Here is a 40,977-nt window from a genome sequence, read left to right as displayed (position 1 = left end):
CGGTTGATGAAAAAGGCCCGGCGCGTTGACCTTGGGCTAACCCGCGAGCTGCATGCTCATAGGCATATCGGGTTTGGCGCACCGGCCGCGAAGACCTCAGACTTCACTCTTGTTGTTGGTCTTTGGGAAGATACAAGGCCAATGGTGTTGCACTTGGAATGGCAAACTAAACCTATCGCGCTCAGTGGATTGCATGGCGAACAACCTTACTGTTTGGACCAATCGTGGACGCAGAAGCCAAATATTGGCTGGTCAGGATCAGCCTCTAACGGGCTGCACCTACCGATGAATGCTATGCCAGGCAAGATTTCGCCACTACCGTCGTCGATGTAGCTCATCTCATCACCCTCATCGAACAATAGAAGGTGTTCTGCATTTGCGAGCCTCAGCGGCGTGCCGATGCGAATACTTTGACGATAGGCCCCCCGATAGCCTTTGAACAGGAATATGCAAAAGAGGCGGCCTTCCGCATTGAAGGCAAGGCGAACTTGGTCATCGCCAAAGAAGACGGTCGTGACCGCATTGAATGAGTTTCTGACGACCAATACTCCGGAATTGGCCTGAAGTTCAGCGACACTCGGTCTTCGGTGAAGAGATGCAGCGCTGTTAACAATGTCGTCCACTTCGGAAACGTGCATGCCAAGCTCAAATCCAGCCGCGGAATCCCCGCGAAGGATCTCGGCATCGAGGTCCAGCGCTCTCATGTGGATGGCCTAACGTGGAAGCTCAGCGGGCGGCGAAGCCGTCCGCTGGAGCGAAGGGTTGAACTGCAGCGTGCCGGATTTGGCGCTGCAAAAACCTTCCGCCGCCAATTGGTCGGGGAAATTGGTCGCTGTCGAGAACGTCACGCAGCCTGGAGCAAACAGCTTGTTGAGAGGCGTAAATCTGAACCGTGCAACCATTGAAGTACTTCCAAACGCATTCGGACACCTGGGGCGCCTTGTGGTCCGCACACCTAACGAACAATTCGATCAGATCCAACTGATCGGTTGGATCATTGAAGGTGTCGATTGCCAGTATGTCGATCCCATTGGGATCGAACTCGAAGACATGCACGTCGCCACGGCCTGCTCGGGCAGTGTCATTGAAATAGGCTGCGACGAGCGGCGCGACAGAGATTGGGGCACCAAGTGCATCAAACACTGCCTGAAGTCGCGCATGGTTTGACTTGGGTTCTTCGTCATCTGCCGGCCAGTCCACGAGATCGCTCATGGCAATGACCAAGCGAAATTCTGCGGCAGCGACTTGTGGGGTCATGCTGTTCAACGTTGAAATTCAGCGGACCAGCCAGCGTAGCTGGCGCAGGTCCGCTGCAATGAAGGGTTGAACCGCATTTCAGTCCACGATCGCATAGGGAGCGAGCGTCCACAGGCGCTCGGGCATAGGCGCAAACTGCGGGAGCTCGAGCGGTCCATTCGACCCGACAAGTTCATTTCCTTCGCTCCACTGGTGAATCCAGAAGGCCACGCGAAAAGACTGCGAGTTGACAGGGCTCAGGCCCAAGCGTTCAAGGAGCATGGATCCGTCGGGCGAAAGGAACGATGGCTCCCAAGCACCCTCGATCTCGGAAATATCAAAGGTTCCGTCGCTATCAGTGACCTCGATCTCGAAGAGCGCGGCTTGCTGAAGCTCGCGTTGGGTCTCGTCAGCAATTTCTTGGGCTCGCTCAACTACGTACTCGTCGGTGAAGTCCTTCAGGAAGCCCTTGGAGCGGAGGTCTGGGACAGCCACGTTGATGTAGCGCCACTTGTCCTCGGCAACGTAGCGCGCAAGGCGCTCTGGATCGAGGCGAGGGAGGTAGGCGCCGACGACGATCGCATTCATGCGGTTCAACGTTTGAGATAACCGGCGGCACCCGGCTTGCCGGGTGACGTCCGGTTGATTGAAGGGTTAGGCGGCATTCTTGCCCCTGGATCCAACGCTGACAACCCAGAGTGCGACTGCTCCGCTTGCGATGGCACAAGCCACTGGAACCCAGATGGGTGCGCTGCTGCTACCCATGACCAAGAGACTGAGGACATACGCTGAGCCAACGCAAAAGGCGACGAGTGCGACCAAACGCTTGCTCTGAGGTGCTGCAAGACTCGGAAGGCCAACTACGGCAGCAGCCCCGATAGCCGCGCCGACGGAAATGGCTACTTCTTGTGCGGCTGGAAACCACGAGGCCGTGCATAACCCCGAGATGACAAGCTCTGCCGGGCAAAGCCAAGTGACAGCTGACAACAGAAGAAGGATGGCGCAGATGCCAATAGCGAACCCGATTGCTCCAAGAGGAACGATCAGTAGCCAGCGCAGGGTATTCATGCCGCCTAACGTTTGAGCTCAGCCGACCAAGCCAGCGAAGCTGGCGCGGGTCGGCTGCAGCGAAGGGTTGAGCCGGACCGCGCTACATACAGGCATCGCAGACCTCACGACCAAGTGCGAGCGAAAGCCTTGCGCAGAGCAAGCTAATCCACCCTGTCCAGAGTTCCCTGTCAACTTCGCCTGAGAAAAGCAAACCGCTCGGCTCCGCAGAGACGGTGATGTAGTTCGATCCGCCTTGCGGGCCAAACCAGCTGGGCCATTCTTCAGCGGGCAGCCAGCCTGGCAAGGTCGCATAAACCTTCGCGATAGCTTCCCAATCGCTTGGCGGCGACTCAAGCGGGACATTCAGGGTGATGGAGTGCTGCATGACTTCGCAAGTGCGGCTCAACGTTGAAGCTGAGCCGCGAGCGGCGGCCTGCCGACGCGAGTCGGCTCGAGCGACTGGTTAGCCATCAGCGTATAGCCCACTGTCAATCGCAAACCCCCTGCAGCGTTCGCCGAGTTTGTCAGGGTCTTCGTAGAACAACTTATCCAGCCGATCCAACTGCGCGACCTCCGGCGCCTCATCGTTCCCGATGGTCGGCATGAGCCTACAGCGCTGAGCTTGATCCATTGGAACAGACTGGTCTCCAAAGAGAATCTCCTTCGCCTGAAGCAGCAATCGAGCTGATTCATCGGCCTCCAACTCCAGCAGCCCTGCTAGGGCTACGCCGTACATTCCTCCCGCGCTATTCGAAAAGAACTGATCGAAGCCGCCGTTATAGACCTCTCCGATGAGGCAGGACACGGCAAAGTAAATCTTCTCTTCGCGGCCGAGGCCATTGAATCCTTCGGGGGAGTGATGCACCCGATGAACGAGGTCTTTCCAGTGCTTCCGTTCCGCACTCTGCTCGTAGATGCGATCCGCCTCGCGCCGGCGCTTCCCTTGCTCGATCTGTTCGCGATAGCCACCCTTGCAGGGCATGCATAACCCGCCGTTCTTCGCCGCGGTATCGGGATGGATCGATTCACCGCAACTGACACATGGAAGACGATTGGTCATTCTGATGGCTAACGTGATATGGGGCGACAGGCGCTGCGCCCTAACGTCGGCGAGTGCTGCATAACGGCGGGCACGGGCGTGCCCCTAAGTGCTTGATGCAAAACGTTCCCCCTGAAATTTACTGTATTTGCATACAGCACTAAATTTGCCTGCAAATCCGGCAGCTTGTTACATCAGCTTTGGTGTTCGCCGGTGTGCAGGCGAGGTCCATGTTGCCATCATTTTTTGACCCTTGGCCAGCGCGCGGTCCTCTGCGGCAAAGCGGCAGCGATATTCGCGCCGTGCAAGAGCTGCTGGGGCACTCGGATGTGGCCACCACCATGACTACACCCGTGCGCTCAAGCTGGGTACCGTACGCAGCCTGCTGGATTCTTTGCCTGTTCACGTACCGCCGCAAAGCGGCCTTTGCTGAGCTTCCGCATTCAGCCTCCTCCTGCCACCCGACCAATTTCGGCTTTGGGCACTTTGCTGGCCGTCAGACTGCGCTGACGAGCGACTCCTCCTGGCCGACTCCAGACGTCCAAGCTACCCCGTTCATCGCCCTGAAGTGCATGTCCAGGACTTAAGCCCCGACCACAGGTTGCTGGCATGCAATGCCATGAGCCGGCGGGAAAGCGGGTGGAAGGCCCAAGCGAGCCTAGCCCGCATGGGCAGGGACGCGGCCGAGCGTGCGAGGGGCTGGCGGACGTCATGGGGTGTCCATCGGCATGGCGTTTGAAATGGCGAAGCCCTGCTCGCGGCTCGGCCTCTGATGCAAACTCTGCGGGCTATGGACGCACATTCGCTTTACTACGGTCGGCGTCGGCGCATGATGTTTCGCGCTGGGACCTATCTGGCCTTGATTCGCAGCATGGCGGTGGCGGATCTGGTGATTCACTTCTACCAGCGCAGCGATCTCGTGCCCCACACCCTGGCCCGCCTGGCGCGCACCAGGGGAACGATCCGGGAACTGGTCGTCCATGGCTTGGCGTCCGACCAGGGGGCAGCCGCCTTGGCGCGCTTGCGGGCCGTGCATGCCCATGTGCAGGCGGCACCGGACGATTTCCACTACGTGCTGGCCCTCTTCATGCTGGAGCCTATCCGCTGGAATGCGGCCACCGGCCGTGAGCCGCTGGACGAGGCCGAGTTGGCCTGCTTGCTGGGCTTTTGGGGGGAGATCGGCCGTGAGATGGGCTTGCCCGAGCCGCACCGCAGCCTGGCCCAGTGGCAAGACTTTCAGCGGCTTTACGAGAGCCAACGGTGGGCGCACAGCCCAGAAGGCGAGACCTTGGCACGGGCCTGCCTGAATGAGGTGGTGAAGCTGTCCTTGCCTTGGGGGCTGCGAGGCTGGTTCAGACGCTTGATGCTCAGGACCATGGACCCGCGCTTGCGTGCGCTGCTGCGCCTGCCCGAAGCCAGCGCGGCTTGGTGGCGTCCGTGGCGGGGCGTGGCGGGCTTGTAGGGCACCACTGAGGCCCTTGCTGAAGCCGCCGCTCCCCCGCGGCCAGCAGGGTTCAAGCCCGGAGCAAGCTGCCACTTTTTGCGGCACGCCACCATAAGTCCAGGCGCATCAAGCACTTGCAGCCGCCCACCCCAGCTTGTCCCGCGACTTGTCCACAGGCGCGGTGGGCAAGTGCAGGCAGTGGATTCCGTGGCGGGCCTCGAGTTCGGCGGCCTTGACCGAGCAAGCTGTTCAAGCGGCCAAAGGGGCACTACCGAGACGCTGCTTTGCTTTTCGCAGTTGCTGCAAGGCCAGCTGCAGCGCGCTGTAGCGCCTGAGGGCCTGCTCCATGTCCCCGAGGGTCAGCCGACCGTCCACGCCGGCGGTCAGCAGACTTGTTTTGAGCGCCTCGTAGCCTGACTCCATGGCGGAGAGCGCCGCTTCCAGGCCCGGTGCTTCGGGTGCAGCCTCGGGCTGGCAAGCCAGGAGCAGGGCTTCGGCGGCCTCCTGGAAGACGGCTGCCATATCGCCAGGACTGGCTTCAGGAAGATGCGCCGGTGTCAGAGTCGCCGCGACAAGGGCCTGCTCGGCGGCGGCCAGGTAGTGGCGCTGCAAACGAAGAACGTCTGCGAACTGTGTGCTGGATTGGCTGCTCATGGCCGCGCGACGAAGGCGATCGGCAAATTGATCGATTGCTTTTCCAAGGCCTAGCAAGGCGGCCTGCTCGCTCTTCAAGCTGTCGATATGAGCCCCTCGCAGGGTGCGGCGTGTCAGTTCCAACGCCTTTTCACCGACGCGGGCCGTTTCCCTTTGCAGCGCATCCAATGCCAGTGTTGGAATGGCCAGCACGGTGTCGTCAAGGTGTCGGGGTAGCGCCTCGTCTTCTTCCCGGACCCTGAAGCATTGCTGAAGCCAGGTGGACAGGGGGCTGGCAAGCGGCCAGATCAGCAAGATGCCCATGACATTGAATGTCGTGTGGAACAGAGCCAGTGTCGTGGCCGGGTCCGGAGGCAGACCGAGTGCTTCCCTGAGCTGGCCCAGCATGCCGATGAGCCAGGGCAGTAGCAGCAGCGCCACCACCCCCGTGAGCAGGTTGAAGACGACATGAGCGAGCGCGGCGCGACGCGCATTCGGTGTGGCGGCGATGGCGGCCAGCAGCGCTGTCACTGTGGTGCCGATATTGGCACCAATGACCACGGCTGCCGCACCCTGGGCGCCGATCAAGCCGCCCTGTGCGGCGGTCAGGGTGATCGCCATGGCTGCGCTGGAGGACTGCATCAGCACGGTCATCAGCAGGCCGATGCCGAGTTGGGCCAGCACGCCGAGCGGTCCGTCGTCTTGGGGCAGACTGATTTGACCGGCCAGCCCCGCGAACGCCTGCTGCAGCAGGGCGATGCCCATGAACAGCAGGCCGAAGCCGGCGAGCGCGGTACCGATGGCGCCGCTGCGCCGGCCCTCGCCGACGAGCCGCAGCAGCGCGCCCAGGCCTGCCAGTGGCATGGCCAGCAACTCGACTTTGAACTTCAGGCCGATCAGGGCGACGATCCAGCCCGTCATCGAGGTGCCGACATTGGCGCCGAATAGCACCCACAAGGCCGGCCCCAGCGCGAGCAGGCCCGCGTTGACGAAACCAATCACCGCCACCGTGACTGCACTGGAGGACTGCACCAGGGCCGTGACCAGCAGCCCCGACCCCAGGGCCTGTACCCGCGTGCGCGTGGCCCCGGCCAGGATCCGGTGCAAGGCCGGGCCGGCGGCCAGCTTCAGGCCTTCGGTCATCAGACCCATGCCGAGCAGGAACAGACCCAAGCCGCCGGCGATCGTACCCAGGGTGGGCAGGTCTATCAGGTCGAGGTCATTCATGCCGTGTGCGCCGTGGAGATCAGCACATCGGTGCTGCCCACGGCCAGAACATGCTTGGTGACGCTGCCCAGCAGCAGCTCTTCGGCGGCAGACAGCCCGTGCTTGCCGAGCACCACGAGGTCACAGCCCTTTTCCTGTTCGTGCTCAACGATGCGCTGCCAGGCCTCGCCTTCGACGATGCAGGGGTCCCAGTGCCCTGGCTTCAGGCCGCTGGCGGCTGCGAGTGCATGCACACGCCTCGTGGCCTCGGCACGGGCATGCTGCCGGTACTGGTCAATCGTCGCGGTGTCGACACCAGCGAAGTGCAGCTTTTCCTCAAAGGGGACCTGGTAGGCGTTGAATAGCGTCAGTCGCGCATGGGGGGCGACCCGATGCGCCAGCGTGATGGCATGCGCCGACCACGGCGAGAAGTCCAAGGCAACCAGCACCCGTCGGTAGGGCTCGTGCGGTGCTTGCCGCACCACCAGCAAGGGTCGTGTGCTGCGGCGTAGCAGACGCTCAGAAGTGCTGCCCAGCACCAGCTGGCTCAGGAAACCGGCTCCGCGGGCGCCGAGTACCAGCAGTGCGGCGTCCTGCGCCTCGGCCTCGCGGCCGATCTCTTCGAGTACCGAACCGCTGGCGCAAACCTCGCGCAGGCTCAGGTGCTGGCTTCTCTGCAACTCCAGGGCCAAGCTATGAAGCTGCCGCTGTACCTCGGCGTGCAGCTCTTGCTCGATGGCGTGAGCGCTAGCGAGCCATTGGCGAAGCTCCTGCAGCGGCCCGCCCGGCAGCACATGCATCAGCGTCAGCGGTGCGCCGGTCTCGTGCGCCAGGCGAGCGGCGCGCTCGGCCGCATGGCGGGCCGGCCCCGAAAAGTCGGTGGCGGCGAGGATGGTTCCAAGATGGTTCATGGGGTCTCCTTGTCGGGCTTGGGGCGTGCAGCTTGCATCAGTTCACTCAGGTGTTCCACGGCAAAGTCCACCGCGTTGCGCACCGGGTAGAGCACGATGGGAACGCCGGCGCTCTTGAGCGCAGCGCCGGTGGCGTCGTCCCGCGCCACGATGGCGAGATCGCCGCCATAACCGCGCTCGGCAAGTGCGCGCAGCAACAGCCGGTTGGAATGCAGATCGGGCACGGTGCTGATCACCCAGGGCGTGTGGGCTAGAGGCAGGGATTCAAGGAACTCGGGATCTTGCGCATCACCGAAGCGCACCTCAATGCCTGCGGGCGGTGGCGCTTCGGCCACTTCGGGGTCGAAGTCCACGCCCAGCACGCGAACACCCTCCTCGTGCAGCTTCTGCGCCAGCCGCCGCCCGTAGCGGCCCAGGCCGATGACGATGGCGTCCGGGGCTTGCGTGAGCGCCGGCTCGCCACCGGTCTCGCGCTGAGGATGGGCGCGCTCGAAGATGCGCAGCCAGGGTGACAGGCGCTCATACAGCGGCTGTGCGTACAGGATCATGTAAGTGGACGCCGTGATCGTCACCAGACCCACGAGGGTCGTCAGGCTCAGGGCTGCCACACCCACGTGACCCAGCGTGATGCCCATTGCCACGAAGACGATGGAGAACTCGCTGATCTGAGCCACCGTCAGCCCGGCCATGAAGCCGGTGCGTCGCCGGTAGCCCATATACCCCATGATGGCCATGACGATCAGTGGATTGCCGATCAACACGAACAATGACAGCACGATCGCGGGCAGCACTTCGGCACCCAGGGCTGAGAGCTCCAGCTTGGCGCCGAGGTCAATGAAGAAAAACAGCAGCAGGAAGTCCCGGATGCCGGTGAGCCGCGCGTTCATCGCCTCCCGGTAGGGCGTGGAAGCCAGCGAGAAGCCGGCCAGAAAGGCTCCGGCCTCCTTGCTGAAGCCTGCCCATTCGCCCAAGGCCGCCAAGGCCACGCCCCAGGCGATGGCAAACACCAACAGCAGTTCCTGTGAGCGTGCCATCGCACTCACCACGGCGGGCAGCACCCAGCGCATCAGCACGAACATCGCCACAGCGGCCGCCGCGAGGCGCCAGCCGAGCGAGAGCAGCACCGCCGTCAAGCCCAAGTCCTCGCCGCCGGCATCCCCGCTGCCTGTGCCCCGCAGGGCGCTCATCGCCATCATCGCGATCACGACCGCCAGGTCCTGCACGATGAGGAAGCCCACCGCGATGCGCCCATGCAAGCTGTCGAGCTCACGCTTGTCGGAGAGCAGCTTGACGATGATGATGGTGCTGGAGAACGTCAGCGCCACCGCCACGTACAGCGCCTCCATCCAACTCTTTCCCAGGGCCAAGATCAGCGCGAAGCCGATGATGATGGTGAAGCTGAGCTGCCCCAAGCCCGTGGCCAGCGCTACCGGCCCAATGTGGCGCACATGGTGAAGATCGAGTTTCAGGCCCACGGCGAACAGCAGCACCGCCACGCCGACCTGGGCCAACAGATCAATCTGATCATGCGCCGTCACCAGCCCGAAAGCCGCCGGCCCCACCGCGATGCCCACCACGATGTAGGCGATCAGCACCGGCTGGCGCAGCCGCACGAACACAGCGCCGGCCAGCGCGCAGATCAAGAGCAGCAGGGCGAATTCGGAAAACGTGCCGTGCATAGGGCTTCCATGGGCGAGGGGCAGTCCGGTTGATCAAACCTGGGGTGTGGTCTTGCGCTGGCGTGGTGAGTTCGCGCCCATTCAGACCCCGGCCAGATAGACCAGTGTGGCGTTGAGTACATAGATGGCCACCAGGGCGATGCTGATCCAGCTCAGCACGCGCAGCACATGTCCTTGCGGGCGCATCACCAGGCCGATGATGACCAGCCCCGTCATCACCAGGGCCGTCACCGCAGTGCCCGCATGCACCGCAGCGGCGTCGGTGAGCAGCGGGCCGCGGATGTAGAAGGCGTCGCCCACGGCCAAGATCAAGATGTTGAAGAGGTTGCTGCCCAGCAGGTTGCCGATTGCCATGTCGAGCGCGCCGAGTCGTAGTGCGCCCAGCGTCACCGCCATTTCCGGCAGCGTGGTCACGACGGCCATCAGGATGGTGCCGACGAAGCTGCGCGACAGGCCGAGCGCGCTGGCCAGGCCGTCGGCAGCCTCGGGCAACCAGCTACCGGCCGCCAGCACCACCAGCGCCGCGAGCAGGAATCGCCGCCATTCGCGGTGGGTCTGGCCGGCCGCTGCGCTTGGAGTCGCGTTCTTGGCGCTTTGCAGGGACTGACGTTCGTGCGCATGCACACTTTTCAGCGCCAGCAGGTACAGCGCCAGCAGCATGGGGCTGTAGATGCCGACATGAAGCACGGCCGGCGCGCGTGCACCGCTGAGCAGGCTGAGGGTCACAAAGCCCAGCATCACGACGCCGAAGCCGGCCGACAGCAGATGCGTCGCGCTGGCCGCAGGGTACAGGGGCTGTCGGCCTTGCATTGCGTCGACCACGACCAGGAACAGCAGGTTGACGATGCAGGCCCCGAGCGCATTGCCTACCGCCAGATTGGGAGCGTCGACAAGGGCCACCGCGCTGATGCCGGAGGCCAGTTCGGGCAGCGAGGTCACCGTGGCCAGCAGTGCCAGTCCGACCCAGCCGCGTCCCCAGCCATGGGCCTCAGCCAGCGCGTCGGCGCTGCGGCTGAGCACATAGCCGGCGCGTGCGATCAGCAAGGCGCACAGGGCGAATTGCATGGCCAGCCAGGTCAGCGTCATGCAGCGCTCCCACGTGCCCTGCGCACCCACAGCTTGCGCACCTCCTCGACCCAGAGCACCAGGCTGGCCAGCGCCAGCAGGGGCAGCAGCGACTCCAGCGGGAGCGGCACGGTGTGGAACAGCGCGTTCATCGCGGGCACATAGAGCACGGCTGCCTGTAGCGCAATGCTGAGCGACAAGCCGATCGCCAGCCAGCGGTTGCGCAGCAGACGCGGGCCCAGCGCCGAGGCAGTGGCAGACTGGCAGTTCAGCACATTGAACCAGCAACACATCGCCAGCACGGTGAAGGTCTCGGTGCGCACCAGCATCTCGGGCAGACCCAGCGACAGCCGCCATGCGAACCAGCCGAAGGTCACGGCGGCGATGGTCGGTGTCATCAGCGCCACGCGGGCTAGCAAGTCACGGCCGAGCAGTGGATCATCGCGTCGGATTGGGTGGCGGCGCATCTCATCGCCGTCGGGCGCCTCCATGACAAGGTTCACCGTGACCGTGCCTTCGGTGATGATGTTGATCCAGAGAATCTGCACCGCAGCCAGCGGCAGCGGGTAGCCGGCCAACAAGGCGGTCAGCAGCACCAGCAAGGCGGCCATAGAGGTGGCGAAGAGGTACAGGATCACCTTCTTCAGATTGCCGTAAACGACCCGCCCTTCCTCGACCGCTCCCACGATGGTGGCGAAGTTGTCGTCGGAGATGACAATCTTGGCGGCATTCTTGGCCACCTCGGTGCCGGTGACGCCCATCGCCACACCGGCATCGGCACGCGCCAGCGCGGGCGCGTCGTTGACACCGTCGCCGGTCATGGCCACCACCTCGCCGCGCGCCTGCAAGGCCTCGACAATGCGCAGCTTCTGCGCGGGCTGCACGCGGGCGAAGACCGCGATATGGGGCAGTGCGTCGCGCAGTTCGCCCTCACCCATGCGTTCGAGTTCGTGGCCATCGACGGCTCGCGCCTCATCGCGCGCGATGCCCAGCTCGCGCGCAATCGCCAGGCCCGTGAGCTTGTGGTCGCCCGTGACCATGATGGGCCTGATACCTGCGGCGCGGCACTCGGCCACCGAGAGCTTGACCTCCTCGCGTGGCGGGTCGATCTGGCCGACGAGGCCGAGCAGGCGGGCGCGGCCGGCCAGGGCCTCGAAGCCGGCACTCGGGTCGAGCTCGTCGGCGTCCACGGTGGCGAAGGCCAGTACCCGCAGCGCACGCGTGGCCATGGTCTCCGCGGCATCACGTGCTGCCTGCAACGCGGCATGACCGTCTGCGGCGCACAGGCTCAGCACGGCCTCGGGCGCGCCCTTGATCCACACGCGGCGCGGCGCGTCGTCCATGCGATGCCGGGTGGCCATCAGCTTGGTGTCGCTGTCAAAGGGCAGCTCGGACTCGCGCGGCGCCGTCATGCGCAGCGTGTCGAGCGGCAGACCCGCCTTGCGCGCCAGCACCAGCAGCGCGCCCTCGGTGGGATCGCCCAGCACCGACCAGCCGACGCGTTCATCCTCGGGTGGCAGCAGCTGCGCGTCATTGCACAGGGCAGCCGCCAGGCACAGGGTGCGGGTGTTCTCGTCAACGCTCTCCAGGGGCTTGCCGCCCTCAGACAAGCGGCCCTCGGGTGCATAGCCGATGCCGCCGACAGCAAGCTCGCGACCACCCGGCAGCCACAGTGCCACGGCCGTCATCTCATTGCGGGTGAGGGTGCCCGTCTTGTCGCTGCAGATCACGGTGGTGGAGCCCAGCGTCTCCACCGCCGAGAGCCTCCGGATGATCGCCCCGCGCTCGGCCATGCGCTGCATGCCCACCGCCAGCGCGATGGTCATGGCCACCGGCAGGCCCTCGGGCACCATCGAGACCATCTGGCTGATGGCCACCATCAGCACCTCAGACAGCGGCAGTTCGCGCCACAGGCCCAGCAGCAGCACCAGCGCAAACAGGCCCAGCGCCGCCGCCACCAGGGCACGGCCGAATTGCTCCAGACGCAGCTCCAAGGGCGTCTTGGGTTCCTCGGCGCGTTCGGTGAGACCCGCGATGCGGCCGACTTCGGTGTGAACGCCGGTGGCCACAACCACAGCTCGTGCTCGACCCGCAGTGATGTAAGTGCCCGAATACAGCATGCAGTGCCTATCGGCCAGACCGGTGGCCTCAGGCACCGGCAGCACCGATTTCGACACTGGCACCGATTCGCCGGTCAGGGCCGCCTCGGCTGCTTGTAGCTGTGCCGCATCGATCAGGCGGGCATCTGCGGCCACGGCGTCGCCGGCACCGAGCAGCATCACATCGCCGGGCACCAGCTCCCGTGCCTCCAGCACGCGTTCCGCGCCATCGCGCAGCACCCGCACCCTTAATGTGGCCAGCTTGCGCAGCGCCGCCATCGAGCGCTCGGCCCGACCCTCCTGGAAGCTGCCGATCAGGGCATTGGCCAGCACCACCGCCAGGATCACCCCGGCATCGCCGTGGTGCCCCAGTGCCACCGCCAGCAGAGCGGCGATGAACAGGATGTAGATCAGCGGGCTCTTGAACTGGCGCACAAAGATGCGCCAGAGCGGCTTGGGGGCTGGCTCGGGCAGCGTGTTGGGACCATGCCGCGCCCAGGCGCGCCGTTGCGCGTCGGCATCAAGCCCACGCAGTGGATCCAGCGCGAAGTGCTCTTGCAACTGCTCCACCGGCAGTGCGTGCCAGAGGGGATCGCTGTTATCGGAGAGGGTACCTGCCATCCAGTGGTCTTCCCGTTCGGGACAAGACCTTGCGTCCTGTCTCGCGGGAAAGTGTAGGGAGGCGCCCTGCATCTCCCGCTTGACTCAAGTCAAGATGCTGGCGCTCTCTGGCAGGGCTTGCGTTGCAGCCCTAACGAGGCCGGCAGGATGGCAGCCAGTGCAAGGCGGCCGCGCTCTGCGGCATGCCCGCACGGCTGGCCGCCCGCTAACATCCGGCGCTCTCCGCAACAGGACAACACAAAGGAAGGCGAGGACTTGCCATGAGCGCTCCGGTACTTTTGATCCACGGCCTGATGGGCAGCCTGCGCCTGCCGGATTTGGGCCCGATGCTGGCCCCACTGGTCAGCAGCGCCCCCGATCTGCTGGGCTATGGCGAGCACGCGGCCCGGCCTGAATCGGCCATCACGCTGGCGGCGCAGTTGGCCCATCTGCGCGACGCCATGGACCGGCTCGCCGGCCCAGGGGGGCGGGTGCAGCTGGTGGGGCATTCCATCGGGGGCATGCTGGCGGCCTGCCTGGCCGACGCATGGCCCGAGCGGGTCGAGCGCCTCGTGAGCATCGAGGGCAATTTCAGCCTCAAGGACGCCTTCTGGTCGTCCAGCGTGGCGCGCATGGATGATGCCCAGCTGCAGGCCATGCAGGCCGAGCGTCTGGCCGATCCCGCCGCTTGGCTGGCGCTGTCGGGCATCAGCTCTCCCGACGCCCAGCGCCTGGACTGGGCCCGGCAGTGGCTGGGCATGCAGCCCGTGGGTACCCTGCGGGCCATGGCGCGCGCCATCGTGGCACGCACCGGCGCGGCCGACTACCCCGCGCTGCTGCAGCGGGTGTTTGCGCGCCAGCCGGTCTATCTGCTCGCGGGCGAGCGTTCACGGGCGGGCTGGGATGTGCCCGACTGGGCGCTCAAGGCCTGTGCGGGTCAGCGCGTGATGGCCGGTTGCGGGCATCTGATGATGCTGGAGCAGCCCGAGACCCTGGCGGCGCAGTTGCGCGACTGGCTGCAGGCCTGAGCGCTGCAGGCGCTCAGACCGTCATGCCGCCCGAGACTTCCAGCACCGCGCCGTTGACATAGCTGGCCTCGTCGCTGGCCAGGAAGGCATAGACATTGGCGATCTCCTCGGGCTTGCCCAGGCGACGCAGGGGCACATGCTCCTGCATCTGGGCGATCACCTTGTCGGGGATGGTGGAGAGGATGGGCGTCTCGATGAAGCCCGGGGCCACGGCGTTCACGCGCACGCCCTTGGGGCCCAGCTCGCGGCTCCAGGTCTTGGTGAAACCGATCACGCCGAACTTGGTGGCGGCGTAGTTGGTCTGGCCGAAGTTGCCGTAGATGCCCACCACCGAGCTGGCGTTGAGGATCACGCCGCCGCCCTGGGCCACCATGGTGTCGGCCACGGCCTGGGCGCAGTGGAAGACGCCACGCAGGTTCACATCGATCACGGCGTCGAACTGCTCCAGCGTCATCTTCTGCAGGCGCGCGTCCTTGGTGATGCCGGCGTTGTTGACCAGCACATCGATGCGGCCATGCCGGGCCTTCACCGCGGCCACCACCGCGTCCACCTGCTCGCGCGAGGTCACGTCCAGCACATGGCCCTCGGCCTGGGCGCCGAGCGCGCGGCATTGCGCGGCCGCTTCCTCCACGGCCTGGGGCTTGATGTCGCAGACGATGACCGTGGCGCCCTCGCGGGCGAACTTGAGCGCGGTGGCCAGGCCAATGCCCTGGGCGGCGCCGGTGATGATGCAGACCTTGTTCTGAAGCTTCATGGGGCTTTGTGCGCCGCGGCTTGGGCGGCTGGATGAGGGTTGTGTTCGGGGCATCGTGAAATGCCGGCCCGCAGTGTAGGCGGCGCCGGCTGGCAAGGACCTGACGGATCTCCCGAGCCGCCGCGGCCTTGCGCTGGCTCAAGTGATGCGCACGCGCTGCGGCGGCGTCACCGGTGCGTCACGGCCTCGTCACGCTCCGGTTTCCATACTGGCCCGCAGCACAACTGCCTCGGCCGGTCCGGCCGCCCCATGCGCCATGGAAAAGTCCGCCGCCGTCGCTTCCCTGGGTCAGCAAAGCCTGCTGCTGCCAGCCTGGATCAAGGCCGCGCTGGCGGCCAATGACCGCCTCAAGCTCTGCCTGACGCTTTTGCAGGCGGCCGTCAGCCAGGCGCTCAGTCCGCAGGCAACGCCGCCGGATCTGAGTCCCGAGATGGCCGCGGCGGGGCTGGACGCTGCCTGGTGCCGGGAACTGCCGGGCAGCGGGCGCCGCGACGGCGAAGAGGTGTTGCTGCCAGCCCTGCCCGAGCTCATGGCACAGCTGGAGCGCGATCTGGGTGTGATGGCGCGTCCCTTGCTGGAGCCCGTTTCTGCCGGCGCGGCGCCCCTGCCCGCGGACGAGCGGGAGCGCGTTGCAGCATGGCTGGCCTGCTTGGCTGATAGCCATGGCACCCGGGTCAGCACCGCCTTGCTGCATCAGCTCAGCCACGGCCACCGCGGCGCCAAGAAGGCTCACCGATCCGGCACCCATGCCGTGCTCCATGGTCCTGACGCGGGTGACAGCCTGCATCTGCTGGTCATGGACTTGCACAAGCAGCTCAACCTGCTGGCCGCCGGCCTGTGCAGCGAGCTGCTCGACGGGGCCCATGTCTGGCAGTTGCGTGACGAGGACCGACCACGGGTGCAGGCGTTTATGCGGGGGCTGCAGCGCACGCGCGGGCTCAAGTTCGATCACCCGGGCCTGGACACGGCCGCCACCAGCGAGGCCGATCGCCTGCTGATCCAGAACGATATCGGCACCAATGACGCACATGTGCTGGTGATCCAGGTGCAGGCACAGTGCATCACGCTGACCTACTCCGATCTTCATCGTGCCCGCTTTGCCTTCTTCCAGGCCCAGCTGGCGGCCCTGGGTGCCCAGTGGTCGGCACCGCAGTCGCGCCTGAGCGAGGGGCTGAACCGCGGTGAAGCCTATCTGCTGGGCACGGCCAGCTTCCAGGCCCAGGACGAGGCCCAGCTGCTGCAGCAGCTGGAGGGTCTCGCGGCTCGCGTGGTTTTCTTGATCGACTGGAACCGCGCGCGCAAGCGCCTGCAGCTGTTCGTGGGCAAGGCGGCCGCGCTGCGCGTGCTGGAGCAGGCCGCGGCGCGCGAAGTTGGCCATATGGGCTGGCTGCGCGCCGGTGGCGAGCAGCTGCTCTTCTCGGCCATGCAGGCCATGGGTGATCAGGCCTTCCGTGTGGGGGAGCGTTTGGATGAGGTGCTGGGCGAGGCTGGCGCCACCGACTTTCTGCTGGAGTTGCTGGCCCTGTGCACCCAGTCCCTGCAGGCGCAGCAACCTCGTGCCCAGGTGGCCGACGAGGCCCGGCTGCTGCTGGCGCGGCGCCTGCAGCTGCATGCGCCGGAGTTTGATCTGCTGGCCGAGCATGCCGCCCTTTGCCAAAGCCTGGCGGCATCCCTCAGCGAGGCCCTCAGTCACCGGCTCAGCGATGAGCCGGAGGCCGCTGCCAAGCTCGCCCGACGGGCCAAGCTCTGGGAGCGAGAGGCCGACGAGCTGGTCATGGCAGCGCGCGAGCGTGCCCTGCGTCAGCCGCGCTGGCTGGCCTTTGCACGCATGATCGAGAAGAGCGATGACGCTGCCGACGCGCTGGAGGAGTGCGCCTATCTGGTCAGCCTGATCAGCGAGCACCATGAGGGCTGGAACCGGAAGGTGCGCGAGAGCCTCGCGCGCCTGGCCGAGGTGGTGCTGCAGGCCGCTCAGGAACAGGTCAAGGCCCTGGCGATTGCGCGCCACCTCAGCGCGGCCAGCGCGGCCACGGAGCATGAGGCCTTCATCGCGGCGAGCTGGGGGGTGCTGCGGGCCGAGTCCGAATGCGATCAGCTGCTGCGCCAGGCCAAGCGCTGCATTCTGGCCGAGCTGAGCGATGCCGCCTCCCTGTTGCTGGCTCACGAACTGGCCCAGCAGCTGGAACGGGCCTCGGACTGTCTGCTCAACGCGGCCTATGCATTGCGCGAGCTGGCCTTTGGCAAGGCGGGGGTCCGGGCATGAATGCACCGCAGCGTTCGGAGGCCGATATCGCCCCCATCTTCACCCTGAGCACGGCCAGTGATGGCGCCCATGCCAGCGCTGCCGGGCCGCAGCAGCTGGGCTTCAAGGCCTATAACCTGGGGCGCATGGCGGGCATGGGCTTGCCCGTGCCGCCGGCCTTTGTGCTGAGTACCGACTTCTGTCGCGATCCCCAGCTGCGCCAGCGGGCCGGGGATCCCGCACTCTGGCGCCCGGCCCTGCGCGCCCTGGAGGCCGCCAGCGGCCTGCGTTTTGGCGGTCCCTGCGCGCCGCTGCTGCTGTCGGTGCGTTCGGGTGCGGCCGTGTCCATGCCGGGCATGATGGAAACCCTGCTCAATGTGGGTCTCAACGAACAGACCGTGCAGGGCCTGATCCGCCTCACGGGCAACCCGCGCCTGGCCTGGGATGCATATCGCCGCCTGATCGCCAGCTATGGCGAGTTGGTCGCCGGCCTGCCGGCCGCGCTATTCGAGGACCTGCTGCAGGAGCTGCTGGCCGAGCAGGTCGAGCCCTGCCAGGAGCGGGAGCTGGACTTTCGCGGCCTGCGCAGCCTGTGCCGGCGCTATCAGGCTGCCTATGCGCGAGAGGTCGGCGAGCCCTTCCCTCAGCAGCCCGAGCAGCAATTGGCGCGTGCCATCGAGGTGGTGCTGCGTTCCTGGGACTCGGCGCGTGCCCGCCACTATCGTCAGGCGCATGGCATTGACGAGGGTGGCGGCACGGCGGTGACGGTGCAGTCCATGGTCTTCGGCAATGCCGGTCCCAGCTCGGGGGCGGGGGTGGGCTTCACCCGCAACCCGGCCACGGGCGAACCCGGAATGTGGCTGGACTTCCTGTTCAATGCCCAGGGCGAGGATGTGGTGTCTGGCCGGCGCAGTGCCCATGGCGACGCGGTCCTGCAGCAGGTGCTGCCCGCGATCTGGACGCAGCTGCAGGCCAGCAGCGCGGCCCTGGAGCGCGAGTTTGGCGATATGCAGGACTTCGAGTTCACGGTCCAACAAGGCCGGCTCTATCTTTTGCAGACCCGCAGCGGCAAGCGCAGCGCGACGGCCGCGGTGCGCATCGCGCTGGATCTCTTGCGCGAGGGGCTGATCGACGCGCCCACCGCCCTGGCGCGCTGCGCAGGCATCGAGGCGGCCCAGCTGCGCAGCCCCTATCTGCGAGCCCTGCCGGGTCAGCCCCTCCAGATCCTCGGTCGTGCGGCCTCGGCCAGCCCCGGTGTGGCGGTGGGTGAGATTGCCCTGGACGCGGAGCGCGCGTGGGCACGCTGCGCGGCCGGCGCGCCCGTGGTCTTGCTACGCCGTGATGCCGATACCGGCGATGTGGCGGCGCTGGAGCATGCCCAGGGCCTGCTCACCATGCAGGGCGCGCGCACCTCGCACGCGGCCGTGGTCGCGCGGCAGATGGGCAAGGTCTGCCTGGTCGGCTGTGCGGGGCTGCAGATTGACGAGTCGGCCCGGCTGGTGCGCTTTGCCGACGCTTCGCCAGCCACGCCGCCGCTGCGCGAGGGGGATCTGATCACCCTCGATGGGCACGAGGGTGTGGTCTATGCCGGCGCGCTGGATCTGGACTGGCGCTGCCCGGATGACTTGCTGCAGGCGCTCCGGGCGCTGCGTCAGGCCCAGCCGCCGTCCGCGGGCTGAGCGCTGCCCGTCGGGCGCAGCAGGCAGGCTGCCTGCTGGGCCGCCACGCGGCCCTCATCGGTGGGCACGACCCAGATCTCCGCCGTGCTGTCGGCGGCATGAATGGGTCTGGCCCTCTGCGCCTCGCCAGCGAGCGCATTGGCGTCCTCATCCAGGCGCAGGCCCAAGGGAGCCAGGCTCTCGCAGAGCTCGGCGCGCAGCGGCGCGTCATGCTCGCCAATGCCGCCGGTGAAGGCCAGCACATCCAGGCCGCCCAGCAGGCCCGTCAGGGCCCAGGCCTCGCGCCGCAGGCGGTAGCCAAAGAGGGCGATGGCCTCGCGTGCGGCCTCGCTGTCGCTGGCGCGCAGCTGCCGCAGGTCCGCGCTCAGGCCGGAGACACCCTGCAGACCCGAGCGGCGGTAGAGCAGATCCTCCAGCGCCTGCCCGTCCCAGCCCTGGCGCAGCAGATGCAGCAGCACGCCGGCATCCAGGCTGCCGCAGCGGCTGCCCATCATCAGCCCGTCCAGGGCCGAGAAGCCCATGCTGCTGGCCAGGGAGCGTCCGTCCCGCGTGGCACACAGGCTGGCCCCATTGCCCAGATGCGCTAGCAGGGCCCGGCTGCCGGGCTGCCGGCTGCGCGGGGACAGGCGCGCCAGGCACTGGCTCAGGTAGTCGTAGGACAGGCCGTGGAAGCCGTAGCGCCGCACGCCGGCCAGGGCCTCGATGCGGGGCAGGGCGAAGCGGGTTTCCAGCGCGGGCAGATCGGCATGGAAGGCGGTGTCAAAGCAGGCGATCTGCGGAAGCTCTGGCCACTGCCGGGAGAACGCCTGCAGGCCCTCCAGATTGTGGGCCTGGTGCAGCGGCGCCAGCGCTTCGTAGGCGCGCAGATGCTCCAGCACCTGGGCATCCACCCGCACGGCGCTGCGGTAGCGATCGCCACCATGCACCACGCGGTGGGCCATGGCCAGCAGCCTGTGGCTGCCCCCCAGATCGCCCAGCAGCGATTTCAGCAGGGCTTGCAACTCGGCCAGCGCCGTCGGCATGGCCTGACCCTTGGCTGGGCTGGGCAGAAGCTGCGCGGGCCGATGGCTGCAGAGCAGGCGCAAGCGCTCGCCGTCCCGCAGGCCCTCGAAGCAGCCGCTGATCAGGGGGGCCAGGGCTTGCCAGCCCTGGGGGCCGGCGCTCAGCGGGTAGAGCCCGAATTTCAGCGTGGAGGAGCCGGCATTCACCGCCAGCACCAGGGGCGGTTCGGTGACACGCTGCGCGGGCATGGCTCAGGCCCGGCTGCCGGGGGCGGCGCGGCGTGCGGCCAAGGCCGCCAGGGCGGCCGAGGCCATGCGCGAGTCGGCGCCATCGGCACGGCTGGTCAGGGCCACCGGCACGGTGGCGCCCAGCACCACGCCGCAGGTGGAGGCGCCGGCCATGTACTCCAGCAGCTTGGCCAGCATATTGCCGGACTCCAGATCGGGCACGATGAGTGCGTCGGCGTCGCCGGCCACCTCGGAATCGATGCCCTTGATGCGGGCGGCCTCGGGCGAGACCGCATTGTCAAAGGCCAGCGGTCCGTCCAGCAGACCGCCGCGGATTTGGCCGCGCTGGGCCATCTTGCACAGGGCGGCGGCATCCAGGGTGGAGCGGATCTTCTCGGTCACGGTTTCCAGCGCCGAGAGCAGGGCCACCTTGGGGCGCTCTATGCCCAGGGCCTGGGCCAGCTCGATGGTGTTGCGCACGATATCGGCCTTGTCCTGCAGGCTGGGCTCGATATTGATGGCCGCATCGCTGAGCAGCAGGGGCTTGGGATAGCTGGGCACGTCAAAGCGGAACACATGGCTGAGGCGGCGCTCGGTGCGCAGGGCCGGATGGGCGATGACGGCGTGCATGAGCTCATCCGTGTGCAGACTGCCCTTCATCAGCAGGCCCACCTCGCCCGCGGCCGCCAGCTCGGCGCCACGCGCGGCGGCGGCATGGCTGTGGGCCTGGGCATCGATCTGCAGGCCGCCCAGGTCCAGGCTCTCTTGCTCTGCCAGGGCGCGCAGGCGGCGCTCCGGACCCACCAGCAGGGGCTCGATCAGGCCGCGCTGCGCCGCCAGCAGGGCGCCGCGCAGCGAGGGGGCATCGCAGGGGTGGATCACGGCGCAGCGCAGGGCCGGGCCGCTGGGCAGGCGGGCCAGCCAGGCGTCCAGCCGGGCCTGGGGATCGAAGAGATGCATGGCCGGCAGGCGTGGCCGGGGCCGGCGTATGCGGTGCCGTGGCGCCAGCACCGTGGCCAGGCCGCTGATGACCTCCTCGCCGCGCTGGTTGCTGGCCTGGCAGCTCAGGCGCACCAGACCGCGCTCGTCCTGCTTCTCGACCACGGTGAGCAGGATGCTCAGGGTGTCGCCGATGTGCACGGGGCGTGCGAATTTGAGGGTCTGTTCCAGATAGATGGTGCCGGCACCGGGGAAGTCGTTGCCCAGCACCGAGGAGATCAGGGCCGCGCCCCACATGCCATGGGCGATCACGCCGTGAAAGCGGGTGGCCTGGGCGTACTCGGCGTCCAGATGGGCCGGGTTGTGGTCGCCCGAGACCAGGGCGAAGGCCTGGATGTCCTCGGGTTGCAGCGTGCGCACCAAGCGGGCACTCTGGCCGGGTTGCAGTTCGTCGTAGGTGAGGTTCTGGGTCCAGTCCTCATTGAGGCGCTCTGGTGCATTCATGGTCTGGGCTCGGCGGGGTGGATTTCAGTGGGTGGCGTGCTCGCCGGCATCGACGAACAGGGTCTGGCCGCTCATGCCCGAGGCCGCCGGGCTGGCCAGAAAGCTGGCCAGGGCGCCGATTTCCTCCAGGCTGACCAGACGCCCCAGGGGCGAGCGCTGGCGTGCGCGATCCATCAGCTCGTCGAAGGCCTCGATGCCCGAGGCGGCGCGGGTGGGGATCGGCCCCGGCGAGATGGCGTGCACCCGGATATTGCGTGGCCCCAGCTCCAGGGCCAGGTAGCGCACCAGGCTCTCCAGCGCGGCCTTGACCGGGCCCATGAGGCCGTAGTGCGGTACCGCCTGATGGGCACCCAGATAGCTCATGGTGATCAGGCTGCCGCCCTGCGGCATATGCGGCTCGCAGGCGCGGGCCAGGCGGGCAAAGGAGTGGCAGGAAATGGACATGGCTCGCGCAAAGCCGGCGGCGCTGCTGTCGCTCACCCGCCCGTGCAGCTCGGCCAGCGGTGCCCAGGCGATGGAGTGCAGCACAAAGTCCAGCCCGCCCAGCTCGCGCACGGCGGCGTCCACCAAGTCCTCGATGGCACCCTCATGCTCCACATTGCAGCAGTGCAGGGGCGAGGCGAGGCCCTGGGCCAGCGGAGTCACGGCCGCATAGGCCTTCTCGTTGAGACAGGAGAGCACCAGCCGGGCTCCGGCCGCCCGCATGGCTTGGGCGCAGCCGTAGGCAATGCTGTGTTCGTCCGCCAGGCCCAGAATCAGTCCGCGACTTCCTGGGAGCAGGCCGGAGACAGGGGTGGCCAGCCCGCGCGTTCTTGTATCCATGGGACTAGCTTGGGCGGGCCCCATGTCGGGCCTGTGACGGCCGGGCCGTCTCGCGGCACGGCCTTGCGGCAGATCAAGTGCGCGGCATCAGCCCCAGAAAGGCGCAGAGTTCTTCCAGGTAATCGTCGAAGTCCGAGAGCGCGTGATCGCTGCCTTCCAGCAGCTTGAGGCGCGGGCAGTCGGCGTAGCGCGCGTGCATCTCGCGCCAGTCCAGCACCTCGTCACCCTTGGCGATCACGGGCAGGTAGCGCTCGGGCCGCGTGATGGCGGCGGGCTTGAGTGTGCGCAGCTCGTCCACGAACTCGGCGCGGAAGAAGAAGCGCTGCTCGGGATCCTCGGGGCTTTGCCAGCAGCTCTGCTCACCCAGGTAGGCGGCCAGATCGCGGGCCGGGTCGACCGCGGGATTGAGCAGCACGGCCGGGCAGCCCAGGCGCTCGGCCAGCACGGTGGCGTAGAAGCCGCCCAGTGAACTGCCCATCAACACCATGCGCTCGCGCGGCCAGCTCTGCACCAGGGACAAGGCCAGGTCGACGGCCGCGGCCGGCGAGGGGGGCAGCTGCGGGCAGGCAAAGACCAGATCGGGGCGCTGCTGGGCCACCCAGGCCGCCATGCGCTGGGCCTTGGCCGAGCGCGGCGAGGAGCGGAAACCGTGCAGATAAAGCAGATGCGTGGTGCGGGCAGACATGGTCGCGAAGTCTACCCAGGGCCGATCCGGCGGCTGGTTTGTGGATTTGTGCGCAGAGCGCCCAGCCTGGTGTGACAGGAGGCGGAATTCGAGGCCCAAGCTGCGTGGCAACGCATTGACGCCCGCGGCGCGAACGGTAACAGTTGCGCCTTTTTTGACAATTCCGTGATGTGCCGCCATGGCCAAAAGCGATGGGCCGGCCGCAAGACGAAGAGAAGAGCGCCTGATGATGAAGCCCATGGACAAATCCGGTCTGACCCTGGTGGCGACGGCCGCCCTGATTCTGCTTAGCGGCTGCGCCAGCACCACCGCCGACAACAAGGCCGCCACTGCAGCGCCTGCAGCGACTGGGGGCGCAAAGCCCGCCGCCGCGCCGGCTCCCGCCGCGACGAATGCGGGTGCTGCTGCGGTGGCGCCTCAGGCGGCCCCCCAGGCTGCACGTCCGCCCGCCGATCCCACGGCCCCCAAGCCCTTTGCCGAGATCATCAAGGACGCCAAGCAGCAAAACGGTCTCTTCCCCATCTGGCGCAAGGACGAGAAGGTCTGGCTGGAGATCCCCAAGGCCATGCTGGGCAAGCCCTTCCTGTTCACGGCTAATACCGCGAACGCCGTGGGTGAGCGCGGCCTGTATGCCAGCGAGATGATGATGGACATGATGGCGGAGTTCCGCCTGGTGGGCCGTCAGGTGCAGCTGGTAGCCCTGAACACCAAGTTCCGCGCCGTGGCCGAGCAGGGCAGCAAGGCCGCCATCGAGCAGGCCTTCTCGCCCAGCCTGCTGGCTTCGGCCCCCGTGGCCAGCGCCGAGCATCCGGAGCGCAAGTCGGTGCTGGTGGATGCCTCGGCCCTGCTGTTCAACGACATCCCGGGCTATTCCACCCGTCTGGAGATGGCCTACCGTCTGCCCTTCGCACTGGACAAGGCCAACTCCTCCTTCGCCGCGGCCCGCGCCGACGAGGGCCTGAGCACCCTGACGGCCCGTGCCCACTTCGCCACGCCGCGCATTCCGGCCCCGCCCCTGACGCCGCCGCCGGTGCCCGTGCCCACGCCGCCGCAGTCCACGCCCGATCCGCGCAGCCTCTTCGTGGACTTTGTCTACAACTTCCTGGCCCTGCCCGAGCAGCCCATGGCGCCGCGCCACGCCGATCCGCGCCTGGGCCACTTCATGGAGAGCTTCACCGATCTGGGCGGTGATCTGAAGGCCAACCCGCGCGTGCACTATGTGCAGCGCTGGCGCCTGGAGAAGAAGGATCCGGCCGCAGCCCTGTCCGAGCCGGTCAAGCCCATCACCTTCTGGATGGACAAGAACATCCCGGTGAAGTACCGCGCCGCGGTGGAGGCCGGCATCCTGCAGTGGAACCTGGCTTTCGAGAAGATCGGCTTCAAGAACGCCGTGGTGGCCAAGCAGCAGCCTGACGATGCCAATTGGGACAATATGGACGCCGGCCACGCCTCCATCCGCTGGTTCGTGGGCGCCGATGTGGGCTTTGCCCGCGGCCCCAGCCACACCGACCCGCGCACCGGCGAGATCCTGGATGCCGACATCATGATGAGCGATGTGTTCGCGCGCGGTTCGCGCCGCTTCATCGCCGAGGATCTGGGCATGAGCAGCGAGCAGCGCCTGGCCCAGCTCAGCCAGGGCTGGCAGAACGGCGCCAGCAGCGCGGCCTTCTGCAACTACGCCCTCGGCGCCGCCTCCGAGATGCATTTCGCCCTGGACCTGCTGGAAGCGCGCGGCGACATCGCGCCCGACAGCCCCGAGGCCGAGGCCTTCGTCAACTCCGTGATCCGCGACACCATCGCGCACGAGGTGGGTCACACCATCGGCCTGAAGCACAACTTCAAGGCCTCCACCACCGTGACCCAGGCCCAGCTCAAGGACCGGGCCTGGACCGAGGTGAACAGCACCTCCAACTCGGTGATGGACTACAACGCCTACAACCTGCCGCTCAAGGGTGAGGCCAAGACCACCATCAATCCCACCACCCTGGGAGCCTATGACTACTGGGCCGTCGAGTACGCCTACAAGCCCATCGCGCCCGAGCAGGAGAAGGCCGAGCTGGCCCGCATTGCCGCACGCAGCACCGAGCCCAAGCTGGCCTATGCCGACGACGCCGATGCGGGCGGCTTCGGTCCCTACGATGGCTTCGATCCCCTGGCCAACCGCTTTGACCTGGGCGACGACCCGCTGGCCTACTACAAGAAGCGCCTGAAGCTCTCGCAGGAGCTGTGGGAGCGCGTGCAGGCTCGCAAGCCCCAGCTGGGTGACGATCCGCTGCGCCAGCGCCGCCAGATCCTGGCGGGCTTCCGCCAGCTCAATGGCGCGGCCGAGCTGGCCGGCAAGTACGTGGGCGGCATGCATGCGCTGCGCGATCTGCCCGGCACCACGGGCCGTCCCAGCTTCCGTCCGGTGGAGCCGGCCAAGCAGCGCGAGGCGCTGCAGTTCATCACCACCGGCCTGATGAGCGCCGACAGCTTCCGCTTCAAGCCCGAGCTGCTGTCCTCCCTGACCCTGGACTACAACGAGTGGGACCGCGGCACGCCGCTGAACATTCCGGCCGTGGTCTGGGGCCTGCAGCGCGTGGCCCTGGATCGACTGCTGAGCGCCGGCACCGCCTCGCGCCTGCTGGACCTGAATGCCTATGTGAAGCCCGAGCAGCGCAAGGGCATGATCTCGCTCAACGAGGTCTATGCCACCCTGCAGGGCGCGATCTGGAGCGAGCTCAAGAGTGGCAGCGAAATCGACCGCCTGCGCCGCACCCTGCAGCGTGAGCATGTCAAGCGCCTGCAGACCCTGCTGACCAAGGGCTCGCCGGCCCTGCCGGCCGATGCCCTGAGCCTGCTGCGCTACAACGCCACCCAGCTGCAGGGCGAGCTGCGCGCGGCCGTGGCCAAGGGCGGCCAGTCGGTGGAGACGCGTGCGCATCTGGCCGAAAGCCTGAGCGCGCTGAGCGAGGCCCTGCGCGCCACCATGAGCCGCGGCTGAGGCTCGCTGCGCGAGCGGCGCTGCGCAGGCCGGTGTGCTTCAGGCACGCCGGCCTTTTTCTTGTCTTCAGCGCTCGCTGGCCACGATGGCCCACATGGCCATGAACATGGCCGCGATCAGCGGGCCGATCACAAAGCCATTGAGGCCGAACACACTCATGCCGCCCAGGGTGGAGATCAGCACCACATAGTCCGGCATCTTGGTGTCCTTGCCCACCAGCAGGGGGCGCAGCAGGTTGTCCACCAGGCCGATGACCAGCACGCCGTAGGCGATCAGGGCCAGGCCCGAGGCGACTTCGCCCGTGGCCAGGAAGTACAGGGCCACCGGGGCCCAGACCAGGCCGGCGCCCACGGCCGGCAGCAGGGACAAAAAGGCCATCAGCACCGCCCACAGCACGGGTGCGTGCACGTCCAGGAACCAGAAGGCCAGGCCGCCCAGGGCGCCCTGTACCGCGGCGACGGCGATATTGCCCTTGACGGTTGCGCGGATCACGGTGGCGAACTTCTCGCCCAGCGCGCCCTTGTGGCGGTCATTCAGGGGCAGGGCGCGGCGCAGCAGGGCCAGCAGGGCCTCGCCATCGCGCAGCAGGAAGAACATCAGATAAAGGCTGATGACGAAGCTGACCAGGAAGTCGAAGGTGTCCTGGCCAAAGCCCAGGGCCTTGGAGGCCAGGAACTGGCTGCCCTGATTCAGGGCGGCCACCAGCTTTTGCTGCAGCACCGAGAGATTGCCCACGCCCAGGCGGTCCAGCAGCTGGGTCAGCCAGGCGGGCAGGGCGTCATAGAGCTGCTGCAGATGGGTGCTGAAACTGAAGTCGCCGGATTTGCTGCGCGCATACAGGGCCCCCGCTTCCTGGGCCAGGGACAGGCCCACGAGGATCAGGGGCAGGATGACCAGCAGCAGGATGATGAGCACCGAGATCAGGGCGCTCAGGGTCGGGCTCTGCCCGCCCAGGCGCCTGTGCAGTGCCTGGTTCATGGGCGCGAAGACCAGGGCCATGGCCGTGCCCCAGAGCAGGGCGCCGAACAGCGGCAGCAGGATCCAGGCAAAGGCCAGGCTGACGGCGACGAGGATCAGCACGAAACAGCGATCGCGCAGGGCGGGGTGGCTGTCCGGCTCATGGGTGTTCGATCCCGGAAATGGCGCTGGCGGGCTGGCCGAGACCAGGGGCTGGGCGCGAGGGGGGCGGTGCTTGCGGGGCGGCTGTGACATGGTGGCCGCATGGTAGCGGCAAGTGCGGCCCGGGCCACGAGCCGCAGCCGCGGCAAGGGCTCAGCCGCGCGGCAGCGTGGCGCGACGCTGACGGCGCGACCAGGCCATGGCCGCCAGGGCGGCCAGACCCAGGCCCAGGCTGGCGGGCTCGGACACCGGGTTGCTGCCGGCCTCGATGCGGTAGTAACCTTTGGCGGTGATCACTTCGTCAAACAGTGCAAAGCGAGCCAGTGCGGCGTTGTCGCCGCCATCGCTCAGGCGAAAGCCCGGGTAGCCCCCCAGGCTGCCGCTCAGGCCCATGAGGCTGCCCTGGCGGAACACCGCATTCAGGGTGCGGCTGGGGTTGATCTCGATCTCGTAGTCCAGGATGCTGAAGCTGTACTGCTCCACACGGATGAGCTGCTCATCCAGGCTCTTGTCCACCCGGCTCAGGTCCAGCTCGAAACGGCCGCTCAGGCTTTTGCCCAGATAGCTGGCGGTGTCCACATGGTCAAAGGGCGAGCGGGCCTCGTCGATCTGGCCGCTCAGCGTGAACAGCGAGGCCTGGGCCTGAAGGGCCGCCAGCATCAGGGCGGCAGCGGTGCCGAAGCGGCGCAGGGCGAGGGATAGGGTGGGCATGCGGTTTCTCCGAAGTAGGTGGCGTGGTGTGAGGCGGCGCCGGGGGCATCCGCTGGCCACTTGCTGCGGCCATGCCGCAAGCCTAGGGAGTGAGCGTTGACGCAGCGTTGAATGCCGCCGTGCGTCGAGCGTCCGTCGTGTCGGCGGCCAGCTTGGCCGCGTCGCGGCCATCGGCCAGGGTGGCCAGGCCGCTGAGGCGGCGCAGGCGCAGGGCCAGGCCGCGTCGGTGCAAGGGGCCGGCCGCCTGCCAGGCCAGGCGGCTGTGCTGGGTGCGCAGCAGCAGCAGCTCGGCCTGCATGCGGCGCGCTTGGCGCAGGCTGCGTGCCAGATCGCGGCGCACGACGGCCGCCTCATGGCCCAGGCCCGCCCCCGCCAGGGCACGCAGACGCCAGAGCTCGGGCAGCAGATAGTCTTCCTGGCGCTGATGGGCCTTGGGCAGGGCCTGCTCAAGGCTGTCCAGGGCCTCGGCATGCCAGCCCAGGGCCAGCTGGGCGTCGGCCAGCATGGACAAAAAGGTGGCCTCGGTGCTGGGCATGGCGACCGCCGCCATGGCAGCGGCCTGGCGTATCGGGGCCAGGCCTGCGGCATCACCTTGCACCGCCTGGGCCCAGCCACTCACCAGACCGGCCACGGCCTGCCACAGCACCATATCGTGGGCCAGGGCCAGGCGCCGCAGCTCCTCGGCGCGGCGCAGGGCCAGCACGGGCTGGCGCAGGCGCTGGTGCATCACGCCCACGGTGGCCAGCGCATAGGCCTCGGTATGGGCGTGGCGCAGCGCGCGCGCCGCCACCAGGGTCTGCTCGGCCTGTTGCAGCGCGGCTTCCGCCCGGCCCTGCAGGGCCAGCACCCAGCAGCTCAGGCCGCCGGCCGTGATGCCGCCGTGTTCGCCGAAACGGCCCAGCAGGGCGCTGGCATTGAGGCCGCGCGAGTCCTGGCTCGCGCGCTCCAGCCAGCGCCCAGCCTCGCTCAGTCGACCCAGGAAAAGCAGGTTGTTGCCCATGGCGTAGGCGGCCTGCACCGCGGCCGCGGCATCGCCTTGGGCGCGAGCCTCCTGCACCAGGCCCTGGGCCTGTCGCAGGGCCAGGGGGCGCTCGGCGTCCGGCTCGGCAGGCTCGGTGTCGCTGCGACTGCCCAGCCACAGACCCCACAGGGCCTGGAAGCGTGCCGCCGGCTGCGCCGCGGCGCCCGCCAGGGCGCGCTCGAAGCACTGGCGCGCGCTGGGCGAGCCATAGCCCTCAGTGGCCATCAGGGCGAAGCCCAGGCCTAGCTCCAGGGCCGGCGCCATGTCCTCTGAAGCCGGTGCGCCCGGCAGGGCCAGGGCTTTGAGACCCTGGCGGAAGTGGTGGCAGGCCTCGACATGGGCCGACAGCGCCGCGGCGTGGCGTCCGGCCAGCAGCCAGTAATGCGCGGCCCGCGCATCCTCGGCCGCCATCAGCTGCGCGGCCAGCAGCTCGGGCGCCTCGGCACCCAGGCTGGCGAAGGGGCCGCGCAGACCTTCGGCCAGGCGCTGATGCAGGGCACGGCGTGGGCTGGGGGCCAGAGATTGGTAGGCCGCGTCGCGCAGCAGGGCGTGGCGGAAGCGCCAGCCCCCGCCATCGGCCTGCAGCAGGCCGGCATCCAGCAACTCCTGCAGCAGGGCACTTTGAGTCGGGGCCGGCTCGCCGGGGTGCAGCCATTGCAGCAGGGCGGGTTCGAAGTGGGTGCCAATCACCGCCGCGGCCTGGGCCAGCTGGCGAGCGGCCGGTCCCACGCGCTCCAGCCGCGCTGCGAGCAGATCCCAGAGCCGGGCCGGCATGGGCTCCTCGGGCGCCTGTTGCAGGGCGCGGGCCAATTCCTCGGCATAAAGCGGCACGCCCTCGGCGCGGCGCAGCACGGCCTCGGCCTGGGCCGGATCGCGCAATTCCAGATGCGCGATCAGGCGCTGCATCTGCGAGGCTGGCAGGGGCTCCAGCAGCAAGGCCGGCAGTTCGGGCAGGGCGCTGGGGGCGGGCTCGCGCGAACTCAGCACCATCAGGCGTGGCGCCGCGGGCAGGCGGCGCAGCCTGGCCAGCAGACCGAGCGAGGAGGGGTCGGCCCAGTGCAGGTCCTCCACCAGCAGCAGGGCCGGTCCCCCGGGCTGGCCCAGCCCCAGGGCTGCCAGCAGCAGGCTTTCGTCCGCATGGCGGTCGGGCTCGGCATGACCCGATGGCGTGCCGTCGCTGCCTTGCAGCAAACGCTCCAGGCGCGGCTGCTGATCCTGCAAGGCCGGCGCCACGCCCGCCAGCAGGCGGCGCTGGCTGCTCGGGCCATCTTCGCCATGCGCCAGCTGCAGGGCGCTCAGACGCTGCTGCAGGCTGGTGATGAAGGGGTGATAGGGACTGTGCTGGAACTCGGGCAGGCAGCTCAGCAGCAGGTGTTGGGCCGCCGTGGCCTCGCTGTGTTCCAGCAGGGCTTGCAGCAAACGGGTCTTGCCCAGGCCAGGCTCGGCCTGCACCAGCAGGGCCTGGGGGCCGAGCTCGGGTTGGCGCCAGGCCTGCATCAGCACGCTCAGCTCGCGCTGGCGACCGATCAGGGGCGTACGGCGGGGCAGGCTCATCAGGCCTTCGCTGCCCAGCAGGCGTGCGCCGCCCTCGGCCAGCGCGGCGAGGCGAAAGCCGGCCGGCGCCTGGCTGCCCAGGGCGCTGCCCAGTCGAATCTCGCCGGGCTCGGCCAGCAGGGCCAGGCGACGAGCCTGTCGGCTCAGGGTGCCGGCGCTGTCGGGTGAGCCCTGGCGAGGGTCGGCATAGACCCAGCCGGCCTCCAGCCCCAGACGTGGGCAGAGCAGGGCGGGGTGCTGCGGTCTGCCGCACAGATGGGCCTGCAGGGCCAGGGCGGCCGCCAGGGCACGCCGCGGGGCCTGCTCCAGGGCGCGGGGATGGCCGAAGAAGGCCAGCAGTTCGCCGCCCTCGGCCCGCAGCACAAAGCCACCATGGGCCTGCAGCATCTCGCGCAAGCGGGTCTGCAGGGCGGGCAGCTGCTGGCTCAGGGCTTCCGCCTCCACGCCCGGCGCGGGCTCCAGCTCGCAGGCCAGGGCCACGATGCGACGGCGCTCCGAGGGATGGTTGAGCGAGGCGCTCGGGCTCCCGCCCACCGGGGCCCGGCGCAGCTGCTCCGCCAGGCTCAGGGTCTCGGCCTCGGGCGGCAGGCCCAGCTGCTCCTGCAGGCGCTGGCGGAACTGCTCGAACAGGGCCAGGGCAGCGGGGCGCTCGCGCTCGGCCTGCAGACGCATGCAGTCGCGCAGCAAGGCCTCATTCCAGGGGTCGAGCAGCAGGCCGCGGCGGGCGGCGCCCAGCGCCTGGCTGTGGCGCCCGGCCAGCTCCCAGCCCTGACTCAGGCGGCGCGCCAGCCGGCCGGCCGTCAGAGCCAGGGCCTCGCGCCGGGGGCTCAGCCAGTCCTGCAGGCCGTGCAGTCCATCGAGTTCCAGCCCGTCCAGCAGCGGGCCGCGGTAGAGGTCGAGCTGGGCCTCCAGGGCCTTCAGGGTCTCGGCACTGGGGGGCTGGTCGGTGGAAAACGCGGGAGGCTCGGTGCTGAGTTCCTGGCAGTCCAGTCGCCAGCCCAGCTCGGGGTTCAGGGCGATCTGCTTCTTGTCGCTGAGCAGCACCTCCATGCCGGAGGCGGGCTGCTGCAGCAGCAGGCGGCGCAGGTCGAAGAGGGCGCGGCGCAGATTGGCGCGGGCCTGCTCGCCCTGGGACTGGGGCCAGAGCAGCTCGGCCAGACGCTCACGCGGCAGCGGACGGGCCTCCAGGGCCAGCAGGGCCAGCAGCAGGCGGGTCTTGTCGTAGGGGAACTCGACACCTGCGCCATCGCCCATCAAGAGCTCGCAGCCCCCCAGCAGACACAGCCTGGGCGGCGGGGGGAGGGCAGGAGAGGCGAGGGCGCTGCGCGCGAGCGGGACATCCATGGCGAGTCCGGCAGTATCTCCGCAGCCAGGCTGCGACCGCCGGTCTGATGCCCCCGAACCGGGGGGACTCGCTTTCAGCGAATCTTCATCATGACTGGCGTAGCGCGTGGACCGGCCAAGCCTCAGCGGCGACCCTCAGGTCTGGGCGGCCAAACCTTCAAGCAGCTTTTCATGAATGCCGCCAAAGCCTCCATTGCTCATGCACAGCAGATGGTCGCCGGGACGGGCCACCTTGAGCACGGCGGCCACCAGGGCCTCCACGTCCTCGCAGACCTGGGCCTGGGCGCCCATGGGGGCCAGGGCTTCCTTGGCGTCCCAGGCCAGGCCGGCCTGGTTGCAAAAAGCGAGGTCCGCCTCCTCCAGGGCCCAGGGCAGCTGGGCCTTCATGGTGCCCAGCTTCATGGTGTTGGAGCGGGGCTCGAAGAGGGCCAGGATGCGCTCGGACGGCGCGATCTTGCGGCGCAGGCCGTTGACCGTGGTGTGGATGGCCGTGGGGTGGTGGGCAAAGTCGTCATAGACCTTGATGCCGCCGACCTCGCCGCGCAGCTCCAGGCGGCGGCGCACATTGCGGAAATCGGCCAGGGCGGCGGCGCTCTGCTCGGGTGTCACGCCCAGATGCTCGGCCGCGGCGATGGCGGCCAGGGCATTGAGCTGGTTGTGCTCGCCCAGCAGGCTCCATTCCACGCGGGCCACCTTCATGGCGCCGCGCAGCACATCAAAGGCCTGCGGCTCGCCGCGGGCGCGCAGGGCGCCGGGCTCTTCCTTGCGCACGCCGAAGCGCTGCACCTCGCTCCAGCAGCCGCGGTCCAGCACGCGCTGCAGCGCCTCCTCGCGGGCGTTGACGACCAGACGGCCCGAGGGCGGCACGGTGCGCACCAGGTGGTGGAACTGGGTCTCGATGGCGGCCAGGTCCGGGAAGATGTCGGCGTGGTCGTGCTCGAGATTGTTCAGGATGGCGGTGCGCGGCCGGTAGTGCACGAACTTGCTGCGCTTGTCGAAGAAGGCGGTGTCGTACTCATCGGCTTCAATCACGAAGGCCTTGCCTTCGCCGAGGCGCGCCGAGACGCCGAAGTTCTGCGGCACGCCGCCCACCAGAAAGCCGGGCTTGAGGCCGGCATGTTCCAGGATCCAGGCCAGCATGGAGGTGGTGGTGGTCTTGCCATGGGTGCCGGCCACGGCCAGCACATGGCGGCCCTGCAGCACCTGCTCGGCCAGGAACTGCGGGCCGCTGGTGTAGGGGGCACCCGCGTCCAGGATGGCTTCCATCAGGGGGAAGCGCCCTTCGCTGGAGCGTGTGACCACATTGCCGATCACGAAGAGATCGGGCTGGAGCGCCATCTGCTCGGCGCCAAAGCCCTGGATCAGCTCAATGCCCAGCTGCTCCAGCTGGGTGGACATGGGCGGGTAGACATTGGCGTCGCAGCCGGTGACCTTGTGGCCGGCCTCGCGGGCCAGGGCCGCCAGGCCGCCCATGAAGGTGCCGCAGATGCCGAGGATGTGAATGTGCATGGTCAGAACCAATCGGGAATATGAGCCTGGGCCGCGTCGAGCGAGTCCAGCAGCAGGCAATGCGGCGCGATCTCGGGATCGGGCGCCTTGAGGTCGGGCACCAGCACCACGCCGGCCCCGGCCGTGAGCGCGCCGCGCGCGCCATAGCTGGAGTCCTCGAACACCAGGGCCTTAGCAGGATGGATGCCAAGGCTGGCCGCGGCCAGCTCGAAGAGATCGGGATGGGGCTTGCCGCGGGCCACCTGATCGCCGCCGTGGATGGGGCCGAAGAAGTCGATCAGACCCGTCAGGCTCAGGCGCTCCAGCACCTTGGCATGACGGGTGGACGAGGCCACGGCCAGGGGCACGCCGCGCGCGCGCAGGGCCTGCAGCAGGGCCAGGGCGCCGGGCTTGAGCGGGAAGCCGGCGGTGCCGGGGCCGAAACGCTGCGTCAATTCCACATCCACCTGGGCGTACATGGCCAGGGCGGCGGCCTCCGAGCCCAGGCGCTCGCTGAGCACGGCCAGGCTGTCGGGGCGGTTGCGGCCCACGGTGAGCAGATAGTCCTCGCGGCGCAGCTGCGGGGCCAGGCGCAGCCAGGCCTCCAGGATGGGCCGCTCGGAGTCGAGCAGCAGACCGTCCATATCGAAGATCACCGCCTCGAAGCGGCGGCTCGCCAGCGAGTTCACTTCAGCGAGGTGCGGGCAGCGGCCAGGGTGGCGGCGATATCGGCCTCGCTGTGGGCGGCGCTGACGAAGCCGGCCTCGTAGAGCGCCGGGGCCAGGTAGACGCCAGCGTCCAGCATGGCGTGGAAGAAGCGGTTGAAGCGCTCCTTGTCGGTGCTCATCACGGTCTGGTAGTTCTGCGGCAGCTCGGGCATCAGGAAGAAGCCGAACATGCCGCCCTGGCAATCCGCGCTGAAGGGCACGCCGTTGTCGCGGGCCACGCCCACCAGGCCGTCCACCAGGCGCTGGGTCTTGGCCGAGAGCGCCTCGAAGAAGCCGGGCTTCTGGATCTCGCGCAGGGTGGCCAGGCCGCAGGCCGTGGCCACCGGGTTGCCGGAGAGGGTGCCGGCCTGGTAGACCCCGCCCAGCGGGGCCAGGTGCTTCATGATCTCGTGGCTGGCGCCGAAGGCGGCCAGGGGCATGCCGCCGCCGATCACCTTGCCGAAGACGCTGATGTCGGGCTTGAAGCCCGGGATCAGGCCGGCGTAGTGGCCCTGGGCGCTGGCCAGGCCCACGCGGAAGCCGGTCATCACCTCGTCGAAGATCAGCAGGGCGCCATGCCGGCTGCAGAGCTCGCGCAGCGCCTGCATGAAGGGCAGGCTGGCGCGCACGAAGTTCATATTGCCGGCAATGGGCTCCACGATCACGCAGGCCAGCTCGGCGCCATGCTGGGCGAAGGCCTCTTCCAGCTGGGCGACGTTGTTGTACTCCAGCACCAGGGTGTCCTGGGCCGCGCCGGGCGTGACGCCGGCGCTGGTGGGGTGGCCGAAGGTGGCCAGGCCCGAGCCGGCCTTGACCAGCAGGGCGTCGGTGTGGCCGTGGTAGCAGCCCTCGAACTTGATGAACTTGGGCCGGCCGGTGGCGCCACGGGCCAGTCGGATGGCGCTCATGGTGGCCTCGGTGCCCGAGCTGACCAGGCGCACCTGCTCCATGCTGGGCACCAGCTTGAGGATCTCCTCGGCCAGCTCGATCTCGCGCTCGGTGGGGGCGCCAAAGGAGAAGCCCTCGCGCGCCGCGGCCGTCACGGCCTCCAGCACGGCGGGGTGGCCGTGGCCCAGGATCATGGGGCCCCAGGAGCCGATGTAGTCGATATAGCGCCTGCCCTCGGCGTCGATGATGTAGGCGCCTTCGCCGCGCTTGATGAAGCGGGGCGTGCCGCCCACGGCGCGGAAGGCGCGCACCGGCGAATTCACGCCGCCAGGAATGACGCGCTGGGCGCGTTCGAACAGGTCTTGGTTCTTGCTCATGGGATTGGACTCACAAGGCGCTGCGGCCCGCCGCCGGGCCGCTTGGCTGTATCAGTGCATGCGCCGTGGCGGGCGGTTGCTGGGCTCGGGTTCGGCGAAGTCGGGCGCCTCGGCCTCGCCCGCGATGGGCAGGTCGGCCTCCTGGTCTTCACCCGGTGGCAGGGCCCAGAAGAAGCGGTCCGGGATGACATTGCCCATGCCGGGGCGAAAGCCCGCGTCCAGGCTCTGGTCCAGGAAGGACAGGGCCTCGGCGACGGCCTCGTGCACCTCGGCGCCCACGGACAACAGGGCCGCCAGGGCCGCCGACAGGGTGTCGCCCGCACCCACGAAGCTGACTTCGAAACGCTCGAAACGCTCCCCGGCGATGGGCCCCTGCGCGTTGGCCAGCACGTTGTCCACGAACTGGTTGGGCAGGGTGATGCCGGTCACCAGCACATGCTCGGCCCCATGCTGGGCGGCGGCCACGGCCAGCTCGCGCGGCGAGGCGGGGCGGTCGGCATCCCAGTCGGGCAGCAGGAAGTCGGTCAGGGTCTTGTGGTTGCCCGCCAGCACCAGGGTCTGGGGCAGGACCAGCTCGCGGAAGGCGTCCAGATAGCTTTGCTGCTGTTCCTCGTCCAGCCAGGTGATGGCTGGCAGATAGGCGACCAGGGGAACATCCGGGTAATCGCTGAGGACTTCGGCCACCGCGCTCACGCCCTCGGCCGAGCCCAGAAAGCCGACCTTCCAGGCCGTGATGCTGATGTCTTCCAGAATGGACCGGGCCTGCTCGACCACGGTATCGCTGTCGATCGGATGCTGGTCGAAGATCTCGGCCGTGTCACGCAGCAGGATGCTGGTGACCACGGGCAGGGCGTGGGCGCCCATGGCGGCGATGGTGGCCACATCGCCGGCCAAGCCGGCGGCGCCGCTGGGTTCGCTGGCATTGAAGCTCATCACACAGGCCGGCGCCGGTGCTTCCTGCTCGTCGTGCTGTGCGTCGGGGGGAGAGTCGGCTGTGCTCATGGTCAGGAGGGGGGTGAAAGATCCTGTTACTCAGGACCCGAACAATGTGTGACTAAGCACCGCTTATGCCTCAAACTGCTTGTTGCATCCGCGCCTATTCATCCCCTGAGTGGGGGAGGTGGGCTGGCTACAATCGTTGGTCATTGTAGTGAGCAAGCGAACAAGGCGACCGTGACCGAAGCAAGTACCTGGATGTGCCTGATCTGTGGCTGGATCTACGACGAGGCTGCAGGGGACCCCGAACATGGCATTGCGCCCGGAACAGCCTGGGCCGATGTGGACATGAACTGGACTTGCCCCGAGTGCGGTGCCCGCAAGGAAGACTTTGAGATGGTCCGCATCTGAGGGCCTTGAGCCCCACCCCTGAGGAGAGTTCTTTGGATCTGCAGGCTCCCGATGTTTCCATGATCGAGCCGGCCACCGTGGCCAAGGTTCTGGTCATTGATGACAGCAACACCATCCGCCGCAGTGCCGAGATCTTTCTCAAGCAGGCGGGTCACGAGGTGGTGCTGGCCGAGGATGGCTTTGATGCCCTGGCCAAGCTCAGCGACTACCGGCCCGATCTGGTGTTCTGCGACATCCTGATGCCCAGGCTGGATGGCTATCAAACCTGCGCCATCATCAAGCGCAACCCGAATTTCGCGGCCGTGCCCGTGATCATGCTGTCCTCCAAGGACGGCCTGTTCGACAAGGCGCGCGGCCGCATGGTGGGCTCGCAGGACTACCTGACCAAGCCCTTCACCAAAGACCAGCTTCTGCAAGCGGTGCGTCAGCACCGCCGCGGCGCCTGAATCCCTTTATTCCCCGAACGCCCTTGAAGAGGCCCAGCGAGGAACCCGAATGCCCATACAGAAAATTCTCCTGGTCGACGATTCCAAGACCGAGTTGCACCATCTCAGCGAGATGCTGCTCAAGCGCGGCTATCAGGTGCGCACCGCCGAAAACGGCGAAGAGGCCCTCAAGCGCCTGGACGAGGAAAAGCCCGACCTTATCCTGATGGACGTGGTGATGCCCGGCCAGAATGGTTTTCAGCTCACCCGCACCATCACGCGCGACGAGCGCTTTGCCGATGTGCCGGTGATCATCTGCACCAGCAAGAACCAGGAGACCGACCGGGTCTGGGGCATGCGCCAGGGCGCGCGTGACTATGTGGTCAAGCCGGTCAAGGCCGAAGACCTGCTGGCCAAGATCAAGGCCCTGGGTTGATTCCCCATGAGCAATAAGCAAGCCCTGCGCGAACTGCAACAACGCCTCGCGCAGCGCATGCAGGCGGCGCGAGAGCAGGCTCAGTCCGCCAACTGGCTGGCCGTGGAGGCCGGCGGCGCTGCGCTGCTCTTGCCTTTGCGCCAGTCCAGCGAGATCTTCACCCCGGTGCCCCTGCGCGCCGTCCCCTATGCCCAGCCCTGGTTGCTGGGTGTGGCCAATCTGCGGGGCGGCCTGCACACGGTGGTTGATCTGGCGGCCTTTCTGGGCCTGCGAGAGCCCGCTGCGGCGCGCAGCGACGGTGCGCGCCTGGTGACCTTGAATCCGGATCTGAACGTGAACTGCGCCCTGCTGGTCGACCGACTGCTGGGCCTGCGTTCCGACGATCAGTTGCAAGCGCTGGAGACGCCGGCGCATGACGGTACGCGGCCACGCTTTGCGGGTGGCCAGTGGCGGGATGCCCAGGGGCGGCGCTGGCAGGCGCTGGACCTGGAATCCCTGGCCAAACACGAGCAGTTCCTGCGGATAGTGGCCTGACAAGGCCAGTCCCGGCCCTCCATGCGCGAGGGGTGGGTGGTCAAGACGACAAGAGGGTGAGATGAGCTTCCTGGACAAGATCAAGAACTTGGGCAAAAACGAGGGGGTGGCGGGTGCGCTGGCCGACTCGTCCGCGGCCAATGCCTATGGCCGTGGCTCCGTGCCCGGTGACCAGCCGACCACGCAGTCGGCTTCCATCATCTCGGAAGCCGTGCCCACCGAGATCGCGCCGCAGGAGTTTGCCGAGACGGCCAGCGCCTTCGGGGCCAGCACCATGGCGGCGGGCAGTGAGCGCCCCGAGGTCGATCAGGGCGCGACGCGTCTGCGCCGTCAGCGCCTGCTGACTGCCCTGGTGGCGGCGGGTCTGGTGGGTTCGGCTGTGACGGTGAGCGTGGCCCTGATCAGCGCCAACCGTTCGGCCGCCCAGGTTCGCGCGACCGGTCAGGCCCTGATGCAGTCCCAGCGCCTGGCCAAGTCCGTGTCGGCCGCCCTGGTGGGCAATGCCGGCGCCTTTGCCGAGTTGCGTGAATCGGTGGCGGTGCTGACGGCCCTGCCGCCCGAGCTGCGCGAGGGCGCCAGCGGTGTGGCCGCGGTGCAGAGCGAGCTGGACAAGGTGGAGCCCCTGATCGCCAAGGCCGACAAGAGCGGTAAGACCGTGCTGGCCCAGGAGAAGGTGCTGACCCAGGTGGGCCAGGCCCTGCGCTCCATCAACCGCCAGAGCTCGGACCTGCTGGAAAGCGCCGAGGCCGTGTCCTCCCTGGCCCTGCAGCAGGGCAATACCGTGGCCGAGATCTCGGCCGTGGGCCAGTTGGTGATGCTGACCCAGCGTATCGGCAAGAGCGCCAACGAATTCCTGACCCAGGAAGGCGTGAGCCCCGAGGCCGTGTTCCTGCTGGGCAAGGACTTGAACACCTTCAAGGAAATTGCCGAGGGTCTGCTCAAGGGCAACCCGGAGCTGCGCCTGCCCGGCGCACGCGACGCTCAGCTGCGCGAACGCATCGAGGTGCTGCTCAAGCAGTACGAGGACACGCGCGTCCAAGCCTCGGCCATTCTGTCCAATCTGCAGGGTCTGGTCTCGGTGCGCGAGGCCCAGACCTCCATCCTGGCCGACTCCGAGCCCATGCGCCGCCATCTGGAGCAGATCGCGGCCGATCTGGAAAGCTCGGGCGGCGCCAGCTGGTGGCTGATCGGTCTGATGCTGGCCTCGCTGGCCGCCCTGGTGGGTGGTGCCGTGGGTTTCCTGCGCCTGTACGTGGCCGATCAGGCTCAGCGTGCCCTGCTGGCTGAGGCGCAAAAGCGCGAGGCCGAGGCGCAGGAGCAGGAGGCCAAGCGCGTCAACGACGCCAACCAAGCCGCAATTCTGCGACTGATGAACGAGCTGCAGTCGGTGGCCGAGGGCGATTTGACACAGCAGGCCACCGTGACCGAGGACATCACCGGCGCCATCGCCGACTCGGTGAACTACACCGTGGAAGAACTGCGCAGCCTGGTGGGTCAGGTGCAGGGCACGGCCGCTCGCGTGAACGAGACCACGGCCCAGGTGGACCAGACCTCCACCGAGCTGCTGGCGGCTTCCACCGAGCAACTGCATGAGATCCGCGCCACCGGCGAGGCCGTGCTGCAGATGGCGAACCGAATCAACGAGGTGTCCGCCCAGGCGCAGCAGACTGCCGAGGTGGCCCGCGTGTCCCGTGAGGCCGCCGAAACCGGCCGCCAGGCGGTGCTGAACAATATCGGCGGTATGAATGCCATCCGCGAGTCCATCCAGGAGACCTCCAAGCGCATCAAGCGTCTGGGCGAGAGCTCCCAGGAGATTGGCGAGATCACCGAACTGATTTCGGACATTACCGAACAGACCAATGTGCTGGCGCTGAATGCGGCCATTCAGGCGGCTTCGGCCGGTGAGGCCGGTCGCGGCTTCTCGGTGGTGGCGGAAGAAGTGCAGCGCCTGGCCGAACGCTCGGGCGATGCCACGCGCCGGATTGCCGCCCTGGTCAAGACCATTCAGACCGACACCCAGGATGCGGTGGCCGCCATGGAGCGCTCCACCGTGGGTGTGGTCAAGGGTACCAAGCTCTCCGATGCGGCCGGTTCGGCCCTGGAGGAGATCGACAAGGTGTCGCGTCGCCTGGACGAGCTGATTGCGCAGATTTCGGCGCAGGCCCTGTCCGAGGCGCAGGCCGCCAACGAGGTGGCCGCCAATATCCAGCACATCTTCGCGGTGACCGAGCAGACCTCGGAGGGTACGCGCTCTACCGCCCAGATGGTTCACGAGCTGTCGCGTTCGGCGGAAGCCCTGCGCGCCTCGGTGGCCCGATTCAAGGTCTCCTGAGCGGGACATATTCATGGCAGCGAGCATCGATTCGAGGATGGACCTTCCGCGCGATTCGGAGTTTCCGGCCGACCTGAGCCCCCTGGCCTGGGTTCAGGAAGAGCTGCGTCGCTCGCTGGAGTCGGTACACAAGACCCTGCGCCGCCTCTTGCGCGACGGCGACCAGCGCGGCTCCAGCTTCAGCGCGCTGGGCGGCGAGCCGGCGTCGGGCGCCGGCCATGGTCCGCTGACGGCGGCCGCCGCGCAGCTGCACCAGGTCACCGGCGTGCTGTCCCTGGTGGGTCTGCCCGCCGGTGCCACTCTGCTGCGCGCGGCCGAGATGGCCGTGCTGCGCCTGGCCCAGTCGCCCCAGAGCGTGGAGCCGGCGGTGGTCGAGCTGATCGAGCAGGCCGACTTTGCCCTGCTGTCCTATGTGGCCCGTCTGCTGGCGGGCAACAAGGCGTCGGCCCTGGCACTTTTCCCGGCCTACCGTGCGCTGCAGACCTGGAATGGTGTGGATCGCATTCACCCGGCCGATCTCTGGCCCCAGGAGTTCAGCTGGCGTGCGCTGCCCCTTGAAGAGACCAGCCCGGCCCTGGCGCCGGAGTCGCTGCGAGGCGCCTTCGAGACCGCGCTGCTGCGCCAGATGCGCCAGCCCGGCCCGCAGCCCGCGAGCCAGCTGAGCGATCTCTGCGCCGCCCTGGCGGCCGCGCATTCCGAGATGCAGGTGCGCTGCCTGTGGCAGTTGGCTGCCGCTCAGTTCCAGGCCCAGGCGCTCGGCCTGCTGCCCCCGGACACCTATGCCAAGCGTCTGGGTTCGCGCCTGCTGTCCCAGCTGCGTGCCGGCGGAGTGCCCTCACAGCGTCTGGCCCAGGACCTGCTGTTCTT

At 67.9% G+C, this 40,977-nt stretch carries 32 protein-coding genes (1 of these 32 running past the window's edge); 11 read left to right on the top strand and 21 right to left on the bottom strand.

Translation table 11 applies throughout. The features are described 5' to 3' along the window. Window positions 1-206 precede the first annotated feature (206 nt). The 4 genes from DFR39_RS15520 to DFR39_RS15500 form a co-directional block, all read right to left on the bottom strand. Window positions 207-704: a hypothetical protein gene (locus DFR39_RS15520; protein ID WP_133604559.1), complete on the bottom strand. Its 498-nt coding sequence runs from the start codon at window positions 702-704 to the stop codon at window positions 207-209. A gap of 22 nt (window positions 705-726) precedes the next feature. After that, window positions 727-1,266 (bottom strand): hypothetical protein, encoded by a 540-nt coding sequence (locus tag DFR39_RS15515; RefSeq protein WP_133604557.1) that lies wholly within the window; start codon window positions 1,264-1,266, stop codon window positions 727-729. A gap of 69 nt (window positions 1,267-1,335) precedes the next feature. After that, window positions 1,336-1,824: a hypothetical protein gene (locus DFR39_RS15510; protein ID WP_162849548.1), complete on the bottom strand. Its 489-nt coding sequence runs from the start codon at window positions 1,822-1,824 to the stop codon at window positions 1,336-1,338. A gap of 925 nt (window positions 1,825-2,749) precedes the next feature. Beyond that, window positions 2,750-3,346: a DMP19 family protein gene (locus tag DFR39_RS15500; RefSeq protein WP_133604552.1), complete on the bottom strand. Its 597-nt coding sequence runs from the start codon at window positions 3,344-3,346 to the stop codon at window positions 2,750-2,752. Window positions 3,347-4,154: 808 nt separating this feature from the next. Here DFR39_RS15500 and DFR39_RS15495 point away from each other — a divergent pair. Continuing rightward, window positions 4,155-4,787 carry an oxygenase MpaB family protein gene (locus tag DFR39_RS15495; RefSeq protein ID WP_162849547.1) on the top strand — a complete coding sequence of 211 codons (633 nt, stop codon included), beginning with the start codon at window positions 4,155-4,157 and terminating at the stop codon, window positions 4,785-4,787. 231 nt (window positions 4,788-5,018) lie between these two features. Here DFR39_RS15495 and DFR39_RS15490 read toward each other — a convergent pair whose 3' ends face one another. From DFR39_RS15490 to DFR39_RS15470, 5 genes are all read right to left on the bottom strand, one after another. Further along, window positions 5,019-6,629: a Na/Pi cotransporter family protein gene (locus DFR39_RS15490; RefSeq protein ID WP_133604548.1), complete on the bottom strand. Its 1,611-nt coding sequence runs from the start codon at window positions 6,627-6,629 to the stop codon at window positions 5,019-5,021. Continuing rightward, window positions 6,626-7,519: a universal stress protein gene (locus DFR39_RS15485; protein WP_133604546.1), complete on the bottom strand. Its 894-nt coding sequence runs from the start codon at window positions 7,517-7,519 to the stop codon at window positions 6,626-6,628. The genes DFR39_RS15490 and DFR39_RS15485 overlap by 4 nt, the downstream gene beginning before the upstream one ends. After that, complete coding sequence (locus DFR39_RS15480; protein ID WP_133604544.1) at window positions 7,516-9,198, bottom strand: cation:proton antiporter; 1,683 nt, start codon at window positions 9,196-9,198, stop codon at window positions 7,516-7,518. The genes DFR39_RS15485 and DFR39_RS15480 overlap by 4 nt, the downstream gene beginning before the upstream one ends. Before the next feature lie 81 nt (window positions 9,199-9,279). Continuing rightward, a complete protein-coding gene (locus DFR39_RS15475) occupies window positions 9,280-10,284 on the bottom strand; it encodes a sodium:calcium antiporter (RefSeq protein ID WP_133604543.1) in 1,005 nt (334 codons plus the stop codon). After that, window positions 10,281-12,983 carry a cation-translocating P-type ATPase gene (locus DFR39_RS15470; protein WP_133604541.1) on the bottom strand — a complete coding sequence of 901 codons (2,703 nt, stop codon included), beginning with the start codon at window positions 12,981-12,983 and terminating at the stop codon, window positions 10,281-10,283. The genes DFR39_RS15475 and DFR39_RS15470 overlap by 4 nt, the downstream gene beginning before the upstream one ends. Window positions 12,984-13,243: 260 nt before the next feature. Here DFR39_RS15470 and DFR39_RS15465 point away from each other — a divergent pair, with 260 nt between their 5' ends. Beyond that, window positions 13,244-13,990 carry an alpha/beta fold hydrolase gene (locus tag DFR39_RS15465; RefSeq protein WP_133604539.1) on the top strand — a complete coding sequence of 249 codons (747 nt, stop codon included), beginning with the start codon at window positions 13,244-13,246 and terminating at the stop codon, window positions 13,988-13,990. A 13-nt stretch (window positions 13,991-14,003) separates the two neighbouring features. Here DFR39_RS15465 and fabG read toward each other — a convergent pair whose 3' ends face one another. Next, complete coding sequence (gene fabG / locus DFR39_RS15460) at window positions 14,004-14,744, bottom strand: 3-oxoacyl-ACP reductase FabG (protein ID WP_133604537.1); 741 nt, start codon at window positions 14,742-14,744, stop codon at window positions 14,004-14,006. Window positions 14,745-15,000: 256 nt separating this feature from the next. Here fabG and DFR39_RS15455 point away from each other — a divergent pair, with 256 nt between their 5' ends. Then, window positions 15,001-17,007: a DUF47 domain-containing protein gene (locus tag DFR39_RS15455; protein WP_133604535.1), complete on the top strand. Its 2,007-nt coding sequence runs from the start codon at window positions 15,001-15,003 to the stop codon at window positions 17,005-17,007. Then, entirely contained in the window at window positions 17,004-18,665 is a 1,662-nt protein-coding gene (locus DFR39_RS15450; protein ID WP_133604533.1) for a PEP/pyruvate-binding domain-containing protein, read from the top strand. The genes DFR39_RS15455 and DFR39_RS15450 overlap by 4 nt, the downstream gene beginning before the upstream one ends. On the opposite strand, the gene DFR39_RS15445 is transcribed toward DFR39_RS15450, so the two are convergent. From DFR39_RS15445 to DFR39_RS15430, 4 genes are all read right to left on the bottom strand, one after another. Next, a complete protein-coding gene (locus DFR39_RS15445; protein WP_133604531.1) occupies window positions 18,638-19,915 on the bottom strand; it encodes an acetate/propionate family kinase in 1,278 nt (425 codons plus the stop codon). The genes DFR39_RS15450 and DFR39_RS15445 overlap by 28 nt on opposite strands. Window positions 19,916-19,918: 3 nt before the next feature. Then, the gene (locus tag DFR39_RS15440) at window positions 19,919-21,337 is read right to left on the bottom strand and encodes a bifunctional enoyl-CoA hydratase/phosphate acetyltransferase (RefSeq protein WP_133604529.1); all 1,419 of its coding nucleotides are present in this window, start codon (window positions 21,335-21,337) and stop codon (window positions 19,919-19,921) included. Window positions 21,338-21,361: 24 nt separating this feature from the next. Continuing rightward, on the bottom strand, window positions 21,362-22,159 hold the full coding sequence (gene fabI, locus DFR39_RS15435) for an enoyl-ACP reductase FabI (protein ID WP_133604527.1): 798 nt from the start codon (window positions 22,157-22,159) through the stop codon (window positions 21,362-21,364). 73 nt (window positions 22,160-22,232) lie between these two features. Next, on the bottom strand, window positions 22,233-22,844 hold the full coding sequence (locus DFR39_RS15430; protein ID WP_133604525.1) for a YqiA/YcfP family alpha/beta fold hydrolase: 612 nt from the start codon (window positions 22,842-22,844) through the stop codon (window positions 22,233-22,235). A gap of 226 nt (window positions 22,845-23,070) precedes the next feature. Here DFR39_RS15430 and DFR39_RS15425 point away from each other — a divergent pair, with 226 nt between their 5' ends. After that, window positions 23,071-25,827, top strand: a complete 2,757-nt coding sequence (locus DFR39_RS15425) for a zinc-dependent metalloprotease (RefSeq protein WP_162849546.1) — start codon at window positions 23,071-23,073, stop codon at window positions 25,825-25,827. Between the two features lie 66 nt (window positions 25,828-25,893). Here DFR39_RS15425 and DFR39_RS15420 read toward each other — a convergent pair whose 3' ends face one another. From DFR39_RS15420 to thiD, 7 genes are all read right to left on the bottom strand, one after another. Continuing rightward, a complete protein-coding gene (locus DFR39_RS15420; RefSeq protein WP_133604521.1) occupies window positions 25,894-27,039 on the bottom strand; it encodes an AI-2E family transporter in 1,146 nt (381 codons plus the stop codon). A 60-nt stretch (window positions 27,040-27,099) separates the two neighbouring features. Continuing rightward, on the bottom strand, window positions 27,100-27,657 hold the full coding sequence (locus tag DFR39_RS15415; RefSeq protein ID WP_133604519.1) for a PEP-CTERM sorting domain-containing protein: 558 nt from the start codon (window positions 27,655-27,657) through the stop codon (window positions 27,100-27,102). An 82-nt stretch (window positions 27,658-27,739) separates the two neighbouring features. Further along, window positions 27,740-31,576, bottom strand: coding sequence for an ATP-binding protein (locus DFR39_RS15410; protein WP_133604517.1), 3,837 nt, complete (start codon window positions 31,574-31,576; stop codon window positions 27,740-27,742). Window positions 31,577-31,711: 135 nt separating this feature from the next. Continuing rightward, window positions 31,712-33,085 (bottom strand): UDP-N-acetylmuramate:L-alanyl-gamma-D-glutamyl-meso-diaminopimelate ligase, encoded by a 1,374-nt coding sequence (gene mpl, locus DFR39_RS15405; protein ID WP_133604515.1) that lies wholly within the window; start codon window positions 33,083-33,085, stop codon window positions 31,712-31,714. A 2-nt stretch (window positions 33,086-33,087) separates the two neighbouring features. Beyond that, on the bottom strand, window positions 33,088-33,753 hold the full coding sequence (locus tag DFR39_RS15400) for an HAD family hydrolase (protein ID WP_246030860.1): 666 nt from the start codon (window positions 33,751-33,753) through the stop codon (window positions 33,088-33,090). Next, window positions 33,750-35,036: a glutamate-1-semialdehyde 2,1-aminomutase gene (hemL, locus tag DFR39_RS15395; RefSeq protein WP_133604513.1), complete on the bottom strand. Its 1,287-nt coding sequence runs from the start codon at window positions 35,034-35,036 to the stop codon at window positions 33,750-33,752. Before hemL ends, DFR39_RS15400 begins: the two co-directional genes overlap by 4 nt. 51 nt (window positions 35,037-35,087) lie before the next feature. Continuing rightward, window positions 35,088-36,038: a bifunctional hydroxymethylpyrimidine kinase/phosphomethylpyrimidine kinase gene (thiD, locus tag DFR39_RS15390; protein WP_246030859.1), complete on the bottom strand. Its 951-nt coding sequence runs from the start codon at window positions 36,036-36,038 to the stop codon at window positions 35,088-35,090. Window positions 36,039-36,230: 192 nt separating this feature from the next. On the opposite strand from thiD, the gene DFR39_RS15385 reads away from it, so the two are divergent. The 6 genes from DFR39_RS15385 to DFR39_RS15360 form a co-directional block, all read left to right on the top strand. Then, window positions 36,231-36,383: a rubredoxin gene (locus DFR39_RS15385; RefSeq protein ID WP_133604594.1), complete on the top strand. Its 153-nt coding sequence runs from the start codon at window positions 36,231-36,233 to the stop codon at window positions 36,381-36,383. A gap of 59 nt (window positions 36,384-36,442) precedes the next feature. After that, a complete protein-coding gene (locus tag DFR39_RS15380; protein WP_133604592.1) occupies window positions 36,443-36,829 on the top strand; it encodes a response regulator in 387 nt (128 codons plus the stop codon). 49 nt (window positions 36,830-36,878) lie between these two features. After that, on the top strand, window positions 36,879-37,244 hold the full coding sequence (locus tag DFR39_RS15375) for a response regulator (RefSeq protein ID WP_133604512.1): 366 nt from the start codon (window positions 36,879-36,881) through the stop codon (window positions 37,242-37,244). Between the two features lie 6 nt (window positions 37,245-37,250). Continuing rightward, window positions 37,251-37,778, top strand: coding sequence for a chemotaxis protein CheW (locus DFR39_RS15370; RefSeq protein ID WP_133604510.1), 528 nt, complete (start codon window positions 37,251-37,253; stop codon window positions 37,776-37,778). Between the two features lie 61 nt (window positions 37,779-37,839). Continuing rightward, window positions 37,840-40,110 (top strand): methyl-accepting chemotaxis protein, encoded by a 2,271-nt coding sequence (locus tag DFR39_RS15365; RefSeq protein ID WP_133604509.1) that lies wholly within the window; start codon window positions 37,840-37,842, stop codon window positions 40,108-40,110. A 37-nt stretch (window positions 40,111-40,147) separates the two neighbouring features. Then, on the top strand, window positions 40,148-40,977 hold the start of the coding sequence (locus tag DFR39_RS15360; protein WP_133604508.1) for a hybrid sensor histidine kinase/response regulator. Its footprint extends 5,254 nt past the window's final position; 830 of the gene's 6,084 nt are visible here — the first part of the coding sequence; its start codon is at window positions 40,148-40,150; its stop codon lies off the right edge, out of view.

Source organism: Roseateles asaccharophilus (assembly GCF_004362405.1).
In the GTDB taxonomy this organism is placed as follows: Bacteria; Pseudomonadota; Gammaproteobacteria; order Burkholderiales; family Burkholderiaceae_C; genus Kinneretia; species Kinneretia asaccharophila.
Note: the sequence above shows the minus strand (reverse complement) of the source record. Positions and strands in the feature narration are given on the sequence as shown.

Bases quoted from the DNA above. Each gene is read 5' to 3' on its own strand.
- DFR39_RS15520 (WP_133604559.1), bottom strand. From the start codon at position 704: ATGAGAGCGCTGGACCTCGATGCCGAGATCCTTCGCGGGGATTCCGCG.
- DFR39_RS15510 (WP_162849548.1), bottom strand. From the start codon at position 1,824: ATGAATGCGATCGTCGTCGGCGCCTACCTCCCTCGCCTCGATCCAGAG.
- DFR39_RS15500 (WP_133604552.1), bottom strand. From the start codon at position 3,346: ATGACCAATCGTCTTCCATGTGTCAGTTGCGGTGAATCGATCCATCCC.
- DFR39_RS15495 (WP_162849547.1), top strand. From the start codon at position 4,155: ATGATGTTTCGCGCTGGGACCTATCTGGCCTTGATTCGCAGCATGGCG.
- DFR39_RS15490 (WP_133604548.1), bottom strand. From the start codon at position 6,629: ATGAATGACCTCGACCTGATAGACCTGCCCACCCTGGGTACGATCGCC.
- DFR39_RS15485 (WP_133604546.1), bottom strand. From the start codon at position 7,519: ATGAACCATCTTGGAACCATCCTCGCCGCCACCGACTTTTCGGGGCCG.
- DFR39_RS15480 (WP_133604544.1), bottom strand. From the start codon at position 9,198: ATGCACGGCACGTTTTCCGAATTCGCCCTGCTGCTCTTGATCTGCGCG.
- DFR39_RS15475 (WP_133604543.1), bottom strand. From the start codon at position 10,284: ATGACGCTGACCTGGCTGGCCATGCAATTCGCCCTGTGCGCCTTGCTG.
- DFR39_RS15470 (WP_133604541.1), bottom strand. From the start codon at position 12,983: ATGGCAGGTACCCTCTCCGATAACAGCGATCCCCTCTGGCACGCACTG.
- DFR39_RS15465 (WP_133604539.1), top strand. From the start codon at position 13,244: ATGAGCGCTCCGGTACTTTTGATCCACGGCCTGATGGGCAGCCTGCGC.
- fabG (WP_133604537.1), bottom strand. From the start codon at position 14,744: ATGAAGCTTCAGAACAAGGTCTGCATCATCACCGGCGCCGCCCAGGGC.
- DFR39_RS15455 (WP_133604535.1), top strand. From the start codon at position 15,001: ATGGAAAAGTCCGCCGCCGTCGCTTCCCTGGGTCAGCAAAGCCTGCTG.
- DFR39_RS15450 (WP_133604533.1), top strand. From the start codon at position 17,004: ATGAATGCACCGCAGCGTTCGGAGGCCGATATCGCCCCCATCTTCACC.
- DFR39_RS15445 (WP_133604531.1), bottom strand. From the start codon at position 19,915: ATGCCCGCGCAGCGTGTCACCGAACCGCCCCTGGTGCTGGCGGTGAAT.
- DFR39_RS15440 (WP_133604529.1), bottom strand. From the start codon at position 21,337: ATGAATGCACCAGAGCGCCTCAATGAGGACTGGACCCAGAACCTCACC.
- fabI (WP_133604527.1), bottom strand. From the start codon at position 22,159: ATGGATACAAGAACGCGCGGGCTGGCCACCCCTGTCTCCGGCCTGCTC.
- DFR39_RS15430 (WP_133604525.1), bottom strand. From the start codon at position 22,844: ATGTCTGCCCGCACCACGCATCTGCTTTATCTGCACGGTTTCCGCTCC.
- DFR39_RS15425 (WP_162849546.1), top strand. From the start codon at position 23,071: ATGATGAAGCCCATGGACAAATCCGGTCTGACCCTGGTGGCGACGGCC.
- DFR39_RS15420 (WP_133604521.1), bottom strand. From the start codon at position 27,039: ATGTCACAGCCGCCCCGCAAGCACCGCCCCCCTCGCGCCCAGCCCCTG.
- DFR39_RS15415 (WP_133604519.1), bottom strand. From the start codon at position 27,657: ATGCCCACCCTATCCCTCGCCCTGCGCCGCTTCGGCACCGCTGCCGCC.
- DFR39_RS15410 (WP_133604517.1), bottom strand. From the start codon at position 31,576: ATGGATGTCCCGCTCGCGCGCAGCGCCCTCGCCTCTCCTGCCCTCCCC.
- mpl (WP_133604515.1), bottom strand. From the start codon at position 33,085: ATGCACATTCACATCCTCGGCATCTGCGGCACCTTCATGGGCGGCCTG.
- hemL (WP_133604513.1), bottom strand. From the start codon at position 35,036: ATGAGCAAGAACCAAGACCTGTTCGAACGCGCCCAGCGCGTCATTCCT.
- thiD (WP_246030859.1), bottom strand. From the start codon at position 36,038: ATGAGCACAGCCGACTCTCCCCCCGACGCACAGCACGACGAGCAGGAA.
- DFR39_RS15385 (WP_133604594.1), top strand. From the start codon at position 36,231: ATGTGCCTGATCTGTGGCTGGATCTACGACGAGGCTGCAGGGGACCCC.
- DFR39_RS15380 (WP_133604592.1), top strand. From the start codon at position 36,443: ATGATCGAGCCGGCCACCGTGGCCAAGGTTCTGGTCATTGATGACAGC.
- DFR39_RS15375 (WP_133604512.1), top strand. From the start codon at position 36,879: ATGCCCATACAGAAAATTCTCCTGGTCGACGATTCCAAGACCGAGTTG.
- DFR39_RS15370 (WP_133604510.1), top strand. From the start codon at position 37,251: ATGAGCAATAAGCAAGCCCTGCGCGAACTGCAACAACGCCTCGCGCAG.
- DFR39_RS15365 (WP_133604509.1), top strand. From the start codon at position 37,840: ATGAGCTTCCTGGACAAGATCAAGAACTTGGGCAAAAACGAGGGGGTG.